This window comes from Halosimplex rubrum, from assembly GCF_013415885.1.
Classification (GTDB): Archaea; Halobacteriota; Halobacteria; order Halobacteriales; family Haloarculaceae; genus Halosimplex; species Halosimplex rubrum.
On the sequence record NZ_CP058910.1, the window covers coordinates 3902457 to 3957655 of the forward strand.

General features: G+C 69.6%; 54 protein-coding genes, 1 tRNA gene and 2 pseudogenes (1 of these 57 only partly in view). 24 read left to right on the plus strand and 33 right to left on the minus strand.

The features are described from left to right. Positions 1-165: 165 nt before the first annotated feature. From HZS55_RS19555 to HZS55_RS19570, 4 genes are all read right to left on the minus strand, one after another. Positions 166-441 (minus strand): DUF7521 family protein, encoded by a 276-nt coding sequence (locus HZS55_RS19555; RefSeq protein ID WP_179911930.1) that lies wholly within the window; start codon positions 439-441, stop codon positions 166-168. A 204-nt stretch (positions 442-645) separates the two neighbouring features. After that, a complete protein-coding gene (locus tag HZS55_RS19560; protein ID WP_179909223.1) occupies positions 646-981 on the minus strand; it encodes an ArsR/SmtB family transcription factor in 336 nt (111 codons plus the stop codon). A gap of 172 nt (positions 982-1153) precedes the next feature. Continuing rightward, positions 1154-1879, minus strand: a complete 726-nt coding sequence (locus tag HZS55_RS19565; RefSeq protein ID WP_179909224.1) for an RAD55 family ATPase — start codon at positions 1877-1879, stop codon at positions 1154-1156. A 159-nt stretch (positions 1880-2038) separates the two neighbouring features. Further along, positions 2039-2488, minus strand: a complete 450-nt coding sequence (locus tag HZS55_RS19570; protein WP_179909225.1) for a chemotaxis protein CheW — start codon at positions 2486-2488, stop codon at positions 2039-2041. Between the two features lie 188 nt (positions 2489-2676). Here HZS55_RS19570 and cheB point away from each other — a divergent pair, with 188 nt between their 5' ends. From cheB to HZS55_RS19595, 6 genes and pseudogenes are all read left to right on the plus strand, one after another. Next, entirely contained in the window at positions 2677-3798 is a 1122-nt protein-coding gene (gene cheB / locus HZS55_RS19575; protein WP_179909226.1) for a chemotaxis-specific protein-glutamate methyltransferase CheB, read from the plus strand. After that, a pseudogene (locus HZS55_RS19580) lies at positions 3799-5667 on the plus strand (ATP-binding protein); the annotation flags it as partial. A gap of 87 nt (positions 5668-5754) precedes the next feature. Further along, a pseudogene (locus tag HZS55_RS23065) lies at positions 5755-6048 on the plus strand (chemotaxis protein CheW); the annotation flags it as partial. A gap of 100 nt (positions 6049-6148) precedes the next feature. Next, positions 6149-6958, plus strand: coding sequence for a CheR family methyltransferase (locus tag HZS55_RS19585; RefSeq protein WP_179909228.1), 810 nt, complete (start codon positions 6149-6151; stop codon positions 6956-6958). Beyond that, the gene (locus HZS55_RS19590) at positions 6958-8184 is read left to right on the plus strand and encodes a HEAT repeat domain-containing protein (RefSeq protein WP_179909229.1); all 1227 of its coding nucleotides are present in this window, start codon (positions 6958-6960) and stop codon (positions 8182-8184) included. The genes HZS55_RS19585 and HZS55_RS19590 overlap by 1 nt, the downstream gene beginning before the upstream one ends. A gap of 85 nt (positions 8185-8269) precedes the next feature. After that, complete coding sequence (locus tag HZS55_RS19595) at positions 8270-9133, plus strand: CheF family chemotaxis protein (protein ID WP_179909230.1); 864 nt, start codon at positions 8270-8272, stop codon at positions 9131-9133. 60 nt (positions 9134-9193) lie between these two features. On the opposite strand, the gene HZS55_RS19600 is transcribed toward HZS55_RS19595, so the two are convergent. From HZS55_RS19600 to HZS55_RS19670, 15 genes are all read right to left on the minus strand, one after another. Continuing rightward, positions 9194-9709, minus strand: coding sequence for a DUF5813 family protein (locus tag HZS55_RS19600; protein WP_179909231.1), 516 nt, complete (start codon positions 9707-9709; stop codon positions 9194-9196). A 204-nt stretch (positions 9710-9913) separates the two neighbouring features. Continuing rightward, positions 9914-9998: transfer RNA gene (locus HZS55_RS19605), tRNA-Leu, on the minus strand. A gap of 473 nt (positions 9999-10471) precedes the next feature. Then, positions 10472-10744, minus strand: coding sequence for a hypothetical protein (locus tag HZS55_RS19610; RefSeq protein WP_179909232.1), 273 nt, complete (start codon positions 10742-10744; stop codon positions 10472-10474). A 153-nt stretch (positions 10745-10897) separates the two neighbouring features. After that, positions 10898-11476 carry a DUF7529 family protein gene (locus HZS55_RS19615; RefSeq protein WP_179909233.1) on the minus strand — a complete coding sequence of 193 codons (579 nt, stop codon included), beginning with the start codon at positions 11474-11476 and terminating at the stop codon, positions 10898-10900. 152 nt (positions 11477-11628) lie between these two features. Next, positions 11629-12021 (minus strand): DUF7555 family protein, encoded by a 393-nt coding sequence (locus HZS55_RS19620; protein WP_179909234.1) that lies wholly within the window; start codon positions 12019-12021, stop codon positions 11629-11631. Next, complete coding sequence (locus tag HZS55_RS19625) at positions 12011-13342, minus strand: ABC transporter ATP-binding protein (RefSeq protein ID WP_394353567.1); 1332 nt, start codon at positions 13340-13342, stop codon at positions 12011-12013. The genes HZS55_RS19620 and HZS55_RS19625 overlap by 11 nt, the downstream gene beginning before the upstream one ends. A gap of 5 nt (positions 13343-13347) precedes the next feature. Next, on the minus strand, positions 13348-14526 hold the full coding sequence (locus HZS55_RS19630; RefSeq protein WP_179909236.1) for an ABC transporter ATP-binding protein: 1179 nt from the start codon (positions 14524-14526) through the stop codon (positions 13348-13350). Further along, complete coding sequence (locus tag HZS55_RS19635; protein ID WP_179909237.1) at positions 14523-16070, minus strand: ABC transporter permease; 1548 nt, start codon at positions 16068-16070, stop codon at positions 14523-14525. The genes HZS55_RS19630 and HZS55_RS19635 overlap by 4 nt, the downstream gene beginning before the upstream one ends. 3 nt (positions 16071-16073) lie before the next feature. Next, positions 16074-17144 (minus strand): ABC transporter permease, encoded by a 1071-nt coding sequence (locus HZS55_RS19640; RefSeq protein ID WP_179909238.1) that lies wholly within the window; start codon positions 17142-17144, stop codon positions 16074-16076. Positions 17145-17251: 107 nt separating this feature from the next. Beyond that, complete coding sequence (locus HZS55_RS19645) at positions 17252-19174, minus strand: ABC transporter substrate-binding protein (protein ID WP_179909239.1); 1923 nt, start codon at positions 19172-19174, stop codon at positions 17252-17254. Between the two features lie 220 nt (positions 19175-19394). Beyond that, positions 19395-19943 carry a peptidylprolyl isomerase gene (locus HZS55_RS19650; protein ID WP_179909240.1) on the minus strand — a complete coding sequence of 183 codons (549 nt, stop codon included), beginning with the start codon at positions 19941-19943 and terminating at the stop codon, positions 19395-19397. A 102-nt stretch (positions 19944-20045) separates the two neighbouring features. Continuing rightward, a complete protein-coding gene (locus HZS55_RS19655; RefSeq protein WP_179909241.1) occupies positions 20046-21158 on the minus strand; it encodes a UxaA family hydrolase in 1113 nt (370 codons plus the stop codon). Beyond that, positions 21155-21514 (minus strand): UxaA family hydrolase, encoded by a 360-nt coding sequence (locus HZS55_RS19660; RefSeq protein ID WP_179909242.1) that lies wholly within the window; start codon positions 21512-21514, stop codon positions 21155-21157. The genes HZS55_RS19655 and HZS55_RS19660 overlap by 4 nt, the downstream gene beginning before the upstream one ends. Further along, positions 21511-22695: a UxaA family hydrolase gene (locus HZS55_RS19665; RefSeq protein ID WP_179909243.1), complete on the minus strand. Its 1185-nt coding sequence runs from the start codon at positions 22693-22695 to the stop codon at positions 21511-21513. Before HZS55_RS19665 ends, HZS55_RS19660 begins: the two co-directional genes overlap by 4 nt. Positions 22696-22784: 89 nt before the next feature. Next, positions 22785-23912 (minus strand): anthranilate phosphoribosyltransferase, encoded by a 1128-nt coding sequence (locus HZS55_RS19670; RefSeq protein WP_179909244.1) that lies wholly within the window; start codon positions 23910-23912, stop codon positions 22785-22787. Between the two features lie 163 nt (positions 23913-24075). Between HZS55_RS19670 and ahbB the strand changes: the two genes are divergently transcribed. The 3 genes from ahbB (at position 24076) to mptA (ending at position 26811) form a co-directional block, all read left to right on the plus strand. Beyond that, positions 24076-25125, plus strand: a complete 1050-nt coding sequence (gene ahbB, locus HZS55_RS19675; RefSeq protein WP_179909245.1) for a siroheme decarboxylase subunit beta — start codon at positions 24076-24078, stop codon at positions 25123-25125. Between the two features lie 78 nt (positions 25126-25203). Continuing rightward, entirely contained in the window at positions 25204-25773 is a 570-nt protein-coding gene (locus tag HZS55_RS19680) for a response regulator (protein ID WP_179909246.1), read from the plus strand. 102 nt (positions 25774-25875) lie between these two features. Continuing rightward, positions 25876-26811, plus strand: a complete 936-nt coding sequence (gene mptA, locus HZS55_RS19685) for a GTP cyclohydrolase MptA (protein ID WP_179909247.1) — start codon at positions 25876-25878, stop codon at positions 26809-26811. A 25-nt stretch (positions 26812-26836) separates the two neighbouring features. On the opposite strand, the gene HZS55_RS19690 is transcribed toward mptA, so the two are convergent. Continuing rightward, a complete protein-coding gene (locus HZS55_RS19690) occupies positions 26837-27256 on the minus strand; it encodes a hypothetical protein (RefSeq protein ID WP_179909248.1) in 420 nt (139 codons plus the stop codon). Positions 27257-27365: 109 nt separating this feature from the next. Between HZS55_RS19690 and HZS55_RS19695 the strand changes: the two genes are divergently transcribed. Beyond that, entirely contained in the window at positions 27366-27794 is a 429-nt protein-coding gene (locus HZS55_RS19695) for a universal stress protein (protein ID WP_179909249.1), read from the plus strand. 15 nt (positions 27795-27809) lie between these two features. Here HZS55_RS19695 and HZS55_RS19700 read toward each other — a convergent pair whose 3' ends face one another. Further along, positions 27810-28265, minus strand: coding sequence for a universal stress protein (locus HZS55_RS19700; RefSeq protein WP_179909250.1), 456 nt, complete (start codon positions 28263-28265; stop codon positions 27810-27812). A gap of 145 nt (positions 28266-28410) precedes the next feature. Between HZS55_RS19700 and HZS55_RS19705 the strand changes: the two genes are divergently transcribed. Together HZS55_RS19705 and HZS55_RS19710 are read left to right on the plus strand one after the other, a co-directional pair. Further along, positions 28411-28749: a ferredoxin gene (locus HZS55_RS19705; RefSeq protein WP_179909251.1), complete on the plus strand. Its 339-nt coding sequence runs from the start codon at positions 28411-28413 to the stop codon at positions 28747-28749. Positions 28750-28928: 179 nt separating this feature from the next. Next, positions 28929-30659: a sensor histidine kinase gene (locus HZS55_RS19710; RefSeq protein WP_179909252.1), complete on the plus strand. Its 1731-nt coding sequence runs from the start codon at positions 28929-28931 to the stop codon at positions 30657-30659. A 287-nt stretch (positions 30660-30946) separates the two neighbouring features. Here the strand turns inward: HZS55_RS19710 and HZS55_RS19715 are convergent, their stop codons facing one another. Both HZS55_RS19715 and HZS55_RS19720 read right to left on the minus strand, forming a co-directional pair. Next, entirely contained in the window at positions 30947-31627 is a 681-nt protein-coding gene (locus tag HZS55_RS19715) for a hypothetical protein (protein ID WP_179909253.1), read from the minus strand. 123 nt (positions 31628-31750) lie between these two features. Continuing rightward, positions 31751-32929 carry a KaiC domain-containing protein gene (locus HZS55_RS19720; protein WP_179909254.1) on the minus strand — a complete coding sequence of 393 codons (1179 nt, stop codon included), beginning with the start codon at positions 32927-32929 and terminating at the stop codon, positions 31751-31753. A gap of 171 nt (positions 32930-33100) precedes the next feature. On the opposite strand from HZS55_RS19720, the gene HZS55_RS19725 reads away from it, so the two are divergent. Next, positions 33101-33955 carry an NAD(+)/NADH kinase gene (locus HZS55_RS19725; protein ID WP_179909255.1) on the plus strand — a complete coding sequence of 285 codons (855 nt, stop codon included), beginning with the start codon at positions 33101-33103 and terminating at the stop codon, positions 33953-33955. Between the two features lie 65 nt (positions 33956-34020). Here HZS55_RS19725 and HZS55_RS19730 read toward each other — a convergent pair whose 3' ends face one another. Beyond that, the gene (locus HZS55_RS19730; protein ID WP_179909256.1) at positions 34021-34308 is read right to left on the minus strand and encodes a hypothetical protein; all 288 of its coding nucleotides are present in this window, start codon (positions 34306-34308) and stop codon (positions 34021-34023) included. Positions 34309-34435: 127 nt separating this feature from the next. Next, the gene (locus HZS55_RS19735; protein ID WP_179909257.1) at positions 34436-35017 is read right to left on the minus strand and encodes a GNAT family N-acetyltransferase; all 582 of its coding nucleotides are present in this window, start codon (positions 35015-35017) and stop codon (positions 34436-34438) included. 133 nt (positions 35018-35150) lie between these two features. Here HZS55_RS19735 and HZS55_RS19740 point away from each other — a divergent pair, with 133 nt between their 5' ends. After that, positions 35151-37319 (plus strand): acyl-CoA synthetase, encoded by a 2169-nt coding sequence (locus HZS55_RS19740; RefSeq protein ID WP_179909258.1) that lies wholly within the window; start codon positions 35151-35153, stop codon positions 37317-37319. A gap of 57 nt (positions 37320-37376) precedes the next feature. Here the strand turns inward: HZS55_RS19740 and HZS55_RS19745 are convergent, their stop codons facing one another. The 6 genes from HZS55_RS19745 to HZS55_RS22890 form a co-directional block, all read right to left on the minus strand. Then, entirely contained in the window at positions 37377-38567 is a 1191-nt protein-coding gene (locus tag HZS55_RS19745) for a hypothetical protein (protein ID WP_179909259.1), read from the minus strand. 27 nt (positions 38568-38594) lie between these two features. Further along, complete coding sequence (locus HZS55_RS19750; protein WP_179909260.1) at positions 38595-39935, minus strand: zinc ribbon domain-containing protein; 1341 nt, start codon at positions 39933-39935, stop codon at positions 38595-38597. Positions 39936-40133: 198 nt separating this feature from the next. Further along, positions 40134-41312 (minus strand): PP2C family protein-serine/threonine phosphatase, encoded by a 1179-nt coding sequence (locus HZS55_RS19755; protein WP_179909261.1) that lies wholly within the window; start codon positions 41310-41312, stop codon positions 40134-40136. A 2-nt stretch (positions 41313-41314) separates the two neighbouring features. Continuing rightward, positions 41315-42547, minus strand: coding sequence for a serine/threonine protein kinase (locus tag HZS55_RS19760; RefSeq protein WP_179909262.1), 1233 nt, complete (start codon positions 42545-42547; stop codon positions 41315-41317). Then, positions 42544-43731: a vWA domain-containing protein gene (locus tag HZS55_RS19765; protein ID WP_179909263.1), complete on the minus strand. Its 1188-nt coding sequence runs from the start codon at positions 43729-43731 to the stop codon at positions 42544-42546. Before HZS55_RS19765 ends, HZS55_RS19760 begins: the two co-directional genes overlap by 4 nt. Positions 43732-43868: 137 nt before the next feature. Further along, complete coding sequence (locus HZS55_RS22890; protein WP_281372753.1) at positions 43869-44000, minus strand: hypothetical protein; 132 nt, start codon at positions 43998-44000, stop codon at positions 43869-43871. A 277-nt stretch (positions 44001-44277) separates the two neighbouring features. On the opposite strand from HZS55_RS22890, the gene HZS55_RS19770 reads away from it, so the two are divergent. The 4 genes from HZS55_RS19770 to HZS55_RS19785 all read left to right on the plus strand — a co-directional run bounded on the left by HZS55_RS19770 (position 44278) and on the right by HZS55_RS19785 (position 47210). Next, the gene (locus tag HZS55_RS19770) at positions 44278-45276 is read left to right on the plus strand and encodes an ABC transporter ATP-binding protein (protein WP_179909264.1); all 999 of its coding nucleotides are present in this window, start codon (positions 44278-44280) and stop codon (positions 45274-45276) included. Next, on the plus strand, positions 45273-46121 hold the full coding sequence (locus HZS55_RS19775) for an ABC transporter permease (protein ID WP_179909265.1): 849 nt from the start codon (positions 45273-45275) through the stop codon (positions 46119-46121). Before HZS55_RS19770 ends, HZS55_RS19775 begins: the two co-directional genes overlap by 4 nt. Before the next feature lie 159 nt (positions 46122-46280). Then, the gene (locus tag HZS55_RS19780) at positions 46281-46919 is read left to right on the plus strand and encodes a hypothetical protein (RefSeq protein WP_246308307.1); all 639 of its coding nucleotides are present in this window, start codon (positions 46281-46283) and stop codon (positions 46917-46919) included. 3 nt (positions 46920-46922) lie between these two features. Then, the gene (locus HZS55_RS19785; protein WP_179909267.1) at positions 46923-47210 is read left to right on the plus strand and encodes a winged helix-turn-helix domain-containing protein; all 288 of its coding nucleotides are present in this window, start codon (positions 46923-46925) and stop codon (positions 47208-47210) included. 161 nt (positions 47211-47371) lie between these two features. Here the strand turns inward: HZS55_RS19785 and HZS55_RS19790 are convergent, their stop codons facing one another. Further along, complete coding sequence (locus HZS55_RS19790; protein ID WP_179909268.1) at positions 47372-49135, minus strand: Rieske (2Fe-2S) protein; 1764 nt, start codon at positions 49133-49135, stop codon at positions 47372-47374. 156 nt (positions 49136-49291) lie between these two features. Between HZS55_RS19790 and HZS55_RS19795 the strand changes: the two genes are divergently transcribed. The 5 genes from HZS55_RS19795 (at position 49292) to HZS55_RS19815 (ending at position 53291) form a co-directional block, all read left to right on the plus strand. Next, the gene (locus HZS55_RS19795) at positions 49292-49549 is read left to right on the plus strand and encodes a hypothetical protein (RefSeq protein ID WP_179909269.1); all 258 of its coding nucleotides are present in this window, start codon (positions 49292-49294) and stop codon (positions 49547-49549) included. 54 nt (positions 49550-49603) lie between these two features. Further along, complete coding sequence (locus HZS55_RS19800) at positions 49604-50203, plus strand: DUF5789 family protein (protein WP_179909270.1); 600 nt, start codon at positions 49604-49606, stop codon at positions 50201-50203. A gap of 62 nt (positions 50204-50265) precedes the next feature. After that, on the plus strand, positions 50266-50886 hold the full coding sequence (locus HZS55_RS19805; protein WP_179909271.1) for a cupin domain-containing protein: 621 nt from the start codon (positions 50266-50268) through the stop codon (positions 50884-50886). A 61-nt stretch (positions 50887-50947) separates the two neighbouring features. Next, positions 50948-52114: a molecular chaperone DnaJ gene (gene dnaJ, locus HZS55_RS19810; protein ID WP_179909272.1), complete on the plus strand. Its 1167-nt coding sequence runs from the start codon at positions 50948-50950 to the stop codon at positions 52112-52114. Between the two features lie 649 nt (positions 52115-52763). After that, positions 52764-53291 carry a hypothetical protein gene (locus HZS55_RS19815; protein WP_179909273.1) on the plus strand — a complete coding sequence of 176 codons (528 nt, stop codon included), beginning with the start codon at positions 52764-52766 and terminating at the stop codon, positions 53289-53291. Positions 53292-53417: 126 nt separating this feature from the next. Here the strand turns inward: HZS55_RS19815 and HZS55_RS19820 are convergent, their stop codons facing one another. Beyond that, positions 53418-54614, minus strand: coding sequence for a threonine synthase (locus tag HZS55_RS19820; protein ID WP_179909274.1), 1197 nt, complete (start codon positions 54612-54614; stop codon positions 53418-53420). A gap of 144 nt (positions 54615-54758) precedes the next feature. On the opposite strand from HZS55_RS19820, the gene HZS55_RS19825 reads away from it, so the two are divergent. Beyond that, positions 54759-55199: the 5' portion of an NAD(P)/FAD-dependent oxidoreductase gene (locus HZS55_RS19825; RefSeq protein ID WP_179909275.1), read on the plus strand. 837 nt of this gene lie beyond the right edge of the window; 441 of the gene's 1278 nt are visible here — the first part of the coding sequence; it begins with the start codon at positions 54759-54761; its stop codon lies beyond the right edge, outside the window.

Below are 55199 nucleotides of genomic sequence, written 5' to 3' on the forward strand. Positions count from 1 at the left end.
TTATCGATATTAAAATCACACCATACCGGCACGTATCCCGTTCTCAGAGAGGAAAACAAGCGGTAGATAGTTTAAAACAGGTGTTTGTGTGGCGATAGCCAACAGAGACCGATCGACGAGGGCCCTAGTATTAATTGAAAGTATGAGAATAGAGTTCGGTCCGAGTCACTCGTAGGTGACGAGACTGTACATGACGAAGAGGTAGCCGAAGGTCGTCAGCCCGCTGTTGACCAGCAACAGCGACCGCGCCCCGGCGAACCCCGTCAGGAACGCACTGATCATCGTCGCGGCGGCGCCGGCGACCGCCAGCGAGAACCCCAGCGAGAGGTGAAGCATCGCCTGTCGGGACGTCTGCACGTACGCGCGCATGGCCATGCCGACCATCGTCAGTCCGGCGACGACGAAGACGAGCGTCGATACGGCGTAGAGTAGTTCGATCACTGTGACCACGTTGGCTCGGCCTTCTCGACACCCCGTATTAAATCCACCCTCGAAAATATCTCTCGTGATAACAATCGACAAACCGGCAGAACGAGACCTGAGGCGGTCGGTTCGGGTACTTACCGTTCGGAGTGCGACGACGGCAGCGAAACGACGACCGACCGCCGCGGTCGGCGGTGCGCCGAGAACACGCGTGCGCGCGGTCTAGCCTTCCGAGAGTGTCCGCCAGGCTTCGTCGAGCTTGTTCGTGACCTCCGTCCGTTCCTCGACTTCCACGGTGAGCGACTCCTCGAAGTCGATGTGGACCGTATCGACGTTTCGTCGGTACACCTTGATGCGCCGCCGGTCGTCCGAGAGGATGTTGTCGTGGAGTTCGAGCAGGTCGTGTTCGGTCAACTCGTCGATCCGGCGATAACAGGTGGCGATCGGGATCCCGAGTTCGTCGCTCAGTTCCTGGGCCGATTGGGGCTCGTCGGTCGCGTCCAGGATCTCTGCGCTGTATTTGTTCCCCAGGGTCTGGAGAATCTCGGCTGAAGCCATCCGTTATCAAAACGTATATTTACCACAGTATAAATCTATCGCTGCCAGTACTGCCAGGTTACCGAGGCGGCGACGGGAGCGGGGGATCCGTCTAAATCGCCCTTGAGAAAGTTCGAAACCCCTGTTTTACGAAGTAATAACCGGTTACAATCGTGAGAACGGGGCGGGTCGACTACAGCGGGTTGTCGTCTTCGCTCATCATCGAGAACGCGCTGGCGTTCTGGTGGACGCGGATCCCGCCGTGGGAGATCTCCATCGGGAAGATGTCGGTTTCGATGTCCTGTTTGCGCATCTTCGCGACCCAGACGTACCGGTTGACGCCCGACTCGGTCGGTGTCTGGATCAGGTAGATGTTCCCGTCGGTGAGGTAGTTCTCCAGCCCGATCTCCGTCTCGGGGAAGACGGCGCCCTGTTCGTTGGTCATCAGCGTCGTCAGGTCGTTCTGACTGAGGATGTCCGTGAACTTCAGGAGGTACGTGCGTTTCTCCTGTTCGTTCTCGAAAAAGAGCTCGAACATCGCCAGCGAGTCGAGGACGACCCGGTCGTAGTCGTTGTCCTCGAAGTCGTCCAGCAGGAGTTCGAGCGACGAGGAGAAGTCGTTCTCCCGCAGCAGGACCTTCTTGTCGTAGACCTTGATGTCGCCGTTGTCGACGTACTCGCCCCACTTGTCGAAGCCGATCGATTCGGCCGCCTCACGCAGGTCCTCCTCGTCCTCCTCGAAGGTCAGGTAGATTCCCTTTTCGTCGAACTGCTCGACGCCGTTGTAGATGAACTGCAGACAGAGGATGCTCTTGCCCGCCCCGGGATTCCCGCTCACCAGGGTGGTCGAATTTTTGACAATACCACCGTTCAGGATCTCGTCCAACCCGTCGATGCCGGTTTTCGTTAGTTCGATCATGTCTTCCGTGGATCCTCGCGGAGTTCGGCTGGTGGAGCATCCGGTGTCTGTGGTAAAAAGTCTTGTTCATGCGATCACTTCGCGATCGCACGCGCGGGAGGAGTCCGGCGGCGCCGGTACGGTCCGATTACCGGCCGTAGCGCCGGTGCCGTGGAACGGTTACCCGGAGTGGACGGCCTTCGGGTCGACCCAGATGACGAACCCGTCGTCGCGCTTGACGACGCCGTGGATGGCGTCCTGGTCCCGCGAGGGGGAGTCGTCGACCTCCGACCCGTCGACGTGGACGACCTGGTACACCTCGTCGACCAGCCAGCCGGCGGCGCCCTGGTCGTCGACGATCGCCGGGTCGAAGACGATGATCCGCCGCTCGGCGCCGTCGCCGTCGATGCCGAAGACGACCTTCGGGTCGACGATCGATGTCGTGCGCCCGCGCAGGTCCATCACGCCCCGGACGTGCGGCGGCGAGTTGGGAACGGTCGTCACCTCGCCGGCGTCGACGATCTCTGTCACGTAGTCGATGCTCACGCAGTAGGTCTCTTCGCCCAGCGAGAACTCCAGGACCTGTCCGTCCGTCGCCGTCGGCGCCGCGTTCTGAGTACCTGATGCCATGGGTGGCCGTTGCCCGAAAGAGCCCGCGACGGCGACTTAAGCGTGTCTCCCGGGTTATCAACGCTGATACGGCGGGCGGAGTCTTTATCCCGGCGCTACCGCCACACGTGAGTAGGTATGGTGCCGGCTCCGGCTGGGTTCCGGCGACACCGCTCGGGCTTCGCCCGAGCCGTCACCGGGAGTCCGATATGGCAGTAGGCTCGTCGCCGCGAGCGGTCGTCGCCGACGATTCGCACTTCATGCGGAGCGTCATCTCCGACATCCTGGAGGAGGGCGGCATCGACGTGGTCGCCGCGGCCAAGAACGGCCGGGAGGCCGTCGACGCGGTCGCCGAGACCGACCCCGACGTGGTGACCATGGACGTCGAGATGCCGGAGATGAACGGCATCGAGGCGACCGACCGGATCATGTCGACCCGGCCGACCCCGATCCTGATGCTCAGCGCCCACACCGACGAGAACGCGGACGTGACGTTCCAGGCCCTCGAGAAGGGCGCCGTCGACTTCTTCCGCAAACCCGGCGGCGAGGTGTCGATGGAGATGTCCCGGATGCAGGACCAGCTCGTCGACATCGTCGCCTCCGTCGCGGCGGTCGACCCGACCGACTCCTCGGACGTGGCCTCGGCCCGGACCGCCGGGTCGGGTGTCGACGCCGCCGGCGTCGGGACCGACGGGACGACCGGGACGGAGACGACCGGACCCGACGCGGGGGCCGCGACGACGGAGTACGTCGACGACCCGACGGTCGTCATCGGTTCCTCGACGGGCGGCCCGACCGTCGTCGAGCAGGTCCTCTCGGACCTGCCGCTGGCGGCGGACCTGCGAGTGCTGGTGATCCAGCACATGCCCAGCGGGTTCACCGGCCGGTTCGCCGAGCGACTGGACGCCCGCAGCGAGTACAGCGTCCGCGAGGCGGCCGACGGCGACCGCATCGGCGGCGGCGAGGCGCTGATCGCCGCGGGCGACTACCACATGGAAGTGACCGGCTACCGGCGGGGCCGCCTGCGGGTCGGGCTCACGCAGGACCCGCCGGTCAACAACGTCAGGCCCGCGGTCGACGTGACGATGGAGACGGCCGCCGAGCGGGTCACCGACCCCCTCGCCGGCGTCATCCTGACGGGGATGGGCGAGGACGGCGCGGTCGGCATCCGGGCCATCCACGAGGCCGGCGGCTACACGGTCGCACAGGACGAGGCCACGTCCGCGGTCTTCGGGATGCCCAAACGAGCCATCGAGACCGGCTGCGTCGACGGCGTGGCGCCGGTCAACGACGTGGCGGCGGCGATACTCGACGCATTCGAGGTGACCTAAATGGACGACCAGTATCTAGACGCGTTTATCCGAGAGAGTGAGGAAGCGATCACCGACCTGAACAACTCGCTGCTCGACCTGGAGAGCGACCCCGACGACCAGGCCGCGATGGACCAGATCTTCCGGACGGCCCACACGCTGAAGGGCAACTTCGGCGCGATGGGGTTCGAGGACGCCAGCGACCTGGCCCACGCCATCGAGGACCTGCTCGACGCGATGCGCCAGAACGAGATGGCGGTCACCCCCGAGCGGATGGACCTCATCTTCGCTGGCGTGGACATGATCGAAGTCATCGTCCGCGAGATCGAATCCGAGGGCGAGTCGACCACCGACACCGCCGAGATGGTCGCGCAGTTGCGCGCCGTCATGGAGGAGAGCGACGCCGATTCCGAGTCCGGCGAGGCGCCCGACACGGCCGCCGATGCCGACGCAGGTAACGACGGCGCGAGCGTCGACAGCGAGGCCGCCGACGGGAGCGCCGCGGACGGTGTCGACGCCGCCGCGGTCGAGGCCTTCGACGTGTCGGCCGGCGACGCCGAGGGACGGGTCGTCCGCGCGGACGTGTCGGTCGGCGAGGGCGACATGCTGGGCGTCGACGCGATGCTCGCGCTCGACCGGATCACCGACGCCTTCGACCTGCTCGACGCCGACCCCGACCGCGAAGCGATCGAGGACGGCGAGTTCGAGGAGACCTTCGCGCTCGCGCTCGACGCGCCCGGCGCCGACGCCGCCGCGGCGGAACTCGACGCGATCGGCGCCGTCGAGGACGCGGACGTGGTCGACGTGACCGGCGCGCTGGGCAGCGGGGACGGAGGCGACGCGGACGACGACGGAACTATCGCGGACGCGACCGGAGACCCCGACCCCGCGGACGACGCGCCCCAGGCGGCTTCCGGCGGCGACGACGGCGCCTCCGTCGACGAGATCAAGTCCGTCCGCGTCGACGTCGACCAGCTCGACGACCTGCACGGGCTGGTCGAGCAGCTGGTCACGAGCCGCATCAAGCTCCGTCGAGCCGTCGAGACCGACGACCTGTCCGGCGCCTCGGAGAACCTGAACGAGCTCGACAAGATCACGGCGAACCTCCAGAACACGGTGATGGACATGCGGCTCATCCCGCTGAAGAAGGTCGTCGGCAAGTTCCCGCGGATGGTCCGGGACCTCTCGCGCGAACTCGACAAGGACGTCGAGTTCACCATCGAGGGCGAGGACATCGAGCTCGACCGCACCATTCTGACGGAGATCTCGGACCCGCTGATGCACATCATCCGCAACGCGCTCGACCACGGGATCGAGGCGCCCGCCGAGCGCGAGGCCGCCGGGAAGGACCCGACCGGTCACGTCGAACTGCGCGCCTCCCGCGAACGCGACCACGTCATCATCGAGGTCGAGGACGACGGCGCCGGCCTCGACGTGGAGGGGATCAAGCGCAAGGCCATCGAGAAGGGCGTCCGCTCCTCGGACGAGATCGAGGCGATGAGCGACTCGGCGGTCTACGACCTGGTCTTCCACCCCGGCTTCTCGACGGCCGACGAGGTGACCGACACCAGCGGCCGCGGCGTCGGCATGGACGTGGTCCACGACACCGTCACGCAACTGGACGGCTCCGTCAGCGTCGACTCCACCCCCGGCGAGGGCACGACCGTCTCGCTGCGCCTCCCGGTGACGATGGCCATCGTCAAGGTGCTGTTCGTCGAGGTCGGCGACGAGGAGTACGGCGTCCCGCTGAAGAACGTCGACGAGATCACCCGCACCTCCGCGGTCAAGCAGATCAACGGCAACGACGTGATCAAGCACAACGACGACATCTACCCGGTCGTCGACCTGGCCGAGCGCTTCGACGTGCCGGGCACGCACGCGACCGCCGACGCCGAGGGGGGCGAGACGGCCGCCACCGACGGCGGCGAACCGGCGGACGCGGACGGTGACGCCGTGGACGCGACCGGCGACGCCGCCGAGGTCGCGAGCGGACCGGCCGGGGACGGCAGCGCCGCGGCGGTCGCGGGCGCGGGGAGCGATGCCGCGGCGGGCGCCGTCGACGCGGCCGGCGCCGGCGGTGATGAGGGGATGCTCGTCCGCATCCGCGAGTCCGAACGACAGGTCGCGCTGCGCTGTGACGCCGTCAACAGCCAGGAGGAGGTCGTCGTCAAGCCGCTGGAGGGCATCCTCAGCGGGACGCCCGGCCTCAGCGGGACCGCCGTCCTCGGCGACGGGAACATCGTCCACATCCTCGACGTGGTGACGCTTTGATGGCGCTGGGCCACGCAGGTACCGACGTGACCGAACGCACGGGGGACGCCGAGCCGTCGACGCGGGACCGACTCGCGACGCCGACCGACGGGAGGCGGCCATGAGACAGGAGCGCGGTCCCGAGTTCGACGAGCTGCTGAGCTACATCGAGCGCGAACTGGACTTCGAGTCGGGCTTCTACAACGACGCCTACCTCGACCGGCGGATCAACGCCCGGATGCGCCGCACGGACGCCGACGACTACCGAACCTACCAGCGGCAACTCGAAGCCGACGAGGGCGAGCGCGAGGACCTGCTCGACTCGCTGTCGATCAACGTCACCGGCTTCTTCCGCAACCCCGAGGCCTGGGAGTCGCTGCGGAGCGTCCTGCGCGACCTCACCGCCGAGCAGCGCCGGGTCTCCGTCTGGAGCGCCCCCTGCGCGGACGGCCGGGAGCCGTACTCGATCGCCATGCTCGCGCTCGACGACGACGAGATCGACGCCCGACGGGTCGATATCCTCGGCACCGACATCAACCGCGACATCCTCCGGACCGCCCGCGCCGGTCGCTACGAGACCTCCCAGACGACCGATATCGCGGCGGAGCTCGAACCCCTGGACGCCTCCGAACCCTACGTCGACCGCGAGGGCGACGTGTTCACCGTCACCGATCGCGTGTCGGACCTCGTGGAGTTCGAACGCCACGACCTCATCCGCGGCCCCGAGAAGCGCGACTTCGACCTCGTGTGCTGTCGGAACCTGCTCATCTACATCGACGCCGACTACAAGGTCCCCATCTTCGAGACGATCACCGGGTCGCTGACCGACGCGGGCTATCTGATGATCGGCATGACCGAGACGCTGCCCGCGGAGTTCCGCGACCGCTACGACCCGGTCGAGAAGAAACACCGGATCTACAGACGCGCCTGATGTCACTCTACCAGCTCGAACGCGACGGCGACGTGCAGGAGCTCATCGGCGTGATGCGCCGCAGCGACAAGGCGGAGCTGCGCGCCCGCGCCGCGGAACTGCTCGGCAACTTCGAGGACCACGACGACCGCGCGGACGTGGTCAACGCCCTGGTGAGCGTCGCGAGCGACGACGACAGCGCCGCGGTGACCGCCGCCGCGGTCGACTCGCTCGACCAGCTGGGCGGCGACGCCATCGAGCAGCTCATCGCCGAGATGGCCGGCGTCGACATGGGCGAGGGGGCCGACTGGATGAAGGCCCAGGCGTTCGCGAAGGCGCTCGACGCCGCCGTGCCGGAACTGCGGATGGCCGCCGCCAACGGCCTCGGTGCCGTCGAGGAGGCCGACGCGGTCCCGAAACTCGCCGAGCGCTTCGACGACCCCGACCCGCGCGTTCGCGCCCGCGCCGCCCGCGCCTGCGGCCAGATCGCCGACTCGCGGGCGACCGACGGGCTGGAGGGACTGCTGAGCGACGACAGCGCCACCGTCCGCCGGGAGGCCGCCGAAGCGCTGGGGTCGATCGGCAACCGTCAGGCCCTCTCCGCGCTGTTGCCGCTCTACCAGGACGGCGACGAGCGAGTGCGACGGGTGGCCGTCGGCGCGTTTGGCAACTTCCCGAACGCCCAGCCCGTCGAGTACCTCGTCGCCTCGCTGACCGACGACTCCCCGACGGTGCGCCGGACGGCCGTCTACTCGCTGGTCGAGCTGCTGGCGAACGTCCCCACGGGCCAGAGCCACGAGATCCGCGAGACCGTCGTCGAGCAGCTGAGCGAGACCGACGACCGCAACGTCGTCGTCCCGCTCGTCGAGATCCTCGAAGAGAGCCAGCAGGCCGCCCAGCAGCGAAACACCGCGTGGCTGCTGGGCCGGGTCACGGAGGACGAGGAGCGCGACCGCGTCGTCGACGCCCTGGTCGACGCGCTGTCGGCCGACGATCAGATGGCGGGTCAGTTCGCGGCCACCAGCCTCGCCGAACTCGGCGGCGAGGCCGTCGAGGACCGACTGCTCGACCTCGTCGACGACATCGGCGCCCCCGACGAGGCGCGCGCCCAGGCCGTGTTCACGCTCGGCAAGGTCGGCGGCGAGCGCGCCCGCCAGCGCATCGACAGTCTCCTCGACGAGACCGAGTCCGAAGAGATCCGCAAACGGGCCTTCTCGGCCATCTCGAAGCTCGGTGGTCGGGGATGACCGGGGCGCGCTCGCGGACCGGTCCCGGCCGAGCGACCGGGACGGACGGTCGCCGCCGGCTGCTATCGTCGGGAGGTGACCGACCGTGAGCGACGAACGCGCGCTGGCGGACACCCAGGGCCGGTTCGTCCAGGTCGTCAAGAGCGGCCGGAAGGTCAACGACCTGGAGTGGCTGAGCGGACGCGTCCTCCTGTCGAACAAGCGGCTCGTCCTCGCCAGCAACGAGGGCAAACGACAGATCGCGCTGGCGAAGGTCAGCACCGTCAAGAACCGCAAGAACGCCAACCAGGCGATGACGGCCGTCTCGGGCTACTTCTCGGTCCAGACCGGGTCCGACGTGTTCCTGGTCGCGCCCGCCGACATCGACGCGTTCGAGGAACACCTCTACACCGCCCTGCTGGACGGCGAGGTCGTCCTCGTCAAACACCCCGCGGTCGAGGGCGGCGTCGTCCGGGACATCGAGTGGGAGAAAGGGCGGATCAACATCGAATCCGACGTGGTCGGGCTGGGCGTCGCCAGCGGTCAGTTCGTCGAGGTCGAGCTGGAGGACGTGGGCGCCGTCGACGCCAGAGAGGGGACCGTCCGCGGCGACGAGCGCCGCGTCCTCGAAGTCGAACACACCGACGAGGAGGGGACCAGCGTCCAGACGTACATCTCGGGGACGAGCCGGCACGTCTCCATCCTCGAATCGCTCGTCCGGCAGGGCGAGCTCCAGAACGCGACCGACGCCGACCTCGACCAGACGGAGATGGAGGTCCTGATGGCACTGTACTCGGGCGTCTCGCCGTTCGAAATCCCCGAGTTCGTCGGCATGGACGTCGAGGCGGTCGAGGCCATCTTCGACCGCCTCGTCGAGGAGGGCATCCTCCGCGAGAAGCGCGTCCGCCGCGACGTGCGCCTCAAAGCCCGCGGGCGCAACATCGCCAGCGACGTGATCGGCGACCAGTAGCCGGAACCGGTTCTCCGGGTGAGAACTCGAACCGCGAGCGGCGGTCACGCGACCCCCGACCTACAGCGGCGTGCCGCCCCGTTCGCCGTCCTCGCCCGTCGCCGCGGCCGACAGCAGGTCGGTCACCGGCTCGCCGTAGTCGTAGCCCGGGACGACGCCCTCCACGTAGGTCCCCTCGACGTACTCGACGAACGTCTTCGCGATGGCGACCGCCCGGGCGGCGTCGCCGAAGGCGAACTCGTAGGTGACGGCGACGGTGCCGTCGGCGGTCGTCACGTCGAACTCGTCGAGGTCGACCGACGCCCGCGTGGCCATCGGTGCGTCTTCGAGCCGGCGTTCCAGCGTGTCGAGCCACCCCGACTGGACCGCCTCGCCGACCTCGCCGTCTTCGGCCGCACTGCGGAGCGTCGGTACCTCGACCCGCACTCGGAAATCCGTCGCGTAGTCGTCGCGTTCGCTCGCCGTCACCTCGGTGTCGAAGACGGTCGTCGTCAGTCGATAGCCGCCGTCGGCGGCTGCGAACGCGTCGTGACTCTCGAAGGCGTCGCGGGCCTCGGCCGGGATGTCGTCGGTCATTACCCCTCGATACGGCGTTGGTCGGCAAAAGGGCGTTGTGTCGCGTTCAGTCGCGGTCGCCGCAAGCGACCGGCCACTCATGCGAGGGGTGGGATTCGAACCGAACTCAGACGTGCTCGCTCACTCTGTTCGTTGTGCGCGACTGATAGGCTTCGAATCGTCACCCGACGATTCGGGTCGGCGCGCGGACGCGCCGACCACTCATGCGAGGGGTGGGATTCGAACCCACGGACCCCTTCGGGAGCGGGTCTTAAGCCCGCCGCCTTTGGCCTAGCTCAGCCACCCTCGCGCGTCAGGAATTCTCGTGTCTTCCGGGTTGTCGCTTTCGGTCCGGATCGGTGTCTAACCGCGAACGTCTGGAAACGAAGCGAGGGGTGGGACTGATACGGATCAGTGCAAGCGTTTCCCGGGTCGACCGCACGACCGCGTGCGGTCGATCCCGGAATGTTTTGCGCTAATCCGTTGAGCGAACGCGAAGCGTTCGCGAAGGTCGAAAGACGCCGCAGGCGTCTTTCGGAATTCGAACCCACGGACCCCTTCGGGAGCGGGTCTTAAGCCCGCCGACGGACTCGCTTCGCTCGCCTGTCGAGCCCTCGCTCGCACGGCTCGCGAGGACGCCGCCTTTGGCCTAGCTCAGCCACCCTCGCGCGTTCGTCCGTCGCCGCTCCGCCGGAATAGCGGTTACGGTCCGGCCGCGCGGCTCGCGAGTCGGCGAGCGAGCGGCGAAGAGATAGAGAGCGTTCGGAGGGCGCGCCAGCGGAGTCAGACCTCGACGTGGATGTCGGTGAACGGGACCCGAACCATCAGGACGCGGGTCACCGGGCGGCGGCGCAGGCGAACCCGGACGATCACGGCCGTCAGCGCCCACGAGACCGCCGCGAGCGCGACCGCGAGGGCCGTCACCCCGGGGTACATGACCACCAGGGCGCCGACGGCGACCGACAGCGACATCGCCAGCGAGACCAGCAGGGTGCGCGCCAGACTGTACTGCGTCGGCAGGCCGGCCGAAGCGACCGGCGGACGAGTCCGTCTCATCACAGCTGTTCCTACACCGGGCACCACCGTAAAGGTAATCTGAAATACATTTCTGTAGGCGAAGCTACTGAACTGAGTTTCACGAGAGTCGGTGGCACACCTTCCAGGTGACCGAGCCGGAGGACGGTCGTCGAGGGAGGACGGGGATCGGTGTCAGTCGGAGAGGCGCTCGGGGTCGTCGCTCTCGGTGATGTCGTAGGCGTAGAACTGCTCGGGTTCGGGGAAGAAGTCGGCGGGGTCGTCGTGGTCGAGCGTGCCGAGGAGCGTCCCGTCGAGGGTCTTGACGTGGGTGTGCATCTCCTCGCGCTCGACGGCGGTGCGGACGAGCCCGGCCGAGAAGCGCATGTCGTACGAGCCGGCGACGAAGATCACGACCTCCTCGTCGAGGTCGATGCACTCGGTCACGACGAAGACGAACCCGCCGCTCTCCAGCTGGTAGACGCCCGTCTCGTCGAGGGTGAACGTCTCGAAGCGCTCCCGGAAGTCCTCGGCGTAGTTGTTCGGGACCACGTGGGAGAGCCCCCAGGCGTCGTCCTCGCCCATCGAGGGCGACAGCGTCGTCGTGTCGCCCGCTGGGATCGCCAGCGTCTCGTAGCCCTGGTCCTCGCGGTCTTCGGCCATCGCCTGCATGTCTTCGAGCGCGCGCTCCCAGTTGGTCTTCAGTTCCTCGCTGTGGTCGGCGACGATCTCCTTCCGATCGACGTCGTCGGGACCGTCGGCGTGGTGGGGCATACACTCGGTAACGCGATTCACACAGTAAAGGGTGGTGCAACGGCGGGTCGCCCGTCGGCGGCTCGGGGTCGAAGGTCCAGTGACGAACGGAGGGTGTCGAGCGAACGTCGGCCCCGATTCCGCCGTTCACGAACGGAACGGGGTTCCGCCGTTCACGGCCGGATACCGAGGCCGAACTCCATGACGAGCGAGACGCCGAGGACGACCAGGCTGGCGGCGAAGATCTTCTTGTCACGACCGATCCGGTTGTCGAACGGGATCCGCTCGCCCCGCAGCGGCGGGACCCGTTGCAGACGGGCTTCGAAACCGGTCTGGCGGTCCGACTCCAGGGTCACCCGCTTGCGCTCCCTGTAGGATGGGGTCGGCTGGATGCCGAAGCTCCCGAGCCCGAACAGGGCGACGCCGGCGAGGAACACGGCGTACTTCGCGGCGACGAGCGTCCCGCCGACGAGGTAGCCGACGACGAGGGTGCCCCCGGCGACGGCTCCCCCGACGGCGAGCACCCAGACGACGAACTCCGCGACCAGGAGTCGCTTACTCGCCATCCGACCCGCGGCCGAGCACCGACCCGACGCTCTCGTACTCCTCGGCGTGGCGGTGACAGTAGCTCAGCCGGTCGGTGTCGCCCACCGGGTACAGCTCCGGCCGTTCCGTGTCGCAGACGCCGTCGAACTGCTCGCTCATGTACTCCCGGGCCTGGTCCGGACGACCCGCCTTGACGTACTCGGCGGCCTGTTCGACGTGGCTCCGGACCTCGTCGGGGGTGTCGTCGTCGAACATATCGGTGACGGTCTCGTCGATGTCGTCGAACCGGTGGAAGGCGCCGGCGCTCCGGCGGATCCGGTCGCGGATCGACAGGTCGATCCGGGTGCGCTCGCGGATCACCTCCCGGAACCGCTCGATGGCGTTCCACGTCTCCGCGTCGAGATGGGCGTACTCCTCGGGGTGGATCTTGGCCGGACAGCGGGTGGTGAACTGACACCCCGTCGGCGGGTCCCGCGGGCTCGGCGGCGTCCCCGGTAGCGTGATCCGGTCTTTCTCGACCGTCGGGTCCGGTTCGGGGATCGCCGACAGAAGCGAGTGGGTGTAGGGGTTGGCCGGGTCGGTGTACAGCTCCTCGGTGTCGCCGATCTCCATGATCTTCCCGAGGTACATCACCGCGACGCGGTCGCAGATGTGCCGGACCGCAGAGAGGTCGTGGGCGATGAACAGGTACGTCAGGTCGAACTCGTCCTGCAGGTCCTCCAGCAGGTTGAGGATCTTCGCCTGCACGGAGGTGTCGAGCGCGGACACGGGCTCGTCGAGGACGACGAACTCCGGTTCGAGCGCCAGCGCGCGGGCGATCCCGATGCGCTGGCGCTGCCCGCCGGAGAACTGGTGCGGGTAGCGGTAGTAGTGTTCGGGCTGGAGCCCGACCTGCGCGAGCAGGTCCTTCACTTTCTCCTGCCGTTCGCGGGGCGTCCCCTCTTCGTGGACGTCGAGGGGCTCGCGGACGATCTCGCCGATCGTCATCCGGTCGTTGAGGCTCGATTCGGGGTCCTGGAAGACGATCTGGGCGTTGCGGCGCCACTGTTTGAGCCGCTGGCCGCTCAGCTCGGTCACGTCGGTGCCGTCGAACTCGACGGTGCCCTCCGTGGCCGTCTCCAGTTGCACGAGCGTCCGGCCGAGCGTCGTCTTCCCGCAGCCGGACTCGCCGACCAGCCCGAGCGTCTCGCCGCGCTGTATCTGGAAGCTCACGCCGTCGACGGCCTTGACCGGCGGGTCCGCGAGGAAGCCCCCGCCGCCGTAGTACTTCTTCAGCCCGTCGACCTCGACGAGCGTCTCGCCGACCGCGGCGGCGTCGGTCCGGCCGCGGGGCTGGGTCATCTCGCTCATCGTCGGTCACCCCCGTCGGCCGCGACGTCCTCGCTCGACTCGGACGAATCCGTCCCGCCCGAGTCCGTCGTCCCGTCGCCGTCGTCGCGCGCCTCGCCGAGCCGCTCGTGGTGTGCGACGGCCTCGCCGGTCGTCATGTGCTCGGGGTAGAGCAGACAGGCGGCGGTGTGGTCGGCCGCGCTCTCGTCGACGTCGACGAGTTCGGGGTGAACCGCCTCGCACTCCTCGAAGGCCTTCGGACACCGCGGGGCGAACCGACAGTGGGTCGCCGCCTCGTTCGGCGTCGGCACCTCGCCCTCGATGGTCCGCAGGCGCTCCTCGCCGGCGTGCTGGCCGGGGATCGCCTCCAGCAGCCCCTCCGTGTAGGGGTGTCGGGGGTTCGCGAACAGCTCCTCGGTCGGCGCCTTCTCGACGATCTCGCCGGCGTACATCACGTTCACGCGGTCGGTGATGTCGGCGATCACGCCCATGTCGTGGGTGATGAACAGTATCGACAGGCCCCGCTCGTCCTGCAGGTCCGAGAGCAGTTCGAGGATCTGGGCCTGGATGGTCACGTCCAGCGCGGTCGTCGGCTCGTCGCAGATCAACACTTCGGGGTCGCAGGCGAGCATCATCGCGATGACCGCCCGCTGGCGCATCCCGCCGGAGAACTCGTGGGGGTACTCCCCCAGCCGGCGGGCCGCGTCGGGGATCTGGACCGATTCGAGCAGGTCGATCGCCTCCTCGCGGGCCGCCTCGCCGGTGATCCCGCGGTTGACCTTCAGCGCCTCGCGGATCTGGTTGCCGACCGTGAACACGGGGTTCAGCGAGGACAGCGGGTCCTGGAAGATCATCCCGATGCCGCTGCCCCGCAGTTCCTGGTACTGGGCCGTGTCGTAGTCGGTGATCTCCTCGCCCTTGAACCGGATCGACGACCCGGGGAGGACCTCGCCGGGGTCCTCGACGAGTCCCATGATCGACCGGGCGGTGACGGACTTGCCCGAGCCGGACTCGCCGACGAGGCCGACGGTCTCGCCCTCGTAGAGGTCCAGGTCGATGCCGTCGACGGCCCGGATGGTCTCGCGGTCGGTCCGGAACACCGTCTGGAGGTTCCGCACCGAGAGGACGGGCTGTTCGCCGCTCCGCCGGCCGTCCGGTACGTCCTCGGCACCGTCGCCCGAGAGCGGAGCGCTCATCCGGCGGCACCCCCTGCGGCCGCCTCCTCTTCACCGCCGCCCTCGCTCTCGGGGTCGATGGCGTCGCGCAGGCCGTCGCCGAACGCGTTGAGTCCGGTCACCAGCACGACGATGAGCATCCCGGGGATGAACGCGATGTGCCACGACTGGGTCGAGACGTAGTTGCGACCCATCGAGATGGCCCGGCCCCAGGCGGGGTTGGGCGGGTCGATGCCCAGGCCGTTCCCGAGGAACGAGAGGGCCGACAGCGTGATGATGACGCCGCCGATCGACATCGACGCGTAGATGAGCAGGTACGGGAGGACGTACGGGAGCATGTGCTTGCGCATCGTCGTCCGCGGGCGCTGGCCGAAGCTCTTGGCGGCGTCGATCCACTCCTCCTCGGAGACCTGCAGCGCCGGGCCCCGGACGGCTCGCCACAGCCCCGGGAACATGATGACCCCGAACGCCAGCGCGTAGAGGAATCCGCCGTGTAGGATGGCCGCCAACCAGTGGCCTTGGAACGCCATCCCGACCATCAGCAACAGGAGCAGTCCCGGTATGGACGTGATCCCGTCGGCGACGAGGATCGTCACCAGGTCGATCAGCCCCTTGTAGTACGCCGAGGTCATGGAGGCGACGACCGCCAGGAAGCTCGCGAGGACGATCGACAGCGCGGCGATGCTCATCGAGATACGTGCGCCCATGACGGCGAAGGTGAACAGGTCCCGGCCGTTGGTCAGCGTCCCGAACGGGTGGAACCGGCCGTAGTCGTCGTAGCTCATGACGCCGACGTTCTGGTCGCCCTGTCCCTTCGATTTGGAGTTGAAGTTGGCGTCGCCGACGTAGGTCGTCTCGACGCTCCCGCTCTCGGCGTCGTAGTACTGCAGCTCGTGGCTGTAGGGCGATTCGATGTTCCGGTCGACGGTCGTCGGACCGAGCGCCGGGGCGAACAGCGCCATCGTCAGGAAGACGAGCACGACGACGATCCCGAACTGCCCCCAGCGGTGGTCACGCAGGCGGTCGACCACGTCGTCGCGGGGCGTCCAGTCGGCCTGGCGGTAGTGCTCGCGGAAGACGCCCCAGCCGCGGAACAGCCAGTAGGCCAGCACCGCCGCGTAGACGTACACCAGCGTCGCGCGGACCGCCCACACGACCGCCGGCTGGAGCCCGAGGAAGGTCCCCTCCCAGGCGCTCGACGGGCCGGTCTGGTACCCCTGATTGGGGAACACGTCCCGCGAGAGCAGCGTCGGGACGCTGTGGGCCGTGCTGCGGAGCCCGTCGAGGAACCCGCTGGCCGACGACTGGACCCCGAGTACCGCCTCCGCGGCGCCGTCCGAGAACGCGCCGAGGACGACCTCGACGAGCCCGGTCACCGCGACGACCAGCACGTCCGCGACCAGCAACAGGCCGGCGGCCAGGGCGCCGAACTCAAGGACGAGCAAGAGGAGGGCGACCGCCGACCACTGCAGGGCCGGCCGCGGGTTGGCCGCGATCCGTTCGCGCAGCGTCGACTCCTCGCGGCGGCTCCGGTCGGTCGGCGTGTCGGTGACAGTTGCACACATGGGTCAGTCGTCGCCTCCTTCGAGGCCGATCCGCGGGTCGATGATCGTGTACGCCACGTCCTGTGCGATGTTGAAGAACACGAGTATGAGGATGAACACGTAGGTGAGCGCCCCGATTATCGGCACGTCGGAGGCGAAGATCGCCGAGAGATAGAGGTTGCCCAGCCCCCGGATCCCGAAGATGAGCTCGACGAGGACCGAGCCGCCGATGAGCAGGTAGAACTCGCCCATGATGACGGGGAGCAGCGGGATCATCGCGTTGCGCGCGACGTGTTTCCCGATGATCACCCGCTCGGAGAGCCCCTTGGCCTTGGCCGTGTCGATGTAGGGGGCGTTGATGCTCTCCAGGACGGCGGTCCGACCGATACGGACCTCGTTGCCCATCGAGGAGGAACCGAGCACGAGTGCCGCGGGCAGGATCCACTTGAACGCGACCGCCCAGTTGTAGGGGTTGGGAACCGGTATCCCGATCCCGCCCAGCGAGTAGCTACCGAACAGGTTGCCGAGCGCCGCGGGGGTACCGATCACGTCCGTCGGTATCAGGAAGCCGCGGTAGAACGACAGCAGGCCGCCGGCCGACAGGAGGCCGGCGAGCATCACGGCCAGCCAGAAGTTCGGCATGGCGCGCCAGACGATGCCGCCGAAGGAGGCGGTGTAGTCGCCCCAGGTGTTGGCCCGCAGGCCGGCGTACAGCCCGAGCGGGATGCCCAGCACCAGCGCGATGGCGACCGACCAGGTGCCGAGCCAGAGCGTCGCGGGCATGCGTTCCCAGATGAGCTGGGCGGCCGACTGGCCGCGGGTGACGACCCACGACTGGCCGAAGTCGAACGTGGTCGTCTCGATCAGGAAGTTCTTGTACTGGATCCACAGGGGTACGGGGTCGCCGTTCGGGTACCGCAGGCCGAGCGAGATGGCGAGTTGCCGCGCGGTCTGGGGGTCCGAGTCGCGGCCCAGGATCGCGGTCATCGGATCGAACGGCGAGAGATAGAGGATGACGTACGTCATCGTGAGTCCGAACAGGATCACGGGTACCCCGAGGACGAGCCGTTTCGCGATATACAGGAGTTTGTTCATGGCGTCGTTTCCGTTATGCGTGTGGTTGTCTCTCTGTGTGGGCCGCAACGTAATACGTTCGTCGTCTGAGCGGGGGGGTCATCGAGAGCGGCCGGGGACCGGCTCGCTTACTCGGAGCCGCCGACGTGTTCGTCGTACGCCTCGATCCCGCCGGGGAAGATCTGCGGCGGCGTCAGGTGATAGGCCGGTTCGAAGCGGCCCTTGAAGACGTTCTGCATGAACTCGGGCTGGTTGATGACGTACGCCATCGCCTGTCGGACGGGCCTGGGCACCGCCTCCATGTTGAAGCCGACGTAGTAGGTGCCGATGTCGGGAGTCCGGGCGTAGTTGACGCTGGTCCCGTTCTCGAGGTCGTAGGTACCCAGATCGCGGCCGACGTCGTCGGTCTCCTCGATGGTCACGCTGTCGGCCTGGTACTGCGAGGTTGGGACGCCGCCGATGTCGGCGTTCTCGTTGAGGAAGTAGTTGTACCGCGCCTGGGGCTCGGTGAGGATCGTGGCGTCGATACCGTCGAAGGAAGCGCCCTCGCCGTGGTAGTCGTCGAAGGCGTCCAGGACGAACTCGCCGCCGTTGCCCGACTCCCAGTTGACGAACTCGAAGGGACCGGCGCCGACGGGGTTCTGGGAGAACTCCGACCACTCCATCTCGCCCTCGTAGCCCTCGACGTCGCCGACGATGCCCTCGGGGACCGCCGAGAACGCGGAGTACGCCAGCACGGACAGCGAGAACGCGAACGGGTTCTCGGTCGTGATCTCCAGGGTGTAGTCGTCGACCGCGTTGACACCGATCGAGTCCGGGATGATCCGGGTGGTCGTCTCCGGTTCACCGCTGTCGGTCGCCGTGACGGTGTTGCCGTCCTCGTCGGTCACCGTGACCTCCTCGGTCTCGTGTTCGATGCCCATGACGCTGACGGGGAACCGCGCGTTCGTGGAGTTCGAGGAGACCATCAGCCGCTTGATGGAGTACTCGAGGTCCTGTGCGGTGACGTCGTCGCCGTTGTGGAACGTCGCGCCCTCTTTCAGCGTGAACGTGTACGTGGTGAAGTCGTCGCTGAGCTCGTACTCCTCGGCGAGCAGGTTCTCGACCTCCGTCGTCCCGTTGGCGTAGTTCGTCAGCGCGTCGAACATGTCCATGATCTTGCCGCCGGACGCGGTGTTGCCGGAGGCGATCGGGTCGAGGCTGCTGAACGTCGAGGAGATCGTGCTGAGCCGGTCTTTGCCTTCCAGTCCCGCGACGGAGTTGTTGGCCTTCGCCCGCGAGGGACCCATCGGTCCCGGCGGGTTGTAGTCGACGTGGTCGTACCACATCCCCTCGGTGACACCCTGATACAGCGGGATGAGCGCGGCCTCCTGCCACATGCCTTCCTCCAGCGCGACGGTGGCCTCACCGCGGATCTGAGCGGCCTCTTCGGTGTCCTGGGGGTTGTCCTCGATGCGGTCGAACTGGTCCATCATGTACTGGCGGACCGCCGGGTCGGCCTCGGCGTCCTCGGACCAGAACAGCCGGGCCCCGTTGGCCGCGCTGTTGTCGGCGTACATCGTGTTCGGCGGGTCGATGAGCTGGACGAAGTTCTGCGGACCGGGGTAGTCGGCGACCCACCCGAGGGTGTAGGCCTCGTGGTTGCCGTTCCGGGTGGTCTCCAGCAGCGGCGAGAACGCCGCCGAGCTCTGGTTCATGTCGATGTAGGCCGACTCGAGTCGGCTGGCGATCGTCGACGCCATCTCCTCCCAGGTCGGGCTCTCGTACTGGAGCCAGTCGAGTTCGAAGCGGTTGTCCGGGCCGTAGCCCGCCTCCTCCATCACCCGCTGGGCCTCCCCGATCATCGTCTCGCCGACGCCGTAGGGGTACTCGCTCACCGTTACGGCTTCACCGTCGGTCCCCGTGTCGGTCGATCCGCTGTCGTCATCGGGCGTGGCGGTGTCGCCGCCGTCGCTCCCGCAGCCCGCTACCGCGGAGGTGAGGGCGGCCGCGCCGGTCGCTTTCAGAAATCGTCGTCGGCTGGTGTCGGAGTCGTCAGTATCGCGAGGCATACGTCCTCATTACCGAGCGCGGTACTTAAATTGCGGTGGAACTTGCCGTAAGTTGTTACCGAAACCGCAGTACTACGGCGGTCAAAAATTATCTTTAATTATATTATACCCCCTAGTATTATAACGGAGAATTACAGGACTACGGGAGGATACCCGGGACGCACTAATGGCTTAAGGGAATAAAAACGTACTGGGCAAAAGCTGCGATGAACGGTCGGTATTATCGGTGAATTTCGACCGATTCGAGGACGACGGTGTCGATCGGTCGATCACTGGGGTCCGTCTCGACGGAGCCGATCTCCTCGACGACGTCCATGCCGTCGACGACTTCGCCGAAGACGGCGTGTTTGTCGTCGAGGTGGGGCTGGGCGTCCAGCGTGACGAAGAACTGCGAGCCGTTGGTGTCCGGGCCGCGGTTGGCCATCGAGAGCTTCCCGGGGGAGTCGTGGCGCAGGTCGTCGTGGAACTCGTCGTCGAACGTGTAGCCCGGGCCGCCGCGACCGGTGCCGGTCGGGTCGCCCACCTGGAGCATGAAGTCCTCGATGACGCGGTGGAACTCCACGTCGTCGTACAGCGGGTCGACGCGCTTCTCCCCGCTCTCGGGGTCCTCCCAGGCGCCCTCGCCCGGGCCGACCTCGGCCGCCTCGTAGTCGGATTCGGTCGCGTGGTCGACGAACGCCTCGACGGTGTTCGGGACCTTCTCTTCGAACAGTCGCACCTCGATGTCGCCCTCGGACGTGTGGAGCGTCGCTGTCAGTTCGTCACTCATACCCGGGAGGTGACCCGCCGCGGAGAAAACGCTGGTGGTACCGCCCGTCGACCCCTCGGGTCGCCGGCCGCCGGCCCGACCGAGGGCGCCGGCGCCCCAGCCTCACATGGACGGACCGACCCGGGTGATCGCCGAGGAAACGAGCCCGTGTTCCTCCGCGCGCACGCCCTCGCCGCCCGCGATCGCCCGCAAGCGGGCGAGCAGGTCCTCGGGGTCGGCCGCCGTCGCGTCCACGTCGATGTCGTCGCCCACCGCGTCGAGCGTCGCCCGGTCGCCCGAGACCTTCACCACCGGCGCGACCGGGTGACCGGTCGCCACGCCGTCGCCGGTGACGTGGACCACGACCTGCGTCCCGGCCGCGACGAGACCCGTCGCCGCCTCCGCGAACCGCGAGGGGGCGTCGACGACCGCCAGCCCCTCGTCGTGGGTCGCCCGCTCGCCGTAGTCGAGGACCGCCCGGGTCGGCCGGTCCCCCCAGGCACGCGTCACCGCCTCGAACTCGTGCTCGCGCGCATCGCGCCCGACGCGGGCCGCCCGCGCGGGCCGTCCGCGGTGGCGTTCCGCGAGGTCGCGGACGGCCGCGGCCGCCCCGTCGTCCACCGCCCGTCGGGCCGTCTCCTCGGGGTGGGCGGCCACGCGCTCGCTCCCCGCCGCGACCACCCGCGCGCCCGCGTCGACAAGCTCGTCGACGACCGCGCCGACCAGCGGGTCCGCGGTCTCCCGGGTCGACTCGGCGAGATCGCCCGAGACCACGCCGACCGTGAGATCCGAGAGGGTCGCCGTCGTGGACGCTCCGCCGTCGTCGGTCGGTCGATCCCGCAGTTCCTCGACGGCGTCGACCCCGGCCTCGACCGTCGCGTCGGTACCGCCGGCGTCCTGGATCGCGGTCTCGCGGACCGGGACACCCAGACCGGTCAGATCGGCCGCCACGTCGTCGCTCTGGATCGACTCACAGCCCAGGCCGACGACGACCGTCCCGGCGACGTTGGGGTTCGCGCCGACGCCGAGAAACGTTCGGTGGGTCTGGGCCTTGTCGGCGCCGATCTGGCCGCAGCCGTGGTCGTGAGGCGCGCTGACCGCTCCGGGCACCCGGTCGGCGATCCGGTCGGCGACGGCCCGCGAGCAGATGACCGACGGCAGAACGAGCACCCGGTCGCGGACGCCGACGCCGCGGTCGCCGCGGTCGACCGCCTCGAACCCCTGGCGCAGACTCATCGGCCGTCCCCCGCGTGCCCGGCGTCGCCGTCCGCGGCGGCCGCCCCGTCTCCGGTCGCGGCCGCCGCCCGGTCGCCGCGCCCGCGCGTGCTCTCGCAGTTGTGGGTGTGGACCCACTCGCCGGCGGCGATCGGCTCGGTCGCCTCGCCGATCACCTCGCCGTACTTCCGGACGGTCTCGCCGACGTCGAGGTCCGCGAGCGCGACTTTGTGGCCGAACGGGACCTCCTCGGCGACGGTCACCGACGGGTCGGCGTCGTCGAGTCGCTCGCCGGCGTCGAGGTCCGCCAGCGCCGTCGCGACGGTGTCCTCGGGTGCCATCACGAGCGCGCGCTCGTTCAGCAGTTCTCCTTTCATCGCTGTCCCTCCGCGGCGAGTTCCCGCGGTTGGCGCTCGTTGATCGCGAACTCCTCGAGTCGGCGGGCCTCGGCGGCCGTCTCCGCGCCATCGGCCACCGACAGCAGCGTCCGGTAGATCCGCTCGCCGACCTCGCCGAGCGGTTCGCCGTCGATGACCGCGCTGGCGTCGACGTCCATGTTGGACGCGAGCCGCTCGGCGGTCCTGTGGTTGCCGGTCACCTTGATCACCGGCGCGATGGGGTTGCCCGTCGTCGACCCGCGACCGGTGGTGAAGGCGACGACCTGCGCGCCGCCGGCCACCTTGCCGACGACGCTCTCGACGTCGTAGCCCGGTGAGTCCATCACCGTCACGCCGCCGCCGACCGGGATCGCCTCGCCGTAGTCGACGACGTGGCGGATATCCCGGGTCCCGCACTTGGCGAGCGCGCCGAGGCTCTTCTCCTCGATGGTCGTCAGCCCGCCCTCCTGGTTGCCCGGCGAGGGCTGGGCGCCGCGCATGTCCACGCCCATCAGGTCCGCGAGGCGCTCGCGGCGCTCGACCCGATCCAGCAGTTTCTCGCGCGTCTCCTCGTCCGCGCAGCGCTCGGCGGCGACGTGTTCGGCGCCGATGAACTCCGGCGTCTCCGAGATGCAGACAGCCCCGCCCGCGTCGACGAGCCGGTCCGAGGCGTCGCCCAGCGCCGGGTTGGCCGCGATGCCGCTCGTGGCGTCGCTGCCGCCGCACTCGACGGCGAAGACGAGTTCGCTCGCGTCGGCTTCCTCGCGGCGCTGGTCCCCGATCTCGTCCCACAGGTCGACCAGGATATCCGCACCGGCGTCGAGCGCGCCCGCGGTCCCGCCGACCTCGCGGACGGTCAGCGTCTCGACGGGCTTGCCCGAGGCAGCGATATCGTCGGCGAGGTCGTCGGCGTCGATGTCCTCGGTCCCGAGTTCGACGACGAGCGCCGCGCCGACGTTCGGATTCCGCCCGATCCCCGCGAGCACCGACCGGGTGCGTTCGCGGCCCTCCTCGGGCTGGCTCGTCCCCATCTGGTGGGGCGTCGCCCGCGCCCAGCGGCCCGCGTCGCCGGCGATCCGGTCGGCGACCGGGCTCGCCGCGACCGACGTGGGCAACACGGCGACGTGGTTGCGCACGCCGATCCGGCCGTCCGGCCGGCGATATCCCTCGAAAGTGTCCATTGACTCTGTACTCACCCTCCGAGCGCAAGAAACTGTCGCGGTTCACCGGAAACTGTCGGTCGGCGGGCGAGGAGCCCGCGTCGGTCCCCTCAGAACGCCCGCAAGTCCTCGAGCACCGCCTCGGCGTCGCCGCTCGCCAGCACGTCGCGGGCCGTCTCCAGCCCCTCGTCGATCGAGTCGGCGTCCTCGCGAGCGTAGATGCGCAGGGCGGCGTTGAGCGCGACGGCGTCGGCGAACTGGTCGTCGCGCTCGCCGGCCAGGACTGCCTCGGTGATCTCCGCGGACTCGGCGGCCACGTCCTCGACGTGCAGGTCCTCGCTCTCGAAGTCCATGCCGTACTCGGCGGTCTTGATCTCGAAGTCGTCGAGTTCCCCGTCTCCCTCGTTGTCTCGCGGGTCGCTCCGCTCCCCGCTCGCCGGTTCGTCGGTGCTTCGCACCGACCCCCACTCGCCGACGACCGTGGTCCCGGGTCGCACGTCGTCGTAGCCCTCCATCCCCTGGAAGAACAGCGTCCGGGAGACGGACTGGCTCTCGGCGGCCTGGAGCGTGTCGGTCATCTTCACCGCGAACGCGAGGTGATAGAACGAACCCAGATGCACGTCGGCGTCGGCGGGGTTGGCCAGCGTCTCGACGGTGTTGACGAACGTGCGGACGCCCATGTTGTCCCGTCGGTCCCACAGCGCGTGGATCCCGGGGTTGAACGCCGGCTGGTAGTAGTAGCCGAAGCCGGTCTCGTCGACCATGTCGGCGCTCTCGCCCGGTTCGATCTCGGTCCGGACGCCGAGTTCGTCCAGCACGTGCTTGTAGCTGTCCTGTTTCTGCGTGGGGACGCGGTCGCCGCTGTGGACGACGACGGGAGTTCCAGCGGCCGCGGCGACGACGCCGGCGGCGACCCCGAGGATGGCCGAGCGGCCCTTGCCGTCGTAGTTGGCCCCGCAGTCGACGGGGTCGACCTCGGGTTCGGCCGTCTCGACGCTCTCCTCGCGCATCACGTCGACGTAGGCGCCCAGCTCCTCGGGAGTGTTGCGCTTCCAGCGGTTTGCGAGCCAGAACGCGCCGAGCGTCGTGTGGTCGGGTTCGCCCGCGAGGACCCGCTGGAACGCCTCTCGGGCCTGTTCGCGGGTCATGTCGTCGGCGGACTTGTGCCCCGAGCCGACGACTTCGGTCATCAGCCGCTTGAGCGGCCAGTCGCCGAATTCGCGCGTCGCTTGTGCCATACGAAGACCTTCGGTCCGATCCGGTTAAAGCGCCCTGATTTCGCCGGGCGGCGGACGGCGCGGTCGGTTTCGACGCTGCGATCTGGACGTTCGTCCGCTTCCGGTCCGTGCGGTCGGCGAGGAGTCGAAAGAGGTACACTGTTGCCTCCCTAACCTCCGGCGAATGAGTCAGGGGACGGCCGACTGGCGGGCACAGGTGGACGCCGTCGACGCGGCCCTCGTCGACGGCTGGCAGAGCGGATTCCCGGTTCGCGAGCGGCCCTTCGAGGCCGTCGCCGCGGACGTGGGCGTCGACGAGGACGAGGCGCTCGACCGGGTCCGGCGGCTCTACGACGAGGGGATCTTCCGCCGGTTCGGCCCCGTGTTGAACCCGCCGGTGATCGGCAGTTCGACGCTGGCGGCGGTGCGGGCCCCCGTCGATCGGTTCGACGAGGTCGCCGAGGTCGTCAACGGCTACGAGCAGGTCAACCACAACTACGCCCGCGACCACGAGTGGAACATGTGGTTCGTAGTGACCGCCGCCTCGAAGGAGCGCCGGGACGCCATCCTCGCCGAGATCGAGGAGCGGACCGGCTGCGAGGTGCTCGTCCTGCCGATGCTGACCGACTTCTACATCGATCTGGAGTTCCCGGTGGTCAACGGCGACCGCTTCGCCCGCGAGAGCCTGGCGGAAACCGACGTGTCCGCCACGACCATCAGCGAGCGGGCCGCCGCGGACCTCTCGGCGCTGGACAGACGGGTCCTGCTGGCGGTCCAGGGCGGCTTCCCGCTGACGGCGACTCCCTATCGGGACGTGGCCGAGACGGTCTCGGCGCCGGTCGACGAGGTGCTCGCGAGCGTCGAGCGGCTGCTGGCCGACGGCTGCATCAAGCGGATCGGCTGCGTCGTCAACCACCTCGTGACGGGGTTCGACGCCAACTGCATGGTCGTCTGGGACGTGCCCGACGACGAACTCGACGACCGCGGCGTCGACGTGGGGAAACTGCCGTACGTGACGCTGTGTTACCACCGGCCGCGCCGGCCCGACCGGGAGTGGTCGTACAACCTGTTCACGATGATCCACGGGCGCGAACAGGACGCCGTCGACGCGAAGATCGACGAGCTGGCGGCGGAGTACCTCCCGGTCGACCACGAGCGGCTCTACTCGACGGAGACGCTGAAACAGACCGGCGCGCGCTACGAGGACCTGGTCGACGAGGGCGCCGAGGAGTGAGCGCCGAACCCGCCGAGATCCGGCGACGGGACCGACGGAAGCTTTTTGCGGCCCCTCGCACCATATGTCCACGTTCGTATGACGGGTCCCGAGCGGGCGGTCGTGCTGATCGTCGACGACGAGCCGGCGGTCGCCGACTCCTACGCCGCACACGTCCGCGACACCCACGACGTGCGGACCGCCTACGGGGGAGAACAGGCGCTGTCGAAGCTCGACGACGACGTCGACGTGGTGCTGCTGGACCGTCGGATGCCGGACCTCGTCGGAGACGAGGTGCTGGAGACGGTCCGCGAGCGGGGGGTGGACTGCCGCGTCGCGATGGTCACCGCGGTCGACGCGGACTTCGACATCGTCGACATGGAGTTCGACGACTACGTCGTCAAGCCGGTCACCGGCGAGGAGCTGCTCGACACCGTCGACCGGCTCCTGCGCTGTGCCCAGTACGAGCGGCGGCTCCGGGAGTACTACCGGGTGACGCGCACTTACGTCGCGCTCCGGTCGACGAAAGACGCCGCCGAGCTGGCCGACAGCGACGAGTTCCGCCGTCTGGAAGACCGCCGGGCGGAGCTGCGCGCCTCGCTGTCGACGGCCGCCGAGAGCCTCGCCGACGACGACTTCGAGGCGCTGTTCCGCGACCTGGAGCAGTGACCCGGTCGGCGACCCCCGCCGACAGCGACGCGTCGTCACCGAGCGAGGCGGGTATCGAGCCTTTCGAAAACACTATTCGGGGAAGGTCCTAAGCCGGGCGCAATGACTCCGCAACTGCCGGACGTCCAGGCGTCGAGCCCGGACGTGACTGTCGGCCTCAACCGCGTCGGCGTCACCGGCGTCGAGAAGTTAGTCGAGATCAGCCGCGAGGACAAGCGCCCGTACGTCCTGATGGCCGAGTTCGAGGTGTTCGTCGACCTGCCCTCCTGGCGCAAGGGCGCCGACATGAGCCGCAACATGGAGGTCGTCGACGAGACCCTGGAGGAGGCGGTCAGCCAGGGCGACCTGCGCATCGAGGACATCTGCGGCACCGCCGCCGAGCGCCTGCTCGACAAGCACGACTACACCGAACGGGCGGAGGTCCGCATGGAAGCCGAGTTCGTCACGCGCGAGCGGACGCCCGCGAGCGACCTCCCGACCCAGTCGACCGCCGACGTGATCGCCTCGGCGACGGCCACCGAGGACGGCGACATCCGCGAGGAGATCGGCGCCGAGGTCACCGGCATGACCGTCTGCCCCTGCTCGCAGGGGATGTCCGCCGCCCGCGCCCGCGAGAAACTGCGCGACCAGGGCGTCGACGACCGCACCATCGAGGAGTTCCTCGAGGAGGTCCCCCAGCCGGGCCACTCCCAGCGCGGCCACGCGACGCTGACCGTCGAGAGCGAGGGCGGCCCCGACGTGGACCTCGTCGAACTGATCGAGGTGGCCCGCGACTCGATGAGCGCGCGCATCTACAACCTCGCCAAGCGGCCCGACGAGGACCACATGACCTACCAATCGCACCTCGACGCGAAGTTCGTCGAGGACTGCGTCCGCGCGATGGCCGAGGGCGTGATCGACGAGTTCCCCGGCCTCGACGACGACGCCGTCGTCCGGATGGAGCAGTCCAACGACGAGTCCATCCACCAGCACAACGCCCACGCCGAACGGGTCGCCGAGGTCGCGACCCTCCGCGAGGAAGTCACCGGCGAGGACTGACGCCGGCGGTTCGCTGCCCGACGCCTCAGGAGGCCGCCTCGGCGTCGGATTCCCCCTCGTTTTCGCGGTAGACCAGGAGGTAGAACAGCGGTAGCGTCACCAGCACGGCGCCGAAGGTGTTGCGCGGCTGGGCGAACACGTCCGGCGGCGAGAGGACCGTTCCGGCCATCATCGCCGCCAGCAGCGCCAGCAGGACGGTCAGCGCGAGTCGCTCGCGGTCGGACTGCGGGGTCGTCCGCTCGGGACGGTAGACGACGTACGCGACCAGCGCGGGGGGGAAGACGGCGACGGTCGCCGTCGAGCGGATCGGGTGGTCGCTCCCGCGCGCGACGGCGTCCTGAGACACCCAGACGACGAGCGTGACCCACGTCAACGCGGGGAACACCGCCGCCGCGACCAGGGCTCCGGTCGACTGGAGCGGCGCCGCGACGAGCGTGTCGAGCATACCGCCGGGTAGACGGCGAGCGGGCCTAAGGGTTGTCGGTCGGCGGCTCACCGCTCCGAACCCGGCGACGCGCCGAAGATTGAAGCACCGGCCGCGCCGTACGTGGGACATGGGCAAGCGCATCCTGGTCCCGGTCGACGGGTCCGAGCAGGCACACAGGGCGTTCGAGTTCGTCGCCGAGGAGTTCGGCGACGCGGCGGTGGTGCTGTTGCACGTCGTCAACCCCGCGGAGGCCGGCTACAGCGCCCAGGCCTCGATCCCGAGTTTCTCCGAGGAGTGGTACGAGAGCGAGAAGGCGGCCGCCGAGGAGCTGTTCGCCGAGATCGCCGCCCTCGCCGACGGCACCGACCTGTCGATCGAACGTGAGATCGAGGTCGGCAAGCCGATCCGCGTCATCGTGGAGGTCGCCGACGAGAGCGGGGTCGACCAGATCGTCATGGGGAGCCACGGGCGCTCGGGCGTGACGCGGGTCCTCCTCGGGAGCGTCGCCGAGGCGGTCGTCCGGCGCTCGCCCGTCCCCGTCACGGTCGTGCGCTGAAGACGGGGAACGGAGTCAGCCCCCGTCGGCGTGGTGGACGATGTGTACGTCGTAGCGGGGGTCCTCGGAGATCGGCGCGCCGACGCTGGAGACCGGCGTCGAGACGCGCCCGGCGTTCTCGCTACCGATGAAGACGATCTCCGCCGAAACGTCCTGGGCGACCGCGCGGATCGTCCGGACCACGTCGGTGGTGATCGAGGCGACCGAACTCACGTCCTCCGGCCGTTCGCAGCGGAAGGTCGCCTCGGGCGCGATGGCCCGGATCCGCGCCTCCAGCGCCGACTCGATCTCGTCGGGGTCGTAGCGCTCCTCGGCGTCGATCCAGCCGCGCTCGACGGCGAAGTCGCGTTCGTCTAGCGGGATCACGACGAGCGCGACGAGCTCCGCGTCGGTGAGATCGGCGAACTCCCGCGCTCGCTCCAGCGCGGCCTCGGACAGCGCCGACCCGTCGAAGGGCACCAGATACGTCATGTCTGCGGGTGGGGCCGCCCGCGTCTTATAGTCGGCGGGCCGCCCGGTCGCTCGCCCCGACGCGAGGCCGCCACCGGCTCGGCGGACGGACGGCTATCTCGCGCGAAGCGACAGACGAAAGGCCCGTCGCCGCCGATCGGACCGTATGGCCGAGGACGGACCCGTCGATCCGGCGACGATCGGCGAGCGCGACGCGCCCCCAGTCGAGGAGAAACCGTACAAGATCATCTTCGAGGCGAACAAGTGCTTCGGCGCCGGGAAGTGCGCCGAGGTCTCGGACAACTGGAAACTGGACCTCTCGACCGGGATCGCCAAACCGCGGGCGTACTTCATCGACGAGGACGACCTCGACGAGAACGTCCGCGCGGCGGAGATCTGTCCCGCGAAGAAAGACCGCGGCGTCATCCACGTCGTCGACCGCCGCACCGACGAGGAGATCGCACCCGACCCGAACGGCGACGGCACCCTCTCGGTCGACTGGTGACCGATCGGCCGGCGACGGACCGCCGGTCTCCGCTCGCCCGTCGGTCCCCGCTCGCCCGTCGGTCCCCGCTCGGCCACCGTCTCGCGGTTTCGCGACAGCACGCACATCACGGCCCAGCGCCTCCGTAGCCGTCGAACCGACCGGGTGTGTTTTGTAGCTCCCCGTTCAACGGTCGGGGAATGGCGTCGGCGACAGCGATCGTGGGGGTCGCGTACCTGCTGACGGGGGCCGGGCTGCTCGTCCTCCTGCGCGAACCCCTCCGCCGACCGGACAAACCGGGAAGCACGGGCTTCGCACTCGCCGTCCTGGGGATCTCGCTGTGGCCGCTGAGCCTCGGTGTCAACTACTTCGTCGCCGGATTCGCGCCGTCGATGGCGCTGTGGACGGTCCGGCTCTCCGCGGCGTCGGTCGTCTCGGTCGGCTGGTTCCTCGTCGCCGCGGAGGTGACCGGCCGGCTCTCGCTCTCGCGGACCGTCGCGGCCACCGCCGTCGCGTACGTGTTGGTCGAACTCTCGCTGGTGGTCACCAACGGCACTCACGGTCTGGTCTTCGGGCCGGCGACGACCCTCGACGGGTCGATCCCCGTCGTCGCGTACGGCCCGTGGTTCTGGCTGCAGACCGCCCTCAACTACGGACTCATCGCCGTCGGCACGGGACTGCTCGTCGCCGAGTGGTCCCGGTCGAGCGGGCTCAGGCGACGGCAGACCGCCGTCCTCTCGGTCGCCGTGGCTCCGCCGGTGGTCGCGAACCTCGCGACGCTGTTCGGCCCCGTCCCGACGGTCCACGACCTGACGCCGTTCGGGCTGGTCGGCAGCGGCCTCCTGCTGTCGTGGGCGCTGTACCGCGCGGAGTTCCTCGACATCGTCCCGGTCGCCCGCCAGGTGGCGATGGCCGAGATGCAGGACGCAGTCGTGACGCTGGACGACGAGGACCGCGTCGTCGACTGCAACCGCGCCGCCCGCGCGCAGTTCGACATCCCCCCCTCGTACGCCGGCGACCCCATCGGGACCTACTTCCCGTCGCTGGCCGACGCTCCGGCCACCGACGGCGGCGAGACCCTGGCCGACGGCGACGACTCGGCGGCCGACGGCGGGCCTTCGAGCCCCGCGGTCGTCACCCGGACCGTCGACGGCGACTCGCACTCGTATTCGGTGTCGGTCTCACCGGTCGTCGAGGCGGGCCGGACCGTCGCTCGCGTGGTCGTCCTCCGCGACATCACACCGATCAAGCGCCGCGAGCAGGAGCTGACCGAGCGCGAGGCCGAGCTGGAACTGCTCAGACAGATCCTCTCGCGGGTGTTGCGACACAACATCCGCAACAAGCTGACGACGATCCGCGGCAACGCGGACCTCCTCGCGGAGGGCGCGACGGGCGACGACGCCGCCAGAGTCGGCCGCATCGTCGAGGCCAGCGACGAGCTGATAGCCCTCAGCGAGAAGGCGGGGACGATCGAACACCTCGTCGACCGACCCGACGAGACCGCGACCTACGACCTGCGCGTCGTCGCCGAGCGGGTCGTCGCGCGCGTCCGCGACCGGTATCCCGACGCCAGCTACGTCGTGTCCGGGTCCGAGACCTGCACCGTCGAGACGGCGTCGGGCGTCGAGTCCGCCGTCGAATGTCTCGTCGAGAACGCCGTCGAACACAACGACGCCAGCGACCCCACCGTCCGCGTGGCCGTCGGCTGCGCCCCCAGTGGCGCGGAGATCCGCGTCAGCGACGACGGACCCGGTATCTCCGAACACGAGCGGGAGGTCATCAGACGCCGGGAGGAGACGCCGCTGGCCCACAGCAGCGGCATCGGCCTCTGGATCGTCTCCTGGGTCGCCGACCGCTGCGAGGCCGAGTTGTCCTTCGACGTGGACGAGACGGGCAGCACCGTCTCGCTCCGGTTTGCGAGTGAAAACTGATGTTGCAGTGGAGAGGAGACAACGGAGTTGCCTATCCAGAAGGGATTCGACTCCGGAACTCGCAGTGCGACTGTTCGTCTATTCGGCGTCCAGCCCGGAGATTTCAATAACGATGTACGTATCGGAGCGGCTGTAACTACTCGTCCCCGTCCCGCTGTCGACCCTTAGCGACGCGTTCCCCGCCGTCAAGGAGGCTCGCGACGGCCCGCTCCCTGTTCTCACGGGCATCCTGATGGTCCTCTTGACTCACATCACTAGGTCCGTGTTTCTCGCTCATAATCCTTTGGTTACCGCCACTCCCACCAGTCGCGACCTGCTCGCCGGAGCTGAGTCGGTAGGCCGGAGACGATCGTCACGGTGGCGAGTAACGCGAGCGCGGTGCCGAGCAACCACGGCGACACTGGCCCGATCACGGCGGTGTAGAGTCCGAGCGAGAACGAGACGATGGCTGCGATGACGAGCAGGATCGTGAGCTGTATCAGTGGGATATTCCGAATGTTCGTGCTGCGGTTGAAATTTATCCGCACGATGTAGTTTTTCACGACAAGCTCCTCAATATCCGTTCTAGAGAAATCGGATTCGAGGAGCGTTTTCAGGTTGTTCGAACTCAGGCCGACATCGAGTTCAGACGTCGTGTAAGTCATGGCGGCGAACGCAGTGGAACCGACGAGCGCACCCACACCGGTCTGCATATAGACGTTCAAAAAAGGTTCTACCGCCGTGATCCCGGACTGATTCCCGCTACCAGCTTTCGCCGCAATGGAGGCAGCCGAAACGAGAACGCCGATCAGGACGATGTTCAACCGAAGTATCCTGCTCGCCTTGGTGTCGATGTCGTTTAACGTAGCGACCTGATTATCGACTGTCTCGCGCGCTTCGTCCCGGAATTCCGGCAGCAGCTCGGGATCCCCTGAGAAGTCGATTGACCTCAGTTCCGCCCGCAATTCGTCCGGGTCCCGACTCGACATCGACAGATGTATCGGAGTCGACATATATTATAGTTGTGTTCGATACCACGTCGAGAGGGAACACCCCACAGCGAGTCGGGCGATCCACGTGAACCTCGACGACCGGATCGGGAGATAGATCGATCAGAAAATGTTGGCCTGCTCGTAGACGGAGATGCCGTCCATCGTGATCTCGTAGGGTTTGGTCTCCCGGGAGTGGTTGGCGTTGCGTATCTTCTGTATCTCGACGGCGAGTCTGGTCTCCTGGGTCTCCGATCGGACGTACCGCAGCAGCAAGACGGCGTCGGTCAGATATTCGATGATACCGTGGCGGGAGGCGTAGGGGTTGTCCTCGCTGGCCTCGCTGGTGAGGACGGTGGTGACGCCGGCCTGCTTGAGGCTCTGGGTGAAATCGAAGACCTCGGTGCGCCGGCGGGAGACGTCGTCGTACATCATCTCCAGCAGGGAGACCGAGTCGAGGACGAACCGGTCGGCGCCGAAGTCCTCGATGAGTTCGGGGAGTTCGCCCCGGATGTTGTCGAGGCTGTTGGCCATCTCGACGGGGTCTAAGTCGATGACGGCGAGGTTCCCCTCCGCCTCGTGGCGCTCGAACTCCCAGCCGCGCTCCTCGGCGGTGGCCATGATGTCCTCGTAGGTCTGTTCGAGGGTGATGAAGACGCCGCGATCCGTGTCGTCTTTCTCGAGGCCGTGCTGGAGGAACTGGAGGCCGAAGGTGGTCTTGCCGGTGCCGGCCCCGCCGACGATGACGATGAGGTGGCGCAGGGGGATCCCGCCCTGGACCATGTTGTCCAGACCTTCGATACCCAGGTCCAGCCGCGGGATGTTCGACTCGAAGTCATCGTCCTCGAAGTCGGCGTCGCCGCCGCCACCCATGGCGTCGGCGAAGTCGTCGTCGAAGAGGCCGCCCTCGTCGGTGTCACTCCCGAACGCGTCGCCGCTACCGCTGTCGCCGAACGCGCTGTCGCCACCGGTCCCCACGTCGCCGAACGCGCTCGTGTCGCCGTCGGTGTCGCCGAACCCGTCCGTGCCGTCACCGGCGCCGCCGAACGCGTCGTCACCGGCCGAGTCACCGAAGGCACCCCCACCGGCGGAGTCGGCGAGCCCGCTCTCGCCGTCGGCGGCGCCGTCGTCCGACTCGTCGAACGCATCGCCGCCGTCGAACGGGTCGTCGGCGCCGGCGTCGGACCCCTCGTCGGCGTCGGACTCCCGGTCGTCCGACGCGTCGGCGGGCTCGGCCGACTCCGCCGACTCCTCCTCGCCGAGCGCGTCTTCGAACCAGTCGTCCTCGGCGTCGTCGCTCATCCGTTTGCCTCCCCGGATTCCGGGGTAATCATGGGCAAAGGTGAGTCTCACTCGGCATTAAACTTGCCCGCCAGCTATCGGAGTTGATTCGAGGGGGTGGGCGGTCGCGGGGCGACGGTCGCCGGACGCCGAAGGGGTCGTTTATTGGGGAGGAACGCGAATCGGGGGGCAATGCGAGTCGGAATCGTCGGCCAGCGCGGCAACCGGCGGGCGGCGGGGATCGTCGCGGACCTGTACGAGCGACTGTCCGGGATGGGCGTCGCCGTCGCCGTCGACGAGGAGTCCGCCGAGGACTCCGCCGCGTGGCCGAGCGGCCGGCCCGACCCGGCGGAGCTGGGCGTCCCCGTCGACGAGCTGGCCGACTGCGACCTGGTGGTGAGCATCGGCGGCGACGGCACCTTCCTGTTCGCCGCCCGGGCGGCCGGGGCGACGCCGATCATGGGCGTCAACCTCGGCGAGGTCGGGTTCCTCAACGCCGTCCCGCCGGAGGAGGCCGTCGCTGCCGTCACCGCGGCGGTCGAACAGTACCAGGACCGCGGCGCCGTCGAGACCCGGGACATGCCGCGGGTCGAGGCGTCCGGCGACGGCTGGTCGCTGCCCCCGGCGCTCAACGAGGTGGTCGTCCAGGGGCCGCGGCGCGGCCACGGCGGCGGCGCGGCCGTCGAGGTACGCGTCGACGGGTCGCTGTACACCAGCGGACACGCCGACGGCGTGCTCGTCGCGACGCCGACCGGCTCGACCGCCTACAACCTCAGCGAGGGCGGGCCGCTGGTCCACCCGAGCGTGTCGACGCTCGTGCTCACGGAGATGTGCGGCGCGGAGTCGATGCCGCCGCTCGTGGTCGACGCCGACAGCACGGTCACGGTCCGGATCGACGACGCCGACGGCGGGTTCGTCGTCAGCGACGGCCGCGCACGGCAGGAACTGGACGTGCCCGCGCAGGTGACCCTGGAACGCGCGGCGCGGCCGGTCCGGATCGCGGGGCCGCCGCTGGACTTCTTCGCCGCGCTCGGCAAGATCGAGTGAGGGGCACCTGCGGGCTCGCGAGTAGGCGGCGGGGACGCGACGGGGCGGAAAACGAGGCGAACGGCTTACTTCTGTGCGGTGGTGTAGAGGACGGGCGAGACGACCAGCAGGACGAGGCCGATCATCTTGTACTGGATGATGCTGTCGAGGAGGCTCAGTTCCTGAGGCGCGTACATACTGCCGGGGCTGAGGAGGAACAGGGCGCCGAACGTGATGAGGTGCAACGTCAGCAGTTTCCGCGAGCGCTGGGTCGCCACGGCGAACAGTCCCAGGACGAACCCGACGATGAGCGCGTCGCCGAAGTTCACCTTCAGCAGGAACCCGTCGACCAGCTGGAGCGGGATCGGGAGCATTCTTGTCTCGAAACTGGCCGTGATACAATCTTTAAACTTCCGTTCCCGCCGCGGGAAGGGGCCGCTGGACGGGACCGCCCGCGGCGGCGAGACTCCCGGTCGCCGCGGGGTCACCGACGGTCGCGGGTCACCGGCCGGTGTCGTACTTGTAGGTCGCCTCGTCGGGGTCGATCCCGAAGTCCTCCGGCCCTTCCTCGGGTTCGTCGTCCTCCGGGGCGGCCGCCGCGCCCTTGAACGCCTCGCGGAGCCGGTCGGGGACGCCGAACCGCCCGGGGTCGACGCGCATCGGGACCGCCTCGGGCGCGACGCCCTCGCGCTTCTCGCCGAGGCGCTCGGCGAGTCGGTCGGGCAGTTCCGACTCGTCGATGGGGTCGAAGCCGAACTGCGCGAGGTAGTCGGGTTCGTCGGTCAGCGAGTAGACGACCTCGAACCCCTCGTCGGCGGCCGTGCGGACGAGCCGCTCGACGACGTGGGCGCCGACGCCCTGGCCGCGCCAGCCGTCGAGCACGCCGATACTCGTGAGCTCGCAGTGCTCGCCGTCGTCGGTCTTGTGGACGCGGTAGCGGCCGAACCCCGCCTTGACGTCGTCCACCTCGTCGACGGCGATCACGTAGTCGCGCGAACGGAACGCTGTCTCGTCCAACCCCATCGCCTCGATGTGGTCCAGCAGCCAGGCCTCGTCGCGGTTCTTGGCGTCCCGAACGTACATGTGCTACCCTCGGACGGCCACGCGAAAAGAAGTTGCGGGCGAGCGGGACGGTACGGCTCCGGAAACGGCCACGCCGGCCGTCGTTCACGATCGACCGGGCAACTACTTTGGGTTCGCCGGGCGAACGCCCCGTATGGCGTCCGACTCACTCGGAGACAGCGAGGTGGTCCACCGGCCCGACCGGGCGTTCGTTGAGTCGACCAACGTCCGGGAGTTCATGCGAACCTACGACATCGACGACTACGAGGAGCTGATCGCCCGGACGACCGAGGCCGCCCCCGGTCAGCCCGCGTCGGGCGTCGACTGGTTCTGGGACACGATGACCGAGTACCTGGACGTGGAGTTCTTCGAGCCGTACGACCGCGTCCGGGACGACAGCGGGGCGCGCAGCGCCCCGGACGCGAGTAGCGCGGAGCGAAGCTCCGCGGACCGTTCGAGCGGGCGAAGCCCGCGAGAAGACGGCGAGGCCGCGATCCGCGGTGGCCCGCAGTTCACCGACTGGTACCCCGGCGGGACGACCAACATCGCCCACAACGTCCTCGACCGCCACGCCGCGACCGACGCGGAGACCCGGAACACGGTCGCCTGCATCTGGGAGGGCGAACCCGTCGGGCCGGACGGCGAAGCCAGCGAGATCAGGGAAGTCACCTTCCACGAACTCCACCGCCAGTCGAACAAGGTGGCGAACTACCTCGACGCCCGCGGCGTGAGCGCGGGCGACACCGTCGGCCTGTACATGCCGATGGTCCCCGAGGTCGTCTCGATCCTCTACGGCTGTTTCGAGGTCGGCGCGATCGCCGTCCCCATCTTCTCCGGGTTCGGCGTCGACGCGACCGCCACCCGCATCGACGACGCCGAGCCCTCGGTGCTGTTCACCGGCGACGGCTTCTACCGCCGCGGCAGCGAGGTGCGACTGAAGGGGACCGCCGACGAGGCCGTCAAGGAGGCCGGCCACGTCGAGGAGGTGGTCGTCTACGACCGGCTGGGGACCCGTGCCGAGGGCGACGCGGGGAGCGAGTCCGCAGACACCGTCGACGCGGACGACCACGACATCCCCTGGGCCGAGGACCGCGACCGCTGGTGGGCCGACGCGGTCGAGACCCGGAGCGACGAGTTCGAGACGCGCGAACTCGACGCGAGCCAGGAGTCGATGCTCCTCTACTCGTCGGGGACCACGGGCGAGCCGAAAGGTATCGTCCACACGCACGCCGGCGTGAACGTCCAGTGCGCCAAGGAGCTGTACTTCGGGTTCGACCTGAAACCGGCCGACCGCTTCTTCTGGGTCTCGGACATCGGCTGGATGATGGGTCCCTGGACGCTGATCGGCAACCACCACTTCGGCAACACCGTCTTCATGTACGAGGGAGCGCCCGACCACCCCGAGCCCGACCGCTACTGGGAGATGATCGACCGCCACGGCATCACCCAGTTCGGCATCTCGCCCACCGCGATCCGCGCGCTGCGCAGACACGGTGACCAGTGGCTCGACGGGCACGACCTCTCCAGTCTGCGCATCCTCGGCTCGACGGGCGAACCCTGGGACCCGGAGTCGTGGCTGTGGTTCTACGAGAACGTGGGCGGCGGCGAGGCGCCCATCATCAACATCTCCGGCGGCACGGAGATCTGCGGCTGTTTCCTGATGCCGATGCCGATCCAGGACCTCAAGCCCTGCACGCTCGGCGGCCCTGGACTCGGGATGGACGTCGACATCGTCGACGAGGACGGAGAGAGCGTCGCCGAGACGGGCGAGCGGGGGTACCTCGTCGCCCGCGATTCGTGCCCGTCGATGACGAAGTCGCTCTGGTCGGGCGACGAGCGCTACCTCCCGGAGTACTGGTCGACCTGGGACGGCCTGTGGGACCACGGCGACTGGGCGCAGAAGGACGCCGACGGGTTCTGGTTCCTCCACGGCCGGGCCGACGACGCGCTGAACGTCGCCGGCCGGAAGGTCGGTCCGGCCGAGGTCGAGGGCGCCGCCATCGAACACGAGGCGGTCAACCGGGCCGCCGCCGTCGGCGTCCCCGACGACACCACCGGCACGGCCGTCGTCCTCTACGTCGTCGTCGAGGACGGCTTCGAGGAGGGCGACGAGTTGCGCCCCGAGGTCCGGGCACTCGTCGGCGAGGAACTGGGCAAGCCGTTCCGCCCGCGCGAGGTGCTGTTCGTCGACGAGTTCCCGAAGACCCAGAGCGGGAAGATCATCCGCCGGGCCGTGCGGGGAACCTACACCGGCGAGGACCTCGGGGACATGTCCTCCATCGAGAACCCCGCCGCGCTCGACGAGGTCGCCGACGCGCGGTAGCGACGCCGAGTCCGGCGTGACCGACCGGGGTGAACATATCGGCCCCCGACGGTCGACTCAGTCCCGGTCGAGAACGGCGTTGCAGTTCGGGCAGTTCGTGCGGTCGGGCTCGGCGGCGTAGGTCTCCCCGCAGATGGGGCAGAACTCGTTTTTCACCGCCGCCTCGCCGCTCCCGGCGTCGGCGCCGGGGACCTCGGCGTCCTCGGGCGGGGAGAACACGCGCGTCTGCCCGGCGGGCTCCACCGAGTCCTCGCCCGAGTCGGTCGCCCCGGTCGTGTCGCTGGTCGCGTCGTCGTTCGAGCCGGCTCCGGCGGTCGAGCCGCCGGACGCGTCGCCGGAGTCGGGCGCCTGGGTCCCGCTACCGGCGGACTCGCTCTCGGACTCGGCTTCGGACGCCGTGCCCATCGCGAGGCGGTCCGTCGTGCCGGGCTGGACGACCTGCGGGTAGCGCTGGCCGGCGCGGATCGCCGTGCGGGGCACGTCCGGGCGCCGGATCCGGACGACCAGGCTCGCGAACAGCTGGATCCAGACGTACGCGAGCGCGAGCGCGGCCGGCGTCGCGACCGCGGCGAGCGGGAGCAGCGGCGCCGTGAGCCCGGCGAGCGTCACCTCGCCGAAGACCGCCTCGCCGACGCCGTAGCGCGCGGCGGCCGCCTCGACCAGCGCGGTCTGCCCGCCCAGCGACGCGGCCCGCGAGACGGTCGCCGTCGTCGCGACGACGGCCGAGACGAACACGAGCGCCTGGAGCAGGCGCGGGGCCGAGAACGAGTAGACGCGGTAGCCGTACGCGACGGTCCGGACCAGCAACAGCGTGTTCGCGACCGCCAGCAGCGCGAGCACGTACCAGGTGACGGCGCCGCGGGCCGCACCGACCGCGACGGCTGCGGCCAGCAGGACCAGCGGCGGGACGAGCGCGACCAGCGGATGGTCGAAGCGGTAACACTGCTCGACGTTGCCCCGCAGGTTCGTGAGGTTGCCGACGACGTAGCGGACGGCGACGGCCGACGGGACGAGCACCCAGAGGACGGCGAAGGTCGCGGCGAGCCCGACCGCCTCGGTCGACCAGGGGTCGACGGTGTAGGCGCCGACGACCAGGTCGGCGACCTGCGAGACGGCGACGCCGGTGCCGGCCAGCCAGATGAGGTAGCCGGCGGCGCCGGCGACCAGCCCGAGGAAGAACCACCGCTCCTCGTCTGCGAGGAGGCGGACGGACCTGCCGAGTTCACGGCGCGTGTCTCTGGTATCCATGCTCGCTCGTCGGACCGAGCCGCGGGGTCAGGGGGCCTGGACGCGCAGCGTCGCGACGCCGGAGAGTTCGATCCGGTCGCCCGGCGAGACGGGGACGCGCTCGCCCTCGTCGAGCGACTCGCCGTCGACGACCGTCGGGTTCTGCCCGAGCGCGACGAGGTGGAACTGCCCGTCCTCGCGGACGAACTGCACGTGTTCGCGGTGGATGCGCACCGCGTCGTCCTCGTCGCCGCCGGTGTTCATCACGATACTCCGGACGGTTCGACCGACCGTATCCCCGTCCCACACTTGAACCTCGCGGTTGCGCACGACCAGCACCAGCGATTCCGGCGCCTCGACCGCCGCTCCCTCGGCTCCGGCCGACGCCGGCTCGCCGTCGGCGTCTCCCGGTCGCTCGACCGTCCGGTCGTCGCCGTCGGCGCTCCCGGCGTTGCCGGCCCCCGCGTCACCGGTCGCTGTGCCGTCGTCGGTCGCCGTGCCGTCACCGGTCGCCGTGCCGTCGTCGACCGCCGCATCGGCGGCGTCTCCGGTCTCACCGCCCGAACGGTGAGCGTCGAGGTCCTCGCCACACGAGGCACAGAAGTTGTCGTCCGGTTCGACTTCGGTCCCGCAGTCCGGACACTCCGTCAGCGGCCCCGGCTCCAGCGCCGACACGTCCTCGCCGCAGTTGGCGCAGAAGTTGTCTTCGGCGTCGACCGACTCGCCACAGTCCGGACAGGTGAGGTCGCCCCCCTCGCCGGTCCCGGCGTCGGCATCGGCCGCTCCCTCGTCGGCGGCGGCCGCCCCCTGGTCGGGTCCCGCCCCGGACTCGTCGTCGACCGCGCCAGCGGAGGCCTCGTTAACCGCCTCGGAGTCGGTCGGTTCCGACTCGTCGCCGTCCGGCGAATCGGCGCGGTCGCCGTTCGGCGCGTCGACGCCGGCGTCGGCCTCGGCCGCCGCGACGCCGTCGGCCGTGTCGGACGGCTCCGCCGCGGCCGCCGTCGATTCCGCGTCGGTGCTGTCGGCCGAGTCGGCACCGGCGGTATCGTCGGTTGCGTCGGGCGCGCTCGTATCGGCGTCGTCGGCCGCAACGGAGACCGCCTCGGCCGGCTCCCCGGCCGGCTCGTCGACCTCGGCACCGGGGGTCGGATCGTCCGGCGAGTCGGTCCCGTCCCCGGTCGCGTCGGGCGCGTCGTCCGTGTCCGGGGTTTCGGCCCCGGCGTCGTCCGTGTCCGGGGTTTCGGCCCCGGCGTCGTCCGTCTCGGGCGCGGTCGCTTCGTGTTGCCACTCCCCGCAGTCCGAGTTCGTACACCAGCCCCCCGCGGCGGTCGGGTCGAACTCCTCCCCGCAGAGGGGGCACTCGACCGTCCCGCTCGTGCTGTGCGACATAGCTGTCGGCATATGCAGGCCGGTCATCAAAACAGTTGCCCCGTCGTGTCGGCGCGGCGGAGGGTCGGGAACCGCACGACCGCGGGCGGCCGCGGACGACGGATCCGACCCGATCGGCCGCGCGATACCCTCAGTCGTGCTCGGCGAGCGTCTCGCTGCTCGCGGGTCGCTCCGCTCCCCGCTCACCTCCCGAGACGCTCATTGCATTCGCGTCTCGCGTTCCTCCACCGACTGCTCGGCGCCCGCCGCCCGAGCGGGCGGGTCGGTCGGCGTCGGCGGGAGCGTCCCGTCGTGGAGCAGGACCGTCGAGAGATTGTCCTTGCCGCCGCGGTCGTTGGCCAGGTCGACCAGCCGCTCGGCCGCGTCGGCCAGCGACGGCGCCGACAGCACCGCCTCGCGGATCTCCCCGTCGGTGACCGCGCGGTCGCGGACCACGGCGGCCATCTCGTCGTCGCGGCCGGCGTCGACGTACCACTCGTAGAGCTTCGCCGCCTCCGTCTGGGCGTCCAGCAGGCCGTCGCTCGTGACGAGCAACACGTCCTCGCGGTAGAGCGGGACGGTCGCCGTCTCCACGTCGACGGTCGCCGTCTGGGGGTCCCCGCGGCCGCTCCCGCCGAGGGCGCGAGTGATCTCGTTGCCCCGCGGGTGGACCAGCGCCTCCACGTCGTCGATCTCGCCGGCCTCGCGCAGTCGCTGGACGACCGCGTGGTCCGTGGTGAGCGGCAGGATCTCGTCGCGCGCGGCGTTGACGACGTAGGCGCGGCTGTCGCCGACCCACCCGTAGTGACAGCGGCCGCCGACGCAGACGCCGGCGACGACGGTCGCGTGGGCCTGCTCGCCCGCGTCGGCGGCGTACGCCAGCACCTCGCGGTGAGCGGCGACGACCGCCTCGGCGACCGCCGATTCCATCTCTCCGTCCCGCGGCGGGGCCGCCAGCGGGTCGTCGACGGCCACGTCGAACCCCTCCGGGTCGCTGCGCGCGGCGGCGACGGCCGTGCCCGCGAGGTGCTCGCAGACGGCCGTCGTCGCGATGTAGGAGGCGGCGTCGCCGGCGTCGTGACCCCCGGCGCCGTCGGCGAGCGCGAACACCGCCGCGCTCCGGTTGTCGCGATCGCGGTCTGCCCCGTCGCGGTCCCGCGGTTCGTCGCGCCGGTCGTCGGGGGCCGACTCGTCGGACTCGGCGTCGGCGTCACCGGCCTCCGGTTCGCGCCCCTCCTCGTCGGAGTCGCCCGTTTCGTCACCGTCGGCGTCGTCGCGGTCGTAGCCGCGAAAGCCCGCGCGGTGGCCCTGTTCGAACACGGAGACCGCGACGCTGTCCTCGTTGATCCCCCCGTCGCGCTTGCGGTCCCCCACGTCGTAGTGCGTTGCGTAATCCATGGTTATGCCGTACTGAACTCGAAGGTGACGCCGTAGCTCGGGTGGACGAGGGCGATCAGGTCGCCCTCGCGCAGCCCGTACAGTTCCGGCGGCACGTTCCCCTCCGCGTCGGTCGCGTCTTCGCCCGACTGCTCCAGGCGCTCGCGACCGGCCTCGCTGAGCACGCGCTGCCACCCGCCGCCCGTCTGGACGTAGGTCCCGTTGAGGCTCCGGTCGCGGATGAACCACTCGCCGTCGGCGTCCGTGTCGAACTGCACCTGCACCGTCGAGATGTACTCCTCCTCGTCCTCGATCACGACCGACGACCGCGGGCCGTCGGCGTAGCGCCGGCCGATGGTGTCGCCCGGGTAGACCGTGTATCGTTCGCCCGCCTGCGTGTAGCGGACCGTCGCCGACGGCGGCGGGCTCGGGTCCCGCGCCTCGAGGACGCGCTTCATCGCCGTCGCGTTGCGGTAGCGCTCCTCGTAGTCGCTCGCGGTCGCCTTCTCGACGATGGCCGCGAGATACGGCTCGCACTCGGCGCCGAAGTCGCGCGGGTCGACCCCGTCCTTGCGCGGGACCGTCCCCTTCAGCAGGTAGAGGAGGATCTTCCCGACGGAGTAGACGTCCGACCACGGGCCCTGGCGGGCCTCCGTCGCGTCGGCCTCGGCGACCTCCCGCGGTTTGTACGGGCCGACGATGGTCGTCTGGTCGGCCGCCTCCGCTCCCGTATCGAACCCCGTCGCCGTGTTGAAGTCGATGAGCACCGGCGTCACCGTCCCCCCGCGGTGGGTGATCATCACGTTGTCGGGCTTCAGATCGCGGTAGACGATCTCGTTCTCGTGGAGGAAACTCATCGCGTCACAGAGGTCGATCCCGATCTGTCGCACCTGGTCGATGTCGTCGAGCGGGCCGGTCCGCCGGATGGCGTCGTCGAGCTCGTAGCCGTCGACGAGTTCCACGACGAGGACCGAGGTACCGTCCCCGTCCTCGGCGACCTCGCGCAGCGACATGATGTTGGGGTGGCCGCCCGCATCGCGGATGGCCGCCAGCGTCTCGGCCTCCTTCTGGAAGTAGGTCCGGACGATGTCGCGGTCGTTCTGGCTGCCCGCGTAGTTGGGGTACTTGAGCGCGACGGCCTCGCCGGTCTCGGTGTCGACGGCGTCGAACACCTTCGCGAACCCGCCCTCGCCGACCACCTCGCCGACCTCGTAGCGGCCGACGACCAGGTCGCCCCCCGTCGGCGCGGCCGTCATTCTATCCGGGAGTCGTCGACGATCCTGGTGGCGCTCTCGCGTTCGTTGCGACCGCCCTCGTCGACGAGCCGGGTCTGTCGCTGGGCCTCCTCGACGACGGCCGTGTCCTCGCCGTGGATCCGGGTCATCTTCTCGACTTCGGTCTCGGCGGCCGCGACGTTGCCCTTCCCGAGCTCCGTGCGGACGACCGTCTGGCGGTGGTCGAGCGACACCGACTCGTTGTGCTCGGCGAGGGCGGCGTTGTCGTCGGTGTACTCGGCGGCGATCCGGTCGCTCGCCCGCTCGCCCGACGCCGTGAGCGTCACGTCGACCAGCGAGCGCGCGCCGAGTTCCTCGCGTGTGGGCGCGTGGACTTTCAGGACGACGCGCTGGCTCTCGCGCTCGGCCAGGTCCGGGAGCGGAACCGTCGCGGCGTTGCCCGACCAGTTCACGTCGACCTCCTGGGCCTGCGGGAGCGCGCGGTACACCTCGCTCACCTCGACGCCGGCGGCGGCGTCGAGTTCGAGGCTGGCCTCCGTCGCGACGACGGACTGGGCCTGCTCGACGGCGTCGCCGAAGAACGATTCGATGTCGCCGGGCGATTCGAGGTGGGTCCACTCGCCGCGGGCGGTCGTCCCGAGCGTGCGGATGGTCTCCTCGTCGTAGTCGGTGCCGATACCCGCCGAGAGAACCCTGATGCCCGACCCGTCGATGTCGGCAGCGAGCTCGCGGAAGTCGGCGGGGTCGTGGTTGTTGTCCTTGCCGTCCGACAGCAGCAGGACCCGGCGGACGGCGTCGTCGGTCTCCGGGCGGTACCCCAGCGAGTCCAGCGCGGCCCGGGCCGAGTCGAGGCCGTCGTACATGTCGGTCCCCCCGCCGGCGCTCAGTTGCTCGACGCGATGCATGGCGTCTTCGCGGGCGGTGTCGCCCCACCGCTGGGGGCGCATGACGACCTCGGCGTCGGAGTCGAACGCCACGATGCCGACGTAGTCGTCGGGTTCGAGGAGGCCGAACACCCACGAGGCGCCCTCCCGGGCCTGGTCGAGTTTCGCCCCGTCCATCGAGCCGCTCGTGTCCAGACAGAGGAGGATATGCCGCTCGCGGGACCCGCTCCCCGTCCCCGGTTCGACGTCGACCGTCGCCGTCAGCGTCGCCCCGTCGGCGGGCACGTACGGCCGGTTGACGTCGGTCTCGATTGCTACCATCGTTCGCCCTCTCGCTCTCGTCCCGTATGTGTTTTTCTCCGACCCGGAAGTTGCCACTTCCCGACCCGGTAGTTCCCGCTGGCCGATCTCATCGTTCCCGCTGGCCGGCCCCGTCGGCCCGCGTCCGATCCACGGCGCTACGCGAACAGTCCCCGAATCACGTCGCCGAAGCGCAACAGCACGATGCCCCCGACCAGCATCGCCAGCAGCCAGAGCACGGTGATGAGCACGCTCCGGCGCATGAACGGGTCTTCGGTCCAAGTTGTCATACCACATAGTCGGTCGCCCGGGCTCAAAAAGTCTCGCGTCGGTTCGCTCGCCCCGCCGGACGAGCCCGGTCCCGCTCGGCCTGTCAGCGGACCGCGTTCCGTCACGGACTGCACTTTCCGTCGCAGAGCTTACTTTGCGTTGCAAAGTCTATTTGCTACGCAAACTTTATTGAGGTAGAAACTAGTTTTCGGATCGAGGCATGACCCAGATGGTCCCCGTTTCGGTCGAGCAGCACAGTCCGTCCGCCGCCGCCCGCGCCGCGGAGGTGTGGGTCGGATGAGCGCGGTCGAGATAGACGGCCTCACGAAGCGCTACGGCGACGTGACCGCGGTCTCGGAGCTGTCGCTGTCGGTCGAGCGGGGCGAGGTGTTCGGCCTCCTCGGCCCGAACGGCGCCGGGAAGTCGACGACGATCAACGTCCTCCTGGGCTTTCTCGACCCGACCGCGGGGTCGGTCCGGGTCCTCGGGACGGACGTGACCGAGGACCTCCAGCGAGTCAAGCGGCGGGTCGGGCTGCTCCCGGAGGCGTTCGAGCCGGTGCCGAACCTCACCGGTCGCGAACACGTCGCGGCGGCGATCGAGACCAAGGGAGCCGACGACGACCCGGACGCCCTCCTCGACCGCGTGGGGCTGGACCCGGAGGACGCCCGGCGGCCGGCCGACGACTACTCGACGGGCATGTTCCAGCGGATGGCGCTGGCGGTCGCGCTCGTGGGCGACCCGGATCTCCTGGTGCTCGACGAACCCTCCTCGGGGCTGGACCCCAACGGCGTCCAGCTGGTCCGCGACATCGTCCGCGAGGAGGCCGAGCGCGGCGCGACCGTCCTCTTCTCCTCGCACATCCTCGACGAGGTCGAGCGGGTCTCCGACCGGGTCGCCATCCTCCGGGACGGCGAGCTGGCCGCGGTCAACTCCGTGGAGAACCTCCGGGCCGAGCTGGGGATGGGGAGCGTCGTCTCGGCGACCGTCGACGCGGTGCCCGACCTCGAGGCCGTCGCCGCGGTCGACGGCGTCACCGACGTGACCGTCGACGGTCCGACCGTCCGGGTCGGTTGTGCGACGCCGCGCGCGAAGATGCCCGCGCTCCGCCGGCTCGACGACCGCGCGACCGTCGAAGACGTGACCGTCGAGGAGTCGTCGCTGGAGGACCTGTTCGAGGCCTACACGACCGACCGGCCCGAGGCCGGGGGCGGCGATGCCGGAACGGGCGCCGGAAAGGGGGTCGCCCCCGGGTCGGCCCCCGACACCGCGACCGCGGGCGGTGACCGCCAGTGAGCTCCGCCACCGTCGCCCGGACGGACTTCCGGAGCATCCGGCGCTCGTACGCCGTCGTCGGCGTCGTCGGGACGTTCGCCGCGATCGTCGCCCTGGCGTTCCTGGGGTCGAGCGAGGTCCACCCCCATCCGGTCCGGACGACCTTCGGCCTCTCGGCGCTGATCGCGTGGGTGTTCCCGCTGCTGCTCGCGCCGCTGACCTACCTCGCCGTCGCCGGTGACCGCGACCGCGGGTCGATAACCTACTACCTGGGACTGCCCAACACCCGCGCGGACTACTTCGGTGGCAAGTACGCCACCCGCGCGGCCGTCGGCGCCGCGACGGTGGTCATGGGTGTGGCCGCCGCCTTCGCCGTCGCGCTGGCGACCTACGAGCACGCGCCCGACCTCGGCCGATTCCTCGTTCTCGGCGCGCTCTCGACGCTGTTCACCCTCGCGATGGTCGGCATCTTCGTCGCCGTCTCCGCGTCGGTCGCCACCCGCTCGCGGGCGATGATCGGCGTCCTCCTGGCGTACTTCGTCCTCTCGCCGTTCTGGATCGGGCCGCTGCCTGCCCTGAACCTCGGGACCGTCCTCGACGCCGTCGCGTCGCTCCCCGGCGTGGCGATCCCGGAGTCGACCCGCGCGCTCGTCGGCGCGCTCTCCCCCGCTGGCGCGTACTTCAACACCCTCCCGGAACTCGTTTGGGCGGGCGCGCCCGGCCAGTACGAGTCCCTCGCGCAGTTCTCGGACACGCCCGACTACCTGGGCTACGAGCCGTGGTTCAACGTGCTCGTGATGGCCGTCTGGGCCGTCGGCGCCCCGCTGGTCGGCTACCTCCGGTTCCGCTCGGCGGAACTGGGATAGGTCCCCGCTCGGCGGAGGTCCCCGCCGACGCTTCCGGAATCGACTTACCGGCCCTCCGACAACACGGCCCCAACGACCGCCACACGAACGCATGACCCGACCCAACGACACCGGCGCACGGTCGACGGACGCACAGCCCCCCACGACGAGGTGGTCGCCGTGAGCGACGCCTCCGAGAGCGTCGACCCCGAGGAGCTGCAGCGCCAGCTGTCGGACATCAAGGGGGCGATGGGACTCGCCGAGCGGTACCCCGGTCGCGCCCGGCTGTGGCTGGTGGCCGGCCTGATAATCGGCGTCGCGGCGCTGCTCGTCCAGGCGACCTTCTTCCTCTACGAGACGCTCGGCGCGGCCGCCTACGTCGCGATCTGGGGCGCGTTCAGCGTCGTCGCGGTCGCGACGCTGTGGCTGGTCTCCGCGCGGCTCCCGAGCAGCGAGGCCCCCGAGGGGGCGCCGAGCTGGCGGGTCATCTACGGGTCGCTCGGGGCCTTCGTCGTCGCCGCGACCGGCGTCACGGGCGACGCGGCCGGCCAGATCCCCGGCCTCGACCGCGCGCTGCTGTACTTCGGGCTGGTCATCGCGACGGTCGGGCTGGGCCTGCTGGTGACCGGCGCCGTCCTCGTGACCTACCGGGTCCGTCGCCGCGACCGACTGGTGTTCTACGCCGGCGGCGCGTGGGTCCTGTTGTTCGCGTCGGCGCTCCCGAACGTCGAGATACTGCGGTACGTCGGCGTCGGCGTCTTCGGCATCCTCTTCAGCGTGTACGCGATAGCCGCCTACGTGTACCTGACGCGGGCCTGACCCATGGACTTCGACAAACTCGTCCACCAGCCGACGCGACTCCAGATCTTCGCCTACCTCTACCGCCACGGCGAGACGAGTTTCCCCGACCTGAAGGAGGCCCTGGACGTGACCGAGGGTAACCTCGCCAGCCACATCGGGAAGATGGAGGACGCCGACTGCGTCGCCGTCGAGAAACAGTTCGTCGACCGCAAACCGCAGACCACCTACGAGCTCACCGACCGCGGCCGCGAGACGTTCGAAGCACACATCGGAACGCTCGAAGCGCTGATCGACGACCTGAACGAGTGAGCGGTCGCTCGCGACTGGAGAGACCGCCACGCGAAAGAGATGACCTCACTCGAACGAACGGAGAGAGCGGCGGCGGCCCCGCTCGCTTGTCTGGTCGTCGCTTCCCTGTGCGTCGGATCTCGGACCGGTGAGCGCGACCGATGGACGACCGGTCACGCTCGTCAGTCGGCCGCGCCCTCGTGGATCGCCTCGCCGCGATACAGCCGCTCGGCGATGGTGAACGTCTGTTCGGCCTCCCGCCTGGTCGGGAAGTGCGCGGCCATGTACCTGCCAGGCGCGACCAGGGCGAGTCGGCGCTCGCGGTCGCGCTCGGCGGCCTCGAACTGCGCGAACCCGGCCTCGACGTTCTGGAGGGTGTGGAAGCCGGCGTCCTCCCGCAGGAGCCCCTCGGCCATCGTCCGTTTCAGGGCCTCGGGGTCGCCGCCGGCGTCGAAGTGACGACCGACGATCCGTCCGGCCTCGTCGACGCGACCCTGCTCGTCGAACGTCTCCAGCAGGCGCTCGCGCAGTTCCGCGGGGTCGTCGCCCTCGCCGGCGCCGACTTCCGGCAGCGGCGCCGCCGGTCGGTTGAGAAAGCGGTCCAGATACACCGACATCGCCCCCTGCCAGCAGGCCCGATAGAGGTCGTCGGCGTCGGTGCGACCCGCCAGTTGCTCGACCGCGTTGGCAAAGGAGAACGTGTGATGGACCGTGTTCCAGTCGCCGAACTCGTTGCTGGTCGCGAACCCCGCGACCCGCCGGAGCGCCGCCACGGCGACGGCGTGGGCCAGCTGCTCGGTCGTCGCACCCTCGCGGATGGCGTCACGGAGCGCCTCGTCGATGGCGTGGGGGTCGTCGCCCAGCAGCCGGTCGACGAAGCCGTCGGGTCGAGCCCAGGACTTCCCGGCGCCCGCCGCGGCCAGGTCGGGGATGTCGTCGGCGGCGTCGAAACAGAGTTGCGACACGTCGACCGGCTGGCGCCAGGAACTGGTCTCCTCCGCCCGGGAGCCGTCCGTGATCGCGTCGACCGTCGAGGCGAGCACGTCCGGCGCCCGCTCCCAGCCGACGTGGTCGAGCGTCTCGAACGCTTTGTTGACGAAGTCGACCGTGTGACTGCCGTTCATGTAGAGGTGGTCGGTCGCGGCGGCGACGAGGACCTCCACGAGGTCTTCCGGAGGGAGCGTCGCGGTCGCCGCCCGCAGGCAGCGCTCGGCGCCGTCGCTGTCGCGGACCTCGCAGGTCTCGCGGAACCACGACTTGAGTCGCTCCTTGCCGAGGTCCTCGTTGCCCAGCGCGTACTGGTCGAACCTGGGGGGTTCGCCCGCGCAGTTTGCCGCCACCTCGCGGGCGCCGACGAACATCGCCCGTCGCTTCTCGTCGCGGTCGACCTGGCCGTAGAGGTTCGCCATCGCACCCAGCGTCGTCAGCCCCCGCCCCCAGCCGTCCGCCCGATACTTCGTCCCGAAGTCGACCGCCGTCTCCAGCGGCGTCGTGAACCCTTCCCCGTGGTGGTCGAGGTGGATCGCGCTCTTGGCGAGCACGAGCGAGAGGGTCTCGGCCATGCCGTCGACCAGCCGGTTGCGCCAGTGGACTTCCGGTGCCACGTCCTGCTCGGGGTCGGGGTCGACGTACACCGTGCCGTCCCGGATCGCCGTCGGGAACGTCTGCACGTCGTCGGCCCAGATATCGAAGGTGTCCCCGCAGGACAGTTCGAACCGCGCGTGGTGCCAGTGACAGGTGAGCAGGCCGTCCTCGACGCTCCCCTTCGCGAGCGGGAACCCCATGTGCGGACAGCGGTTGTCGACCCCGTACACCTCTCCCTCGTGATGAAAGAGGGCGACGCTGTGGCCGCCGACGGTCGTCACCGCGCGCCCCTCCTCTCGCAGGGTCGGCAGGTCGGCGGCCGCCTCGTACCCCTCCGGCCCGTCCGTGGACTCCGTTGCCATACCTCACGGGTCGGGCGCCGGAAGTAAAGACGTTCGCTGAAGGTCGTTTTTGAAATCCAGCGATCACTTCGGTGAGGAGGGAAAACGTGATTTCGAACCGACACTAACTCCGCGTATGGGCCGCTGGATACGCTCACGGGTCTCGGGATGGTGGTTGTGTATCTGGGCGTACTCGGGCTGGCGGGCTGGGCGATCTACCTCAGGGTCAGACACCGCGTCCACTACGGCCTCTCGGCGTTCGGGCTGGGTGGGCCGAGCGACACCGACCCGGAGGCGATGACGAACTGCCCCGAGTGCGGCGCTCGTAACGACGGGGAGCGGACGGTCTGTCGGTACCGCTCGGAGCCGCTGGACCGGGACCGCGACGAGTCCGCGGAGCGGTGGAGTCGCCTCCGCTCGGACGGGACGGAGTGAGCGACGGGGCTCGGCGACCACAGGGTTATCCGCGCCGGATTCCAAATACGCGGGATGCCAGACGACAGAGCGGGGAGAGACAAACAGGCCCGAGACGAGGAGAACCGACAGCGGATGCGAGCGATGCTGGAGGAACTCGAACGCGGCGACGAGACGGAGCCGCCGATCGAGGAGGGAGAACTAGAGGATCTCGACGCGGAACTCGAGACCGTCGAGTTCCCGGCGACGGGGCTGGAACTCGTCGAGGCGGTCGGCTCCCACGAGGTCGAGTCCGCGGAGGGGACCCGCGACCTGGCGGAGCTGCTCCCGCGCTCGGAGCGCGAGGCGTACGACTCGCCCGAGGCGGTCCGCGCGCGCGTCCAGCGCCCGACGGTCGCCGCGGCGATGCGACGGATCGTCGAGGCGGCCGACGAACTCCGGAGCGCCGAGTTCGGGAGTTCCCAGCGCGAGGGGTACGAGCGGACCTTCCGGGAGCTCAAGGCGATCGACGCCGTCGACGACGACGAGGGGATCCCGGTCGTCGCCGACTGGGTCGTCGAGCGCATCCGCGAGAAGGAGACGCTCCCGGGCTCGCGCGACGTGCGCCGGCGGGCGGCGAAGTTCTGCCGGTCGAACGGCTACGAGGTCCGCAACGACGAGTGGCTCGGCGTGTGAACGCGCGCGCTCGACCGCGGGACCGCCCACAGTGATTTCTCCCTCGGCCGTGACCGGCCGATATGGAACGCGTCGCGTTCGACGACGCCGGCGAGACGACCGACGGACCGACGACCGACATCGACCGCCGCGGGTTGTCCGGCCCGCTCGAAACGGACGGCGTCGCGATCAACCGCTACCGCGTCCCGCCCGGGGAGGGGCTCCCCAGCGGGCTCCACGCTCACGCCGACCAGGAGGAGGTCTTCGTCGTCCTCGACGGCACCGCGACCTTCGAGACGTTGCCCGGTCGCGAGCCCGACACTGAGGGCGGCGACCCACGGACCGGTCGCGAGGTCACCGTCGAGGCGGGCGAGGCGGTCCGGTTCGCGCCCGGCGAGTACCAGTCGGGGTACAACCGCGGGAGCGACGACCTGGTGGCGCTCGCGGTCGGCGCGCCCCGCGAGACCGCGGACGTTCGCGTCCCCGTCCGCTGTCCCGACTGCGGCGAGGCCGACTTCGCGCTCGACGCCGGGGGCGACACGCTCGCCTTTCGCTGCCCGGACTGCGACGCCGAACGCGTCCCCGCGCCCTGTCCCGACTGCGGGAGCGGCGCGATGACGCTGACGCTCGACGACGACGGTGCGGTCGTCGCGGCCTGTGAGGGCTGTACGTCGACGTTCGGCGAGCCGCCGTATCGGCGGTGAGCGCGGACGAGTCCAGACCCGCTCTATTGAAGTACCTCAATCGTCTACACCGGCACAAGCGATGAGCGAGGACTTCTACGAGGTGCTGGGGGTCTCCCGAGACGCCAGCGAGGAGGAGATCCAGCAGGCCTACCGGGAGAAAGCCCGGGAGTATCACCCCGACGTGAGCGACGAGGCCGACGCCGAGGAGAAGTTCAAGCAGGTCAAGAAGGCCAAGGAGGTCCTCACCGACGAGGAGCAGCGCCAGATGTACGACCAGCTCGGCCACGACCGCTACGTCGAGGCCGACAAACACGGCGCCACCGACAACGGCGGCCGCGGCGCCGGCGGCATGGGCGGCATGGGCGGCATGGGCGGTGGCGGCGGCCAGGGCCCGTTCGGCGACATGTCCGACATCTTCGAGACGTTCTTCGGCGGGGGTGGGGGTCGCGGCGACTCCAATCGGCCCCGACAGGGCCGGGACCTCCGGACGACCCTGGAGATCGACCTCGAAGACGCCTACCACGGCGTCGAGAAGGAGCTCAACGTCACCCGCCCGGACACCTGTCCCGACTGCAACGGCCAGGGCCACCCGCCGGACACCGACTCCCGGCAGTGCCCCGAGTGCAACGGCCGCGGGCAGACCACGACCACCCAGCAGACGCCGATGGGTCGCGTCCAGCAGCGCCAGACCTGCCGGCGCTGCGAGGGCGAGGGCACCGTCTACGAGGAGACCTGTTCGACCTGTCGCGGCGACGGCGTCGTCCGCGAGGACGCCTCCCTCTCCGTGGAGGTCCCCGCCGGCATCGAGGACGGCCAGACCCTCCGCATGGAGCGCGAGGGCGCCCCGGGCGAGCGCGGCGGCCCTAAGGGCGACCTCCTCATCGAGGTCGCCGTCCGCGACCACCCCGACTTCGACCGCGAGGGCGCGGACCTGCACCACCAGGAGCCCATCTCCTTCCCGCAGGCGGTCTTCGGCGACACTGTCGAGGTATCGACGGTCGACGGCGCCGTCGAACTCGACGTGCCCGCCGGCACCCAGAGCGGCGAGACCTTCCGCCTCTCCGGCAAGGGCATGCCGCGGCTCCGCCGCCGCGGCGACGGCGACCTGTACGTCCAGGTCCAGGTCGTCACCCCCGACGACCTCAACGCCGAGCAGAAGGAGGCCCTCGAAGCGTTCGCCGAGGCCGGCGGCGAGGAGGTCGACGTGGGCCAGGGCTTCTTCGAGAAGATCAAAGACTCCTTCTAGACCATCTTTTTCCCGCCCGGGTTTCCTCGGTCGCCTACGGCGACCTGCGGGGAACCCGTGCGGGAAAAACATGGGTGAAAAAGGCCGCCTCCGCGGGGCTTCGCCCCGCTCCGGCGGAAGAACCGGCGCCTCCGGCGCCGGATGCTAACTACAGAGTGTTGTGGTTGCAGTGCCGTCGGCGCGTGCTGTCGAGCGTGCCCGCCTTTTGGCGGGCCGCTCGAAATAGCCGCGCGAGGGATGAGAGAGCCGAAGGCGAGCGAATCGGCTGGGGAGGCTCGTGGCTGCCTGCGGTGCTGTGCGGGGCGGTTACCGTTGCGGTGCCGTGCGGTCCCTGGCGTCCTCGTGAGCGAAGCGAACGAGGGCTCAGGAGAGCTTGCTCTCCTGGTGGACTGAACGGGCGAGGCGCGCTCGCGCCGGTAGTCGCCTGAGCGGGCACTATCCGCGCGGGCGGTGCCGAGAGCGCGGATATCCCGCTCAGCGACCGCGAGCGCGTCGAGGGCGTTCATCGCTTGCCATCGACTGCGGTGCTGTCGTCTCCGTTTCTTTCACGCACCAACTGACCGAAACTACTGCTCAACTCGCACGCGTATCTCTCACTATCGCTCCCGGACCCCGGCACCTAACTACCCGGCGCGAGTGGCCACCGGTAATGGCGAGCAGTCGCTCCGGACTGGTCGGTGACGAGCGCGGCGGCGTCGAGCGATGGGTGGTCTGGCTGGTCGCGCTCGCCGTCGTGGGCGGACTCGTCGGCTCGGTCGTCTACCTCGACGACGAACTCCGCCGGGACAGTCCCGGCGCCGACTTCTCGGTGTCGTTCGACGCCGATGCGGGCGCGTTGACGGTCGAACACGCCGGCGGCGATCCGATCGCCGACCGGACGACCGAGCGGCTGTCCGTTGCCGTCCGCGACGGATCGACCGGTACCGGCGAGGAAGTCGTCTGGGTCGGCGATTCACCCGGCGCGACCGAGCGCGGGGTGGGGTACCCCGTTCGGCCGGGCGACTCGCTGACGGTCGACGACCCCCGCGTGGACGCCGACGGCGACGGGAGCTACCTGGACGCCGAGCGCAGCGTCGGCTTCTATCTGGAGTCGGGCGACTCGGTGCGTGTGGTGTGGACCGGGTCGATGCGCGGGACGACCCAGACCGTGACGCTCGCGAACGCGACGCTGGGGTAGTCGGACCGTTCTCCCCGTCGCTGCGACCGCGCGCTGGGACCCTCCGACGCGCTCGCTCACTCGCTCGTCGCCCGAGGCCCTCCGCTCGATAGCACGCGCTATGAAAAATCGCCGAGTTCGCGCCGCTCAGACACCCTTTCGCATCAGGTGACTGCGGAGCACGTCGTTCTCCTTGGTGCCGGCGACGGGGTTGACGAGGACGACGGTGTCGTCGCTGCCGAGGTGGCCGCCGTCGGCGAGCTCCTGCGCGGCCGCGGCACCGACCCCACCTGTCGCGCTCGCCTCGATGCCCTCCGCGTTCAGCTGGACCGCGGCTTCCAGCGCGTCGTCGTCGCCGGCGCCGACCGCCCAGCCGCCGGTGTCGCGCACGGCGTCGAGGGCGAGCGCACCGCCGGCGGGGTCCGGAACTTCGAGCGCGCCGATCAGGGTGTCCGGCCGCTCCCAGGTCTCGGTGTCGTCGTCGCCCGCGTCGTCGGCGGCGACGACCGGGGCGCAGTCCTCGGGCTGGGCGACGTGGAGCGCGGGGGTGTCGTCGACGGGCCCCGCCTCCCGCAGTTGCTCGGCGGCGAGGTGGCTGCCGACGACGCCGAGGCCGTGGGCCGTCGGGTGGACGACCGCGTCGGGGACCGCCCAGTCGAGTTGCTCGACGACTTCGAACAGGAGCGTCTTCGCGCCCTCGTGGCGATAGGGGGTGTCGAAGGGTGCCAGCGAGTGCCAGCCGGCGTTGGCCTCGTCGCTCATCGCGCCCTCGAAGGCCTCGACCGCGTCGGGATAGCGGCCCTCGACGACGCTCATGTCGCCGCCGTGGACGTTGGTCATGGCCTTGGCGACGAACGTCGAGCGGGTCGGGACGAACGCCTCCGACTCCAGACCGGCGCGGGCGGCGTAGGCGGCGGCGCTCTGGCCGGCGTCGCCGGTGGTCGGGAGCGCGACCTTCTCGGCGCCGTGGTCGCGGGCGGCGGTCACGGCCAGCGCGGTCCCGCGGTCGGCGGTCGTGCCGGTCGGGTTCGCCCCCTCGTCTTTGACGTAGACGGCGCCGACGCCCAGTGCCTCGGCGAACTCGGGGGCGGGGATCAGCGGCGTCGTCCCCTCGTCGAGGGTCACGAGGGCGTCGGCGGGGAACGGCAGCAGGTCCGAAAACCGGGCGAGGCCGTCGAAGCGCGCCGCGGCGAGCGACTCGCGGGTCACGTCGGCGGCCGCGGGATCGTAGCTCGCGCGGAGGGCGCCGCCGCAGTCGGGACAGCGTCCCGGGACGGCCGCGGGGTCGTGGGTCGCCTCGCAGTCGACGCAGGCGAGGCCGTCGAGCGACGTGGTGGTGTCCATATCGGGCTCGCGGGCTCGGACCGACTAAGCACTGTTCGTTCGCGGTCGTCGGCGGGGCGAACGCGTTCGCGAGCGGGGATCCGGGACCCGCCGCGAGCGGGCCGAGACGGGGGCGTTTAGTGAGTCCGCTCCGTGGGAACGGGTATGAGCGATGTCGTCGTCGTCGGCGGTGGACTGGCGGGCCTGGTCGCCGCGCGACGCCTGGCCCGGGACGGGGCGGACGTGACGCTGTTCGAACGCCGCGACGAACTCGGGGGACGCGTCCGCTCGCGCGAGGTCGACGGGTTCACCCTCGACCGGGGGTTCCAGGTGCTGCTCTCCGCCTACCCGGCGGTCCGCGAGGAGCTCGACCTCGACGCGCTGGACCTGCGCACCTTCGCCCCGGGTGCGACCATCGCCCGACCGGACCACCGCTCGACGCTCGCGGACCCGTTCCGGGCGCCGCTTTCCGCCGTCGAGTCCGCGATGAACCCCGACGTGACGCTGATGGACAAACTCCGCGTCCTCAAGCTCCGCCGGGAGTTGGGCAACGCCGACCCCGGAGACCTCCTCGACGGACCGACCGAGAGCATCCGCGAGTACCTC

What these genes read in the sequence shown, in the direction of transcription:
- HZS55_RS19700 (WP_179909250.1), bottom strand. Translation starts at nt 28,265, where the DNA reads ATGACGTATCTGGTGCCCTTCGACGGGTCGGCGCTGTCCGAGGCCGCG.
- HZS55_RS19695 (WP_179909249.1), top strand. Translation starts at nt 27,366, where the DNA reads ATGGGCAAGCGCATCCTGGTCCCGGTCGACGGGTCCGAGCAGGCACAC.
- HZS55_RS19720 (WP_179909254.1), bottom strand. Translation starts at nt 32,929, where the DNA reads ATGAGCGACGACGCCGAGGACGACTGGTTCGAAGACGCGCTCGGCGAG.
- HZS55_RS19725 (WP_179909255.1), top strand. Translation starts at nt 33,101, where the DNA reads ATGCGAGTCGGAATCGTCGGCCAGCGCGGCAACCGGCGGGCGGCGGGG.
- HZS55_RS19570 (WP_179909225.1), bottom strand. Translation starts at nt 2,488, where the DNA reads ATGGCATCAGGTACTCAGAACGCGGCGCCGACGGCGACGGACGGACAG.
- HZS55_RS19565 (WP_179909224.1), bottom strand. Translation starts at nt 1,879, where the DNA reads ATGATCGAACTAACGAAAACCGGCATCGACGGGTTGGACGAGATCCTG.
- HZS55_RS19680 (WP_179909246.1), top strand. Translation starts at nt 25,204, where the DNA reads ATGACGGGTCCCGAGCGGGCGGTCGTGCTGATCGTCGACGACGAGCCG.
- HZS55_RS19770 (WP_179909264.1), top strand. Translation starts at nt 44,278, where the DNA reads ATGAGCGCGGTCGAGATAGACGGCCTCACGAAGCGCTACGGCGACGTG.
- HZS55_RS19660 (WP_179909242.1), bottom strand. Translation starts at nt 21,514, where the DNA reads ATGAAAGGAGAACTGCTGAACGAGCGCGCGCTCGTGATGGCACCCGAG.
- HZS55_RS19620 (WP_179909234.1), bottom strand. Translation starts at nt 12,021, where the DNA reads ATGGCGAGTAAGCGACTCCTGGTCGCGGAGTTCGTCGTCTGGGTGCTC.
- HZS55_RS19585 (WP_179909228.1), top strand. Translation starts at nt 6,149, where the DNA reads ATGAGACAGGAGCGCGGTCCCGAGTTCGACGAGCTGCTGAGCTACATC.
- HZS55_RS22890 (WP_281372753.1), bottom strand. Translation starts at nt 44,000, where the DNA reads ATGACAACTTGGACCGAAGACCCGTTCATGCGCCGGAGCGTGCTCATC.
- HZS55_RS19765 (WP_179909263.1), bottom strand. Translation starts at nt 43,731, where the DNA reads ATGGTAGCAATCGAGACCGACGTCAACCGGCCGTACGTGCCCGCCGAC.
- HZS55_RS19820 (WP_179909274.1), bottom strand. Translation starts at nt 54,614, where the DNA reads ATGGACACCACCACGTCGCTCGACGGCCTCGCCTGCGTCGACTGCGAG.
- HZS55_RS19750 (WP_179909260.1), bottom strand. Translation starts at nt 39,935, where the DNA reads ATGTCGCACAGCACGAGCGGGACGGTCGAGTGCCCCCTCTGCGGGGAG.
- HZS55_RS19650 (WP_179909240.1), bottom strand. Translation starts at nt 19,943, where the DNA reads ATGAGTGACGAACTGACAGCGACGCTCCACACGTCCGAGGGCGACATC.
- HZS55_RS19790 (WP_179909268.1), bottom strand. Translation starts at nt 49,135, where the DNA reads ATGGCAACGGAGTCCACGGACGGGCCGGAGGGGTACGAGGCGGCCGCC.
- HZS55_RS19735 (WP_179909257.1), bottom strand. Translation starts at nt 35,017, where the DNA reads ATGTACGTTCGGGACGCCAAGAACCGCGACGAGGCCTGGCTGCTGGAC.
- cheB (WP_179909226.1), top strand. Translation starts at nt 2,677, where the DNA reads ATGGCAGTAGGCTCGTCGCCGCGAGCGGTCGTCGCCGACGATTCGCAC.
- HZS55_RS19805 (WP_179909271.1), top strand. Translation starts at nt 50,266, where the DNA reads ATGGAACGCGTCGCGTTCGACGACGCCGGCGAGACGACCGACGGACCG.
- HZS55_RS19625 (WP_394353567.1), bottom strand. Translation starts at nt 13,342, where the DNA reads ATGACCCAGCCCCGCGGCCGGACCGACGCCGCCGCGGTCGGCGAGACG.
- HZS55_RS19640 (WP_179909238.1), bottom strand. Translation starts at nt 17,144, where the DNA reads ATGAACAAACTCCTGTATATCGCGAAACGGCTCGTCCTCGGGGTACCC.
- HZS55_RS19560 (WP_179909223.1), bottom strand. Translation starts at nt 981, where the DNA reads ATGGCTTCAGCCGAGATTCTCCAGACCCTGGGGAACAAATACAGCGCA.
- HZS55_RS19815 (WP_179909273.1), top strand. Translation starts at nt 52,764, where the DNA reads ATGGCGAGCAGTCGCTCCGGACTGGTCGGTGACGAGCGCGGCGGCGTC.
- HZS55_RS19705 (WP_179909251.1), top strand. Translation starts at nt 28,411, where the DNA reads ATGGCCGAGGACGGACCCGTCGATCCGGCGACGATCGGCGAGCGCGAC.
- HZS55_RS19730 (WP_179909256.1), bottom strand. Translation starts at nt 34,308, where the DNA reads ATGCTCCCGATCCCGCTCCAGCTGGTCGACGGGTTCCTGCTGAAGGTG.
- HZS55_RS19785 (WP_179909267.1), top strand. Translation starts at nt 46,923, where the DNA reads ATGGACTTCGACAAACTCGTCCACCAGCCGACGCGACTCCAGATCTTC.
- HZS55_RS19760 (WP_179909262.1), bottom strand. Translation starts at nt 42,547, where the DNA reads ATGACGGCCGCGCCGACGGGGGGCGACCTGGTCGTCGGCCGCTACGAG.
- HZS55_RS19630 (WP_179909236.1), bottom strand. Translation starts at nt 14,526, where the DNA reads ATGAGCGCTCCGCTCTCGGGCGACGGTGCCGAGGACGTACCGGACGGC.
- mptA (WP_179909247.1), top strand. Translation starts at nt 25,876, where the DNA reads ATGACTCCGCAACTGCCGGACGTCCAGGCGTCGAGCCCGGACGTGACT.
- HZS55_RS19670 (WP_179909244.1), bottom strand. Translation starts at nt 23,912, where the DNA reads ATGGCACAAGCGACGCGCGAATTCGGCGACTGGCCGCTCAAGCGGCTG.
- HZS55_RS19715 (WP_179909253.1), bottom strand. Translation starts at nt 31,627, where the DNA reads ATGTCGAGTCGGGACCCGGACGAATTGCGGGCGGAACTGAGGTCAATC.
- HZS55_RS19590 (WP_179909229.1), top strand. Translation starts at nt 6,958, where the DNA reads ATGTCACTCTACCAGCTCGAACGCGACGGCGACGTGCAGGAGCTCATC.
- HZS55_RS19710 (WP_179909252.1), top strand. Translation starts at nt 28,929, where the DNA reads ATGGCGTCGGCGACAGCGATCGTGGGGGTCGCGTACCTGCTGACGGGG.
- HZS55_RS19635 (WP_179909237.1), bottom strand. Translation starts at nt 16,070, where the DNA reads ATGTGTGCAACTGTCACCGACACGCCGACCGACCGGAGCCGCCGCGAG.
- HZS55_RS19600 (WP_179909231.1), bottom strand. Translation starts at nt 9,709, where the DNA reads ATGACCGACGACATCCCGGCCGAGGCCCGCGACGCCTTCGAGAGTCAC.
- HZS55_RS19665 (WP_179909243.1), bottom strand. Translation starts at nt 22,695, where the DNA reads ATGGACACTTTCGAGGGATATCGCCGGCCGGACGGCCGGATCGGCGTG.
- HZS55_RS19800 (WP_179909270.1), top strand. Translation starts at nt 49,604, where the DNA reads ATGCCAGACGACAGAGCGGGGAGAGACAAACAGGCCCGAGACGAGGAG.
- HZS55_RS19740 (WP_179909258.1), top strand. Translation starts at nt 35,151, where the DNA reads ATGGCGTCCGACTCACTCGGAGACAGCGAGGTGGTCCACCGGCCCGAC.
- dnaJ (WP_179909272.1), top strand. Translation starts at nt 50,948, where the DNA reads ATGAGCGAGGACTTCTACGAGGTGCTGGGGGTCTCCCGAGACGCCAGC.
- HZS55_RS19655 (WP_179909241.1), bottom strand. Translation starts at nt 21,158, where the DNA reads ATGAGTCTGCGCCAGGGGTTCGAGGCGGTCGACCGCGGCGACCGCGGC.
- ahbB (WP_179909245.1), top strand. Translation starts at nt 24,076, where the DNA reads ATGAGTCAGGGGACGGCCGACTGGCGGGCACAGGTGGACGCCGTCGAC.
- HZS55_RS19615 (WP_179909233.1), bottom strand. Translation starts at nt 11,476, where the DNA reads ATGCCCCACCACGCCGACGGTCCCGACGACGTCGATCGGAAGGAGATC.
- HZS55_RS19610 (WP_179909232.1), bottom strand. Translation starts at nt 10,744, where the DNA reads ATGAGACGGACTCGTCCGCCGGTCGCTTCGGCCGGCCTGCCGACGCAG.
- HZS55_RS19745 (WP_179909259.1), bottom strand. Translation starts at nt 38,567, where the DNA reads ATGGATACCAGAGACACGCGCCGTGAACTCGGCAGGTCCGTCCGCCTC.
- HZS55_RS19645 (WP_179909239.1), bottom strand. Translation starts at nt 19,174, where the DNA reads ATGCCTCGCGATACTGACGACTCCGACACCAGCCGACGACGATTTCTG.
- HZS55_RS19690 (WP_179909248.1), bottom strand. Translation starts at nt 27,256, where the DNA reads ATGCTCGACACGCTCGTCGCGGCGCCGCTCCAGTCGACCGGAGCCCTG.
- HZS55_RS19755 (WP_179909261.1), bottom strand. Translation starts at nt 41,312, where the DNA reads ATGGATTACGCAACGCACTACGACGTGGGGGACCGCAAGCGCGACGGG.